General features: G+C 69.6%; 48 protein-coding genes and 1 pseudogene. 30 read left to right on the plus strand and 19 right to left on the minus strand.

Going from position 1 to position 52,647, the window contains the following annotated elements:
- Positions 1-89 precede the first annotated feature (89 nt).
- Both AB0I54_RS34270 and AB0I54_RS34275 read right to left on the minus strand, forming a co-directional pair.
- A complete protein-coding gene (locus AB0I54_RS34270; protein WP_363300146.1) occupies positions 90-2,612 on the minus strand; it encodes a CaiB/BaiF CoA-transferase family protein in 2,523 nt (840 codons plus the stop codon).
- 172 nt (positions 2,613-2,784) lie between these two features.
- A complete protein-coding gene (locus AB0I54_RS34275; protein ID WP_363300147.1) occupies positions 2,785-5,094 on the minus strand; it encodes a LuxR C-terminal-related transcriptional regulator in 2,310 nt (769 codons plus the stop codon).
- Positions 5,095-5,225: 131 nt separating this feature from the next.
- On the opposite strand from AB0I54_RS34275, the gene AB0I54_RS34280 reads away from it, so the two are divergent.
- From AB0I54_RS34280 to AB0I54_RS34300, 5 genes are all read left to right on the plus strand, one after another.
- Positions 5,226-5,585, plus strand: a complete 360-nt coding sequence (locus tag AB0I54_RS34280; protein WP_363300148.1) for a hypothetical protein — start codon at positions 5,226-5,228, stop codon at positions 5,583-5,585.
- A gap of 143 nt (positions 5,586-5,728) precedes the next feature.
- Positions 5,729-6,976, plus strand: a complete 1,248-nt coding sequence (locus AB0I54_RS34285; RefSeq protein ID WP_363300149.1) for a cytochrome P450 — start codon at positions 5,729-5,731, stop codon at positions 6,974-6,976.
- Positions 6,973-8,229 (plus strand): cytochrome P450, encoded by a 1,257-nt coding sequence (locus tag AB0I54_RS34290; protein WP_363300150.1) that lies wholly within the window; start codon positions 6,973-6,975, stop codon positions 8,227-8,229. The genes AB0I54_RS34285 and AB0I54_RS34290 overlap by 4 nt, the downstream gene beginning before the upstream one ends.
- Positions 8,230-8,325: 96 nt before the next feature.
- Entirely contained in the window at positions 8,326-9,936 is a 1,611-nt protein-coding gene (locus AB0I54_RS34295; RefSeq protein WP_363300151.1) for an NAD(P)/FAD-dependent oxidoreductase, read from the plus strand.
- A 27-nt stretch (positions 9,937-9,963) separates the two neighbouring features.
- The gene (locus AB0I54_RS34300; RefSeq protein WP_363300152.1) at positions 9,964-11,058 is read left to right on the plus strand and encodes an NDMA-dependent alcohol dehydrogenase; all 1,095 of its coding nucleotides are present in this window, start codon (positions 9,964-9,966) and stop codon (positions 11,056-11,058) included.
- 58 nt (positions 11,059-11,116) lie between these two features.
- On the opposite strand, the gene AB0I54_RS34305 is transcribed toward AB0I54_RS34300, so the two are convergent.
- From AB0I54_RS34305 to AB0I54_RS34315, 3 genes are read right to left on the minus strand one after another with little or no spacing between them, the layout of a single operon-like run.
- Positions 11,117-12,304 (minus strand): FAD-dependent oxidoreductase, encoded by a 1,188-nt coding sequence (locus tag AB0I54_RS34305; protein WP_363300153.1) that lies wholly within the window; start codon positions 12,302-12,304, stop codon positions 11,117-11,119.
- Positions 12,305-12,308: 4 nt separating this feature from the next.
- On the minus strand, positions 12,309-13,472 hold the full coding sequence (locus AB0I54_RS34310; RefSeq protein WP_363300154.1) for an acyl-CoA dehydrogenase family protein: 1,164 nt from the start codon (positions 13,470-13,472) through the stop codon (positions 12,309-12,311).
- Positions 13,473-13,499: 27 nt separating this feature from the next.
- On the minus strand, positions 13,500-14,687 hold the full coding sequence (locus tag AB0I54_RS34315) for a CaiB/BaiF CoA-transferase family protein (protein WP_363300155.1): 1,188 nt from the start codon (positions 14,685-14,687) through the stop codon (positions 13,500-13,502).
- 70 nt (positions 14,688-14,757) lie between these two features.
- Between AB0I54_RS34315 and AB0I54_RS34320 the strand changes: the two genes are divergently transcribed.
- On the plus strand, positions 14,758-16,227 hold the full coding sequence (locus tag AB0I54_RS34320) for an MFS transporter (protein ID WP_363300156.1): 1,470 nt from the start codon (positions 14,758-14,760) through the stop codon (positions 16,225-16,227).
- On the opposite strand, the gene AB0I54_RS34325 is transcribed toward AB0I54_RS34320, so the two are convergent.
- Entirely contained in the window at positions 16,175-16,690 is a 516-nt protein-coding gene (locus tag AB0I54_RS34325) for a hypothetical protein (protein ID WP_363300157.1), read from the minus strand. The two genes, AB0I54_RS34320 and AB0I54_RS34325, sit on opposite strands and share 53 nt — an antisense overlap.
- Before the next feature lie 70 nt (positions 16,691-16,760).
- Here AB0I54_RS34325 and AB0I54_RS34330 point away from each other — a divergent pair, with 70 nt between their 5' ends.
- Positions 16,761-17,279: an HtaA domain-containing protein gene (locus AB0I54_RS34330; RefSeq protein WP_363300158.1), complete on the plus strand. Its 519-nt coding sequence runs from the start codon at positions 16,761-16,763 to the stop codon at positions 17,277-17,279.
- Here AB0I54_RS34330 and AB0I54_RS34335 read toward each other — a convergent pair.
- The 3 genes from AB0I54_RS34335 to AB0I54_RS34345 all read right to left on the minus strand — a co-directional run bounded on the left by AB0I54_RS34335 (position 17,216) and on the right by AB0I54_RS34345 (position 20,764).
- Positions 17,216-18,058 carry an SDR family NAD(P)-dependent oxidoreductase gene (locus tag AB0I54_RS34335; RefSeq protein ID WP_363300159.1) on the minus strand — a complete coding sequence of 281 codons (843 nt, stop codon included), beginning with the start codon at positions 18,056-18,058 and terminating at the stop codon, positions 17,216-17,218. The two genes, AB0I54_RS34330 and AB0I54_RS34335, sit on opposite strands and share 64 nt — an antisense overlap.
- 229 nt (positions 18,059-18,287) lie before the next feature.
- Positions 18,288-19,298 carry an alpha/beta hydrolase gene (locus tag AB0I54_RS34340; RefSeq protein ID WP_363300160.1) on the minus strand — a complete coding sequence of 337 codons (1,011 nt, stop codon included), beginning with the start codon at positions 19,296-19,298 and terminating at the stop codon, positions 18,288-18,290.
- Positions 19,295-20,764, minus strand: coding sequence for an NAD(P)/FAD-dependent oxidoreductase (locus AB0I54_RS34345; RefSeq protein ID WP_363300161.1), 1,470 nt, complete (start codon positions 20,762-20,764; stop codon positions 19,295-19,297). Before AB0I54_RS34345 ends, AB0I54_RS34340 begins: the two co-directional genes overlap by 4 nt.
- Positions 20,765-20,829: 65 nt before the next feature.
- Between AB0I54_RS34345 and AB0I54_RS34350 the strand changes: the two genes are divergently transcribed.
- Both AB0I54_RS34350 and AB0I54_RS34355 read left to right on the plus strand, forming a co-directional pair.
- On the plus strand, positions 20,830-21,663 hold the full coding sequence (locus AB0I54_RS34350) for a mycofactocin-coupled SDR family oxidoreductase (RefSeq protein ID WP_363300162.1): 834 nt from the start codon (positions 20,830-20,832) through the stop codon (positions 21,661-21,663).
- Between the two features lie 71 nt (positions 21,664-21,734).
- Positions 21,735-23,126 (plus strand): tryptophan 7-halogenase, encoded by a 1,392-nt coding sequence (locus AB0I54_RS34355; RefSeq protein ID WP_363300163.1) that lies wholly within the window; start codon positions 21,735-21,737, stop codon positions 23,124-23,126.
- Positions 23,127-23,297: 171 nt separating this feature from the next.
- Here AB0I54_RS34355 and AB0I54_RS34360 read toward each other — a convergent pair whose 3' ends face one another.
- Positions 23,298-24,470, minus strand: a complete 1,173-nt coding sequence (locus tag AB0I54_RS34360) for a hypothetical protein (protein ID WP_363300164.1) — start codon at positions 24,468-24,470, stop codon at positions 23,298-23,300.
- A 743-nt stretch (positions 24,471-25,213) separates the two neighbouring features.
- Here AB0I54_RS34360 and AB0I54_RS34365 point away from each other — a divergent pair.
- On the plus strand, positions 25,214-25,897 hold the full coding sequence (locus AB0I54_RS34365) for a hypothetical protein (protein WP_363300165.1): 684 nt from the start codon (positions 25,214-25,216) through the stop codon (positions 25,895-25,897).
- Positions 25,898-25,940: 43 nt separating this feature from the next.
- On the opposite strand, the gene AB0I54_RS34370 is transcribed toward AB0I54_RS34365, so the two are convergent.
- Positions 25,941-26,483, minus strand: a complete 543-nt coding sequence (locus AB0I54_RS34370) for an FABP family protein (protein WP_363300166.1) — start codon at positions 26,481-26,483, stop codon at positions 25,941-25,943.
- Between the two features lie 104 nt (positions 26,484-26,587).
- On the minus strand, positions 26,588-27,085 hold the full coding sequence (locus AB0I54_RS34375) for an SgcJ/EcaC family oxidoreductase (RefSeq protein WP_363300167.1): 498 nt from the start codon (positions 27,083-27,085) through the stop codon (positions 26,588-26,590).
- Between the two features lie 99 nt (positions 27,086-27,184).
- Here AB0I54_RS34375 and AB0I54_RS34380 point away from each other — a divergent pair, with 99 nt between their 5' ends.
- On the plus strand, positions 27,185-27,646 hold the full coding sequence (locus tag AB0I54_RS34380) for a MarR family transcriptional regulator (protein WP_363300168.1): 462 nt from the start codon (positions 27,185-27,187) through the stop codon (positions 27,644-27,646).
- A gap of 560 nt (positions 27,647-28,206) precedes the next feature.
- On the opposite strand, the gene AB0I54_RS34385 is transcribed toward AB0I54_RS34380, so the two are convergent.
- The 5 genes from AB0I54_RS34385 to AB0I54_RS34405 all read right to left on the minus strand — a co-directional run bounded on the left by AB0I54_RS34385 (position 28,207) and on the right by AB0I54_RS34405 (position 32,652).
- Positions 28,207-28,497 carry a replication initiation protein, RepL2 gene (locus AB0I54_RS34385; RefSeq protein ID WP_263217399.1) on the minus strand — a complete coding sequence of 97 codons (291 nt, stop codon included), beginning with the start codon at positions 28,495-28,497 and terminating at the stop codon, positions 28,207-28,209.
- Between the two features lie 14 nt (positions 28,498-28,511).
- On the minus strand, positions 28,512-28,964 hold the full coding sequence (locus AB0I54_RS34390; RefSeq protein ID WP_363300169.1) for a MarR family transcriptional regulator: 453 nt from the start codon (positions 28,962-28,964) through the stop codon (positions 28,512-28,514).
- Positions 28,965-29,765: 801 nt separating this feature from the next.
- Positions 29,766-30,857, minus strand: a complete 1,092-nt coding sequence (locus AB0I54_RS34395; protein WP_363300170.1) for a ParB/RepB/Spo0J family partition protein — start codon at positions 30,855-30,857, stop codon at positions 29,766-29,768.
- Entirely contained in the window at positions 30,854-32,116 is a 1,263-nt protein-coding gene (locus AB0I54_RS34400) for an AAA family ATPase (protein ID WP_363300171.1), read from the minus strand. The genes AB0I54_RS34395 and AB0I54_RS34400 overlap by 4 nt, the downstream gene beginning before the upstream one ends.
- A gap of 215 nt (positions 32,117-32,331) precedes the next feature.
- A complete protein-coding gene (locus tag AB0I54_RS34405) occupies positions 32,332-32,652 on the minus strand; it encodes an acyl carrier protein (protein ID WP_363300172.1) in 321 nt (106 codons plus the stop codon).
- Between the two features lie 256 nt (positions 32,653-32,908).
- Here AB0I54_RS34405 and AB0I54_RS34410 point away from each other — a divergent pair, with 256 nt between their 5' ends.
- Both AB0I54_RS34410 and AB0I54_RS34415 read left to right on the plus strand, forming a co-directional pair.
- Entirely contained in the window at positions 32,909-33,457 is a 549-nt protein-coding gene (locus AB0I54_RS34410) for a YciI family protein (RefSeq protein WP_363300173.1), read from the plus strand.
- A gap of 13 nt (positions 33,458-33,470) precedes the next feature.
- Positions 33,471-34,061: a hypothetical protein gene (locus AB0I54_RS34415; RefSeq protein ID WP_363300174.1), complete on the plus strand. Its 591-nt coding sequence runs from the start codon at positions 33,471-33,473 to the stop codon at positions 34,059-34,061.
- A gap of 214 nt (positions 34,062-34,275) precedes the next feature.
- On the opposite strand, the gene AB0I54_RS34420 is transcribed toward AB0I54_RS34415, so the two are convergent.
- Complete coding sequence (locus tag AB0I54_RS34420) at positions 34,276-34,404, minus strand: hypothetical protein (protein ID WP_363300175.1); 129 nt, start codon at positions 34,402-34,404, stop codon at positions 34,276-34,278.
- Between the two features lie 132 nt (positions 34,405-34,536).
- On the opposite strand from AB0I54_RS34420, the gene AB0I54_RS34425 reads away from it, so the two are divergent.
- The 4 genes from AB0I54_RS34425 (at position 34,537) to AB0I54_RS34440 (ending at position 39,030) form a co-directional block, all read left to right on the plus strand.
- Positions 34,537-35,415: a hypothetical protein gene (locus tag AB0I54_RS34425; RefSeq protein ID WP_363300176.1), complete on the plus strand. Its 879-nt coding sequence runs from the start codon at positions 34,537-34,539 to the stop codon at positions 35,413-35,415.
- Between the two features lie 596 nt (positions 35,416-36,011).
- Positions 36,012-37,124, plus strand: coding sequence for a bifunctional DNA primase/polymerase (locus AB0I54_RS34430; protein ID WP_363300177.1), 1,113 nt, complete (start codon positions 36,012-36,014; stop codon positions 37,122-37,124).
- On the plus strand, positions 37,121-38,632 hold the full coding sequence (locus AB0I54_RS34435) for a phage/plasmid primase, P4 family (RefSeq protein ID WP_363300178.1): 1,512 nt from the start codon (positions 37,121-37,123) through the stop codon (positions 38,630-38,632). The genes AB0I54_RS34430 and AB0I54_RS34435 overlap by 4 nt, the downstream gene beginning before the upstream one ends.
- Positions 38,629-39,030, plus strand: a complete 402-nt coding sequence (locus tag AB0I54_RS34440) for a DUF6009 family protein (RefSeq protein WP_363300179.1) — start codon at positions 38,629-38,631, stop codon at positions 39,028-39,030. The genes AB0I54_RS34435 and AB0I54_RS34440 overlap by 4 nt, the downstream gene beginning before the upstream one ends.
- A 264-nt stretch (positions 39,031-39,294) precedes the next feature.
- Here AB0I54_RS34440 and AB0I54_RS34445 read toward each other — a convergent pair whose 3' ends face one another.
- Positions 39,295-40,239: a ScbA/BarX family gamma-butyrolactone biosynthesis protein gene (locus AB0I54_RS34445; protein ID WP_363300180.1), complete on the minus strand. Its 945-nt coding sequence runs from the start codon at positions 40,237-40,239 to the stop codon at positions 39,295-39,297.
- Positions 40,240-40,336: 97 nt separating this feature from the next.
- Between AB0I54_RS34445 and AB0I54_RS34450 the strand changes: the two genes are divergently transcribed.
- The 13 genes and pseudogenes from AB0I54_RS34450 to AB0I54_RS34510 all read left to right on the plus strand — a co-directional run.
- Complete coding sequence (locus AB0I54_RS34450) at positions 40,337-40,480, plus strand: hypothetical protein (RefSeq protein ID WP_363300181.1); 144 nt, start codon at positions 40,337-40,339, stop codon at positions 40,478-40,480.
- Between the two features lie 59 nt (positions 40,481-40,539).
- Complete coding sequence (locus AB0I54_RS34455) at positions 40,540-41,775, plus strand: cytochrome P450 (RefSeq protein ID WP_363300182.1); 1,236 nt, start codon at positions 40,540-40,542, stop codon at positions 41,773-41,775.
- A gap of 36 nt (positions 41,776-41,811) precedes the next feature.
- On the plus strand, positions 41,812-42,561 hold the full coding sequence (locus AB0I54_RS34460) for an HAD family phosphatase (protein WP_363300183.1): 750 nt from the start codon (positions 41,812-41,814) through the stop codon (positions 42,559-42,561).
- On the plus strand, positions 42,558-43,331 hold the full coding sequence (locus tag AB0I54_RS34465) for a glucose 1-dehydrogenase (protein ID WP_363300184.1): 774 nt from the start codon (positions 42,558-42,560) through the stop codon (positions 43,329-43,331). Before AB0I54_RS34460 ends, AB0I54_RS34465 begins: the two co-directional genes overlap by 4 nt.
- Positions 43,332-43,510: 179 nt before the next feature.
- A complete protein-coding gene (locus AB0I54_RS34470; RefSeq protein WP_363300185.1) occupies positions 43,511-44,176 on the plus strand; it encodes a ScbR family autoregulator-binding transcription factor in 666 nt (221 codons plus the stop codon).
- A gap of 452 nt (positions 44,177-44,628) precedes the next feature.
- Positions 44,629-45,261, plus strand: coding sequence for a ScbR family autoregulator-binding transcription factor (locus tag AB0I54_RS34475; protein ID WP_363300186.1), 633 nt, complete (start codon positions 44,629-44,631; stop codon positions 45,259-45,261).
- A 258-nt stretch (positions 45,262-45,519) separates the two neighbouring features.
- On the plus strand, positions 45,520-46,344 hold the full coding sequence (locus AB0I54_RS34480; RefSeq protein ID WP_363300187.1) for an AfsR/SARP family transcriptional regulator: 825 nt from the start codon (positions 45,520-45,522) through the stop codon (positions 46,342-46,344).
- Positions 46,345-46,465: 121 nt separating this feature from the next.
- Positions 46,466-47,416 (plus strand): SRPBCC family protein, encoded by a 951-nt coding sequence (locus AB0I54_RS34485; protein WP_363300188.1) that lies wholly within the window; start codon positions 46,466-46,468, stop codon positions 47,414-47,416.
- Between the two features lie 11 nt (positions 47,417-47,427).
- Positions 47,428-48,786: a hypothetical protein gene (locus tag AB0I54_RS34490; protein ID WP_363300189.1), complete on the plus strand. Its 1,359-nt coding sequence runs from the start codon at positions 47,428-47,430 to the stop codon at positions 48,784-48,786.
- Entirely contained in the window at positions 48,780-49,682 is a 903-nt protein-coding gene (locus AB0I54_RS34495) for a 4'-phosphopantetheinyl transferase superfamily protein (protein WP_363300190.1), read from the plus strand. The genes AB0I54_RS34490 and AB0I54_RS34495 overlap by 7 nt, the downstream gene beginning before the upstream one ends.
- Before the next feature lie 289 nt (positions 49,683-49,971).
- Positions 49,972-52,074, plus strand: a complete 2,103-nt coding sequence (locus AB0I54_RS34500) for a condensation domain-containing protein (protein WP_363300191.1) — start codon at positions 49,972-49,974, stop codon at positions 52,072-52,074.
- A 148-nt stretch (positions 52,075-52,222) separates the two neighbouring features.
- Complete coding sequence (locus AB0I54_RS34505) at positions 52,223-52,420, plus strand: acyl-CoA carboxylase subunit epsilon (protein ID WP_363300192.1); 198 nt, start codon at positions 52,223-52,225, stop codon at positions 52,418-52,420.
- Positions 52,421-52,454: 34 nt separating this feature from the next.
- Positions 52,455-52,647: pseudogene (locus AB0I54_RS34510) on the plus strand (methylmalonyl-CoA carboxyltransferase); the annotation flags it as partial.

Here is a 52,647-nt window from a genome sequence, read left to right on the forward strand (position 1 = left end):
CTTCATCGATGTGAACGCCTTCACATTCACCACCCGAACGACGAAGCCCGGTCCCGCCGTCGGCGGAACCGGGCTCGGTCAGTGGCGGATCAGACGGTGGCGTCGGACTCCCGGGCGGCGTCGTTCCACCGCTGCGACGGAGCCTTGACGTCCACTGCGGGCGCGTCGAGGCCGAACTCGGCCGCCACAAGGGCGGTGTCGCCGCCCGGGATGGGCGCGCTGACCGGGGCCGACTCCGGGGCGGCCCCGAACTTCACGGCCGCGTCGGCCACTTCGATGCCTGCGGCCACGTCCGGGTCGGAGATCCGGATCCGCATTCCCCGGGCCACCGCCTGAGGGTGCGAGAAGGCCTCGTTGACCGACAACACCATGGCCCCCGGCAGTTTGAGCGAGAAGAACAGCGCCTCCCACTCGGCCGCCGACCGCGTCAGGAAGCTCGGTTCGACCGCCGCGTAAAGGGCTTCCTCGTGCTCCCGCCGCAACGGCTCGGTGGCGAACCGGGGGTCGTCGATCCACTCGGGGTGGTCCGCGGCCTGGCAGAACCGGGCCCAGAACTGCTGAGTGATGCAGATCGTGAACCAGCGGTCGTCGGCGGTGCGGAACACCCCGAACGGCAGCGAACCGCTGCCGCCCCGCCGTGGCTCGGGGAGGAACTCCTTGCCCACGGTGACCGCTTGCGGCGCCCGGTACGAGAGCAGGGCCACCTGGGCGTCCAGCAGGCTGACGTCCAGGCGCTGGCCGTACCCCCGCAGCGAGCGCAGCCGCAAGGCGCCCAACGTGCCCAGCGCGGCGAACAGCGCGCCGGTCAGGCCGCCGATCGGGTTGCCCCAGCGGATCGGGACGTCCGGGCTGGTGTGGTCGACGGTGATGCTCATGCCACCACCGAGCGCCTGAATAGCGTTGTCGAAGGCAGGGAAGGCGCTCCACGGCCCGGTGTGGCCGAACCCGGTGATCGAGGTCTGGACGAGCTGGTCGTTCTTGCTCTGCAGCGACTCGAAGTCCAGGCCGAGCCGGTGGAGCACTCCCGGCCGGTAGTTGTCGAGCATGACGTCGGCCCGAGAGGCCAGACCGAGCAGGAACTGGCGTCCCTCGGCGGTCTTCAGGTCGGCGACGACGCTGCGCTTGCCCCGGTTCAAGCCGGCCCGGAACGACGCCTCGCGGACCACGTCCGGGTAGGGCTCCATCACCTGGCCGAACGGCCGCTCGACGCGGATCACGTCGGCCCCCAGGTCGGCCAGGAGCTGGGCGGCGAAGCCCTTGCTGGGCTCGTCGCCGTTCATCTCCAGGACGATCGTGCCCTCCAGGGCCCGCCCGACCTGACGGGAGACGTCCACCTCGGCTTCGGGCGCCCAGCGCTCGACCAGCGGCACAGCACCACGGTCGTCGCCGCAGTGGATCACGCCGGCCGAGGCGAGGCGCCCCAACTCCGCCGCGTCGAGTCCCAGCAGCGAGCCGAGCACCATCGCAGTGTCCGCCCCGGTCTGCCGGGGGGCCCGCCAGGTGGTGGAGTCGCTGAACTTGAGGGCGTCGCCCGCGACGGTGGCGGTGCGGCCGAACTCGTCGGTGACCTCCACCGACATGCCGCGGGCTCGTACCTGCGGGTGCTTGAAGACGTCGGCGACACGGGTGACCTTGCCGCACACGACGCCGGCCTCCATGAGGTGCTCCTGCCACCAGTCCGCGGTGCGGGTGCGAAACACCCCCTGCAGGAGCTCGACGAGTTCCTCACGGTGGGCGTGCCGCGCCGGCCCGGTGCTGAACCGATCGTCGGTCAGCAGGTCCGGCCGCTCCATGATCCGGGCCGCGGCAGGCCACATCCGCTGACTGATGCAGATCGCGACCCAGCCCTCGGAGCACTCGAAGTTGCCGAAGGGCACGGTGCCCTGGCCGCCTTCGAACGGCGACGGCAGCGGCTCCTGGCCGAAGGTCAGGGCCTGCGGCACCCGGTAGGTGTTGAGGGCGAGCATGACGTCGAGCATCGAGACGTCGATGTGCTGGCCCGCCCCCGTCCGGTCGCGGTGGATCACCGCTCCGGTGACACCGATCGCGCTGAAGACACCGGCGAAAAGGTCCCCGATCGGAATGCCCCAGCGCACCGGGGGGCGATCCGGGTTCAGCCGGGTGTAGTTCATCGTGCCGCACATGGCCTGCACGATCGGGTCGTACGCGGGCATCGTGGCCCATGGCCCGTCACCGCCGAAGCCGGTCAGCGAGCAGGTGATGATCGACGGGTTGAACGGCAGCAACGACTCCCGGTCGATCCCGAGCCGCTTGGTGACGCCTGGCCGGAAATTGTCGACGACGACGTCCGCTTCCGCCACCAGCCGGTGGAACAGGTCGCGGCCCTCGTCGGTCTTCAGGTTCAGGCTCACCGAGTGCTTGTTGCGCGACAGACCCCAATTGAAGGCCTCGTCCTCGCTGAGGCGGGTCGGGTCGATCTCCCCTCTCGGCTCACCGTTCGGCAACGACTCGACACGGATCACCTCCGCACCGAGATCGGCCAGCAGGAGCGAGCCGAAGGGACCGGAGACGACGCGACAAAGATCGAGGACCCGCAGTCCGGAAAGAGGCGTGGACGGCTGGGTGTTCGGGACTTCCGATGGCGCACTCATGATGAGAGGACGATAAGACGTTCAGAACTAAAACACAACTGTGAGCTTGGTTGTAGTACCATTAAGGCCTTGCCACGCTGACGAGCGATGTTCAAGGTCACGGAGCACACACGGGCCAGTGGGTCGCCGAGCCGCACCGACTACTTTGACGAGTTACTATAATGTTTGCCACTCAGCGTCCGCGGACTCCGCGGGCGACCAGGGCCACCACCTGGCTGCGCGAGGTGAAGTCCAGCTTGGTGAGGATCCGCTGGACGTGCGTGTCGACCGTCCGCAGCGCGATCACCAGCGCGGCGGCGATCTCCCGGTTGGTCTTCCCGGTGGCCAGCAGCTCCGCGATCTGGCGCTCCCGTGGGGTCAGTGGCAGGTCGTGCAGGACTGAGTCCCCGGCCGGCGCACCGGCCGCCGGGACGGCCTCGACCTCCCCCAGCGCCTCGGCCACAAGCTCACCCAGGGTCATCTCCCTGCCGCGGGCGGAAACGGCGGCGTGCTCCTTGCCCAGCTTGTCCCGGGCCTGCAGCGCGTAGTGCTCGTGCCACTCCCGCATTCCCGGGAAACCGTGGTAAGCGGGCCCGAAGTCCTCGGCCCGGGCCTCGCCCGCCTCCAGCAGAAGGGCGCCATGCCGGGCTTGGCCGCCGTCCATGGCCGCCCAGGCCAGCAGCTCGACCGCCCAGACCACGCCCTGCAGGTTGACCAGATCGCGCTTGCGGCGCAGGGCCTCCCGAGCCAGCTCCTCCGCCTCGCCGGCGCGGCTGGACAGCAGCGCCCCGAGCGCGCGGAAGAGCAGTGCCCAGGAGAACAGCAACTCCTCGCCGCGGGCGGCGCACAGCCGTGTGGCTTCTGCCAGCACCCCTTCCGCTCGGCCCAGATCGCCCCGGTAACAGTAGGCGAGGCCCAGATTGATCAGGGCGTCGGCGAGGAACGGGACGCTGTCCGGGCGGCCCCGCTCCTGGGCGATCCCCGCCTCCAGGTGATCGATCGCCGCATCCACGCGGCCGTCGAACAGCTCGGCCACGCCCATCGCGCAACGGGCGTGCGCGGCACTCTCCTCGTCCCCTATTCGCTCGGCCAGACTCCGGCCCTCGGCCAGAAGCTCCCGTGCGGCCGGAATGTCACCGTCGACGGCGCTCAGGAAGCCGTGCGTCCACAGCGCCTGAGCCCGCTCGGGGGCCGACCCGTCCTCGACGTCCAGCAGCCGGCTCAGCCAGCGACGGCCTTCACCAGGGACGCCGGAGCCGATCCAGAAGGGGAACAACGCGACGGCCAACCGCAGCCCGGTGCGAGCGGTGGCCGGATCGCCCAGCGATGTCTCCAGCGCGGCCCGGACGTTCGCGTGCTCGCTCAGCACCTGCGCGTGCAGCTCCCGTTGGTGCGGACCGAACCAGCCCAGCCGCACACGTTCGGCCAGGTCGGCGCACCGGTTCAGATGGGCCCGGCGGACCGCGTCCGCCTCGCCGGACTCCTCCAGCTTCCGGGTGCCATAGCGCCGGATGGTCTCGAGCATCGTGTACCGCGAGCCGTCGAGGATCACCACGGACTTCTCGACCAGCTCGAACAGGGCGGGGGTGACGGCTTCGGGCGGCAGCCCCGGCCCGGCGCAGACCGACGTCACCGCGTCCAACGTCGCGCCGCCCCGGAACAGGGAGAACCGAGTCCAGAGCACGCGGGCCTCGGAGGTGCAGAGCTCATAGCTGTAGTCGAGGTTCGCGCGCATCGTGGTGTGGCGCTGTGGGGCCGAGCGGGGCGCCGGCAGGTCCGGCACCGGGTGAGTCAGCATCGACTCGACCGACTGCCACCGGCTCCCGGCCGCAGCCAGCTCGATGGCCAGCGGCAGGCCGTCCAGCCGACGGCACAGCTCCACGATCACGCTCTCGTCCACCCGCCCGGCCGCGACCTCCTCGTTGAGCGCCACGGCCCGCTCCAGGAAGAGCGCGACCCCGTCGTAACCGGCGGCGGCGCCGGGCGGGATCCCGGCCCCCACGGCCGGCAGGGCCAGCGGCGGCACCCGGTAGAGCGCCTCTGCGTCGATCCGCAGCGCCTCCCGGCTGGTGGCGAGGACGTGGATGTGCGGGCACCGGCTCAGCAGCCGGGCCACGAACACCGCGACCGGCTCGGCCAGATGCTCGCAGTTGTCCAGCACCAGCAGGACACGGGCGGTGCCGATGCGGGCGGCCAGAACCTCCACGTCCCCGCCCGGGCTCCGGCCCGGGTCGATCCGGGTGAGCACGCTGGGGGCGAGCAGATCCGGCTGGGAGAGATCGGCCAGCGGGACCATCGTGGCGCCGTCCGGGAAGGCCCTCCGCAGGGTCCGGGCCACGTGCAGGGCCAATCGCGTCTTTCCGACGCCGCCCGGGCCGGTCAACGTGACGAGGCGGGAGCGGGTGAGCAGTTGCTTGACCTCGGCCGCTTCGGCCTGGCGCCCGATCAGGCTGGTGACGTCCGCGGGCAACTGCTCCCGCCCGCCCAGCTCGTTGCGCGCCATCGTCCGCTACCTTGCCTCTGCGTGACCGGGGTCACATGCGTAGTCAATTTCGGCAATTCTACGCATGCGCTACGTCGTCCCCCCTCGGAGTGTGGGCGGTCACACCGACACGACGACGTGGAGGACTGCAGATGACCTGTCGCACCCGGCTCGACGGCGGACACGGCCGACGCCACACCCACCGTTCCCCCTCCGGCCGTAGCTACGCCCCTTCGGCCTCCCCGCACCACGCCCTATCCGGCCCGGCCGACCTGGTGATGCGGGTCGCCGCCATCGTGCCGACCCCGGGGGAGGCCCTGTGCGGCGACGACATCGCCTGGGAGGCCTTCAGTGCCTTTCTGGACGAGGCCGCCCGGTTGGTGACCGACGCCCTGGGCCATGCCGGCATCCGGACGTTGCGTGCTCTGCTCAACTCCTCCATGGGCGAAGACGTCGTGACCTGGATGCTCATCGAGCGCGCGCTCACGAGGCTCCAGGACGGCGACCACTGAGCCGCGAGTCCGCGGTGGCCGACGGTCTCATCACCTCGGGGCATCCGGGGCGAGTCGACTCCCCTTCTTGTCGTGTTGCGTGTGGTGCGTCACTATGCTTCCAATGAGGTTCAATCCATATTGGTAACAAGATTGGGAGTCCGATGACCGACCTCGCCCTCGACGACCTGCGGGCCCGTTACCGACGTGACTACGACCCCTACGCCGACAGGTCCATCGACGAGCAGCTCGCCGAGCTGGCCGACCGCCGGACCGACAAGCCGGTCAGCTACTCCGCCCGCGGCAACGGCTGCTGGGTGCTGACCGATTACGACGACGTCTCCGATCTGCTGCGCCGCAACAACCGCGGTGTGATCAGCTTCCCCAACGAGCCCGACGGGCTGAATCTCTCCGGGGCGCGCGAAGCCCAGATCCCGATCGAACTCGACGGTCCTGAGCACCGTCAGGTCCGCCAGGTGCTCGACCCGCAGTTCGCCCCCAAGAAGGTCGCCGAGCTCGAGGACCACCTGCGCGAGCAGTGCAACCGCCTGATCGACGCCTTCATCGAGGACGGCAGGGTGGACTTCGTCAAGATGTTCGCGCTGCCGTTCCCGGGCGCGACCGTCCTGGCCATCATGGGTTGGCCGGCCGAGGACCTCGAAAAGATGAACGGCTGGGCCGACGTCCTGCTGCATGGTGTCCCCGGGGGCACCGAGGAGGAGAACAACGCCGCCCGCGGCCGAACGCAGCAGGAGTTCGCCGCCTACATGGCGGAGAAGATCCCGCAGTGGCGGGCCGCCCCTCGCACGGACGACGTCATGTCGGTCATGCTCGACGCCGAGATCGGCGGTCAGAAGCTCACCGATGACCAGCTCTTCGACTTCTCCGTGCTGATGATGATGGCTGGTCTGGACACGGTGCAGAGCGTCCTGGCCCGCTGCGCGCGCTACTTCGCGCAGCACCCGGACCAGTGGGACCGCATGTTCGAGGACGCGGAGCAGGTGCCGGCCGCGGTGGAGGAGCTGCTGCGCTGGGCCACCCCGCCGGTCCCGACCCGCACGATCACGGACGAGTACCTGGAGATCCGCGGCATCAAGATTCCCAAGGGCGAGCGGGTGCACGCGCCGCTGGGCTCGGCCAACCGCGATCCGAAGTACTACCCCGACCCGGATGAGGTGATCTTCGACCGCCCGGCCAAGCCGCACCTGGCCTTCGGCGTCGGTAGCCACCGATGCGTCGGGCTGCACCTGGCCCGGCTGGAGCTGCGGATCGCGTTCGAGGAGCTGCACCGCCGGATCCCCCGGTTCGAACTCGACCCCGACGCACCCGCCCCGCACGAGCACCTCGGTCTGGCCTGGGGCGTCAACGACGTCCACCTGCGCTTCACTCCTGGGCCGCGAGAGCTGTCGTGACCGCCCCGGCCGGGGAGCCGATCCAGAACACGCGCGAGCGGCTGCGCCGGGACTACGACCCGTACGCCGACGTGCCGATTCAGACCCAGTTGGACGACCTGGCCCGACGGCGGGCCGAGCTGCCGTTGAGCTGGTCCGGCCGGGGCAACGGCTGCTGGGTCCTCACCGAGTACGACGACGTCTCCGAGCTGCTGCGGCTGAACAACCGGGGCGTGGTCAGCTTCCCCAACGAACCGGACGGCACCAACGCGGTGGGCACCCGCCAGGCGATGATCCCGATCGAGATCGACGGCTCGGAGCACCGGCAGTACCGGCGCTACCTGGACCCTCAGTTCGCGCCCAAGAAGGTCGGGTTGCTCGAGGACCACCTGCGAGAGCAGGCCAACCGGTTCATCGACGACTTCATCGAGGACGGTCGCTGCGACTTCGTCCAGCGCTTCGCGCTTCCCTTCCCGGGGGCCACAGTCCTGGCCATCATGGGCTGGCCGTTGGAGGACCTCGAGAAGATGAACCGGTGGACGTCGATCCTGTTGCACGGCGTCAGTGGCGGCTCGATGGAGGAGAACGCGGCCGCCCGGGGCCAGGCGCACGTCGAGTTCAACGCGTACATGCTGGAGAAGATCCCGCAGTGGCGGGCCGCTCCGCGCAAGGACGACGTCACCTCGGTGATGCTCGACGCCGAGATCGACGGCCGCCGGATGGACGACAACGAGCTGTTCGACTTCTTCGTCCTGATGATGACGGCCGGGCTCGACACGGTGCAGAGCGTGCTCTCGCAAACGGCGGTCTACTTCGCTCGGCACCCGGAGCAGTGGGACCGGATGTTCGAGGGCCCGGAAACGCTCGAGCCGGCCGTCGAGGAGCTTCTGCGCTGGGCGACACCGCCCGTGCCCACGCGCACGGTCACCGACGACGCAGTGCGGTTCCAGGGGGTCGACATCCCCCGGGGCGACCGGATCCACGCCCCGTTGGCCGCGGCCAACCGTGACCCGAAGTACTTCTCGGATCCGGACGAGGTCGTGTTCGACCGGCCGCCCAAGCCGCACCTCGCCTTCGGGGTGGGACCGCACCGCTGCGTCGGCCTGCACCTGGCCCGGCTGGAGCTGAAGATCGCCTATGCCGAGCTGCGCCGGCGGATCCCACGGTTCGAGCTCGACCCCCACGCCCCCGCCCCCAAGGAGCACCTCGGGCTGGCCTGGGGCATCGAGGACGTCCATCTGCGGTTCGCCCCCGGACCTCGCGAGCAGTCCTGAGCGACTCCGCCACAGAGTTTCCTCTTATGGTGCTAACATAATTGCGCAACAGCAAGAACACTAAAGCAACATTGGTGCCAGTGCAGGAGAACCTCCGTGTCGAAGTCGCAGTCCGCCGTCACCACGCTGGATGCCCTGGTCGTGGGGGCCGGCATCTCCGGCATCTATCAGCTCTACACGCTGAACCAGCAGGGCGTGGACGTGCGGATGGTCGAAGCGGGTACGGGGGTGGGCGGCGTCTGGTTCTGGAACCGCTACCCCGGTGCTCGCTTCGACTCCGAGAGCTACACCTACGGCTACTTCTTCTCCCCCGAACTGATCGAGGAATGGGACTGGAGCGAGGAGTACGCCGGTCAGCCGGAGACCGAGCGCTACCTCAACCACGTCGTGGACCGGTTCGACCTTCGCCGGCTGATCACCTTCGATCAGCGGGTGGTCTCGGCCGAGTGGGACAGCGAGGCAGAACGGTGGACGGTGACGACGTCCTCCGGTGACGTCTGGAAGCCCCGCCATCTCGTCACCGCGCTCGGGATCCTGTCCGCGCCGGCCTTCCCCAGCGCCCCGGGGCTGGAGGACTTCCGCGGCGAGTGGGCCCACACCGGGCTCTGGCCGGACGAGGGCATCGACTTCGCCGACAAGAAGGTGGCGGTGATCGGCACCGGCTCCAGCGGGGTCCAGATCGTCCCGCTGGTGGCCAAGGACGCCGAGCAGCTGGTGGTGTTCCAGCGGAGCCCCAACTGGTGCACGCCCATCAACAACTTCGCGATCACCCCGGAGCGGATGGCCGACATCCGGAGCCGGATCGGGGAGATCTGGGACGCCACCCAGCTGTCGCCGTCCGGCTCGATGCACCGGCCGATGCCGGAGTCCTCGCTGGAGCTGACGGCCGACCAGCGGCGGGCCCATTTCGACCGTCTCTACGACTCCCCCGGCCTGGTCATGGCGCTGGGCAACTTCCGCGACGTGTCCGTGGACAAGCGGGCCAACGACAACGTCACCGCCTACATCGCCGAGCGGATCCGGGCCCGGGTCCACGACCCCGAGCTGGCGGAGCGACTGATCCCGAAGGACCACGGCTTCGGGCAGAAGCGGCCGCCGCTGGAGAACGGCTACTACGAGGTCTTCAACGAGCCCCACGTCTCGCTGGTCTCCACCGGCGAGGAGCCGATCGTCCGGTTCACCGAGACCGGGATCGAGACCGTCCACGGTCACTACGACGTGGACGTCATCGTCTTCGCCACCGGCTTCGAGGCGGTGGTCGGCTCCTACAACCGCATCGACATCCGCGGTCGCGACGGGCTGGCCCTGCGCGACCACTGGGAGGCGGGCCCGCGCACCTATCTCGGCCTCACCGTGGCCGGCTTCCCCAACCTGTTCCTGGTCGGCGGACCGCAGAGCGTCACCGGTGTGATCCCCCGGGCCACGGATTTCCAGGCCGACTGGGTGACCGCCACGGTGGCCGGGATGCAGGAGCGCGGCGAGACCGTCGTGGAGCCCACCGAGGCCGCCGAGGACGAGTGGATCGACCACGTCAACGCCGGGATCGTCGGCACGATGCAGGAGACCGCCGAGTCCTGGGCGTTCGGGTCCAACGTGCCGGGCCGCAAGCGCGCCTACCTGCTCTATGCCGGAGGCCTCCCCCAGTACCGCGAGCGGGTCAAGTCGGCCACCGACGACGGCTACCGCGGCTTCAAGTTCTCATCCTGATCCGATCAACGACGAATGGAGAGGCATTTGAGCACCAGAGCAGCGATCCTGTGGGGCATCGGGGAGAAGTGGAGCGTCGAGGACGTCGAGCTCGCGAAGCCCGGTTTCGGGCAGGTGCAGGTCAAGATCCACGCGACCGGCCTGTGCCACTCCGACGACCACGCGGTCACCGGCGACATGCCGACCCCGCTCCCCCTGGTCGGCGGGCACGAAGGTGCCGGCGTCGTCGAGGCGGTCGGGCCCGGCGTCACCCGCGTGGCGCCCGGCGACCACGTCGTCCTGATCTTCCAGCCGCCCTGCGGCTACTGCCGCAACTGCGCCCGCGGGCGGTCCAACCTCTGCCTCAACGGCGCGCTGCAGGACTACGGCGCCACCAAGCCGTTCAAGGCCCGCGGCCAGGAGATCGCCGCCACCGGCGACCTGGGCACCTTCGCCGACGTCACGGTCATCTCCGAGCGCTGTGTCGTGAAGATGGGCAAGGACATCCCGTTCAACGTGGCCTCCCTGCTCGGCTGTGCCGTCACCACCGGTTGGGGCGCGGCCGTCCACCTGGCTGAGGTCGAGCCCGGCGACAACGTCGTGGTGATCGGCAGCGGCGGAGTCGGCATCAACTCCGTGCAGGGCGCCAAGAACGCCGGCGCCAACCTCATCGTCGCGGTCGACACCGTCGAGCTGAAGCGTCAGAAGGCCCTGGAGTTCGGCGCCACCCACGCGGTCGCCACCGTCGAGGAGGCCAAGGAACTGCTGGCCGAAAACACCGACGGCCGCATGGCTGACGCGGCGATCCTCTCGGTGGGCGTCGGCGACGCCAGCAAGCTGGGGCAGATCGTCGACCTCACCGGCCCGGCGGGCACCACGGTGGTCACGTCGGTCTCGCCGTTCGCCTCCACCACCGTCGACCTCAACCTCGCGCTGTTCACGCTGAGCCAGAAGACCCTGCGCGGCAACGTCTACGGTGGCGTCCAGGTGCACCGGGACATCCCGCGCCTGCTCGACCTCTACCGACAGGGCCACCTGAAGCTCGACGAGCTGATCACCAGGACCTACACCCTGGACCAGATCAACGAGGGCTACGCCGACATGCACGCGGGCAAGAACATCCGCGGCGTCATCGAGTTCTGAACCACGGCACGGAGAAGGGCCCGGCGGTGACCGCCGGGCCCTTCTCGGTGAGTTCGGTTCAGTGGGTGGGAGCGGCGGCCAGGTCGTCGGTGAGTCGCTTCAAGTAGAAGCCCATCCGCTTCGGCAGGCCCAGGAGGAGGACGCCGACCAGCCGGCCGTCCCTCCGGTAGCCGATCGCGGCCTCACCGGAGAGATCTCCTTCCAGCACCTCGACATCGGTGGCCAGGGCGGGTTGGCCCAGGGCACGGATGCTCACGGAGGCCTGATCGGACCAGAACGTGGGCACGGTGCCGAACGGCTTCTCCGCAGGACGGCCGGTGAGGTCGCCGACCAGTGAGGCCGCGGCGTACAAGCTGGTGTCGACTGCGACCTGCCAGTGCTCGATGCGCCGAGGCGTCGCGTCGTAGAGCGCGTTGGGGAAACGCGCGACGTCACCGACGGCGACCGTGCCCCTGCGGCCGCCGAGCCGGAGGAACTCGTCGCAGACGACGCCGTCGGCCAGGTCGAGTCCGTTACCGGCGAGCCATTCGGTGGCCGGCTGCGACCCGATCGCTTCGACGACGACGTCGGCCTCGAGCCGGGTGCCGTCCGACAGCACGACGCCACCCTCGTCGACCGAGATGATGCCGGTGCCGAGATGGAAGTTCACACCGGCGGCGATGTGCCGACGCCGCAGCTCTGCGCCGACGAGCGGCCCGAGCGGAGCAACCATGGGCAGCTCGTCGATCGCCACCACCGAGACGGCGCAGCCGCGGGAGAGCGCGGTACCCGCCACCTCGCAGCCGATGAACCCAGCACCGATCACGACCACCCGGGCGCCCGGACGCAGTCGTCCGGTGAGCGCCTGGGCATCGTCCAGCGTGCGCAGTACGGCCCTGGGGCCGCCGAGGGATTCCGGCAGGCGCCGCGCGCGGACACCGGTGGCGGCCACCAGCCCTTGGTAACGGAGCACGGTCCCGTCGTCGAGGGTGACGGAGCGCCCGTCGAGGTCGGAGGCGACGGCCCGACGTCCCAGCCGCCACTGCAAAGGATGTCCGGAGTCGCGCCGGCGTAGTTCGACGCCGGCGTGGTCACCGCCCTCCAGCAGCAGCTTCTTCGACAGCGGCGGACGCGTGTACGGCATGTGGACCTCGTCGCCCACGATGGTCACGAGACCCTCCCACCCGTGACGGCGCAGCCCTTCAGCCGTGCGCAGGCCGGCCAGGCCGGCCCCGACCACGACGATTCCAGCGTCGTCGGCGACCATCGCCTCAGCCCTTTCGCGCCCGTGAGACCAGCTGGCCCACGATCACGTTGCGCTGGATCTCATTGGTGCCCTCGCCGACGATCATCAGGGGCGCGTCACGGAAGTAGCGCTCGACGTCGTACTCGGTCGAGTAGCCGTATCCGCCGTGCACGCGCACGGCGTCGAGGGCGATCTTCATCGCCGTCTCGGACGCGAACAGCTTGGCCATCCCCGCCTCCATGTCGACCCGGCGGCCGGCGTCGAACTCACGCGCCGCATAGAGCGTCAACTGACGCGCGGCCTCCAGGCTGGTGGCCATGTCGGCCAGCAGGTTCCCGACCGACTGGTGCTTCCAGATCGGCTTGCCGAAGGACTCGCGCGTCTGCGCATAGGACAAGGCGTCCTCGTAAGCCGCCCGACCGACACCGAGCGCCCGCGCCGCAACCTGCAACCGACCCGTCTCCAGGCCCTTCATCATCTGTGCGAACCCGACGCCGGGCACGCCTCCCAGGATGTTGCCCAGCGGAGCCCGATAGTCGTCGAAGACCACCTCGCAGCTCTCGACGCCCTTGTAGCCGAGCTTGGGAAGGTCCCGCGAGACGGCCATCCCCTCCCCGGGCTCGACGAGCAGCACCGAGATGCCCTTCGAGGCCGGCTGCGCGGTCGGGTCGGTCTTGCACAGCAACGCGGTCAGCCCGGCCCGGCGGGCGTTGCTGATCCAGGTCTTGGCGCCGTTGACGCGGTACTCGCCGTCGACCTCCTTGGCGCTCGTCCGCAGCGCCTGCAGGTCGGATCCGCCTTGCGGTTCGGTGAGCGCCATCGTCGCCCGGACCTCCCCCGTGGCCAGGCGCGGGAGCCAGGTGTCCTTCTGCTCCTGTGTACCGAACTGGTTGAGGAGCTTGCAGACCACCGTGTGGCCGCCCATCGCGCCGGCCAGACTCATCCAGCCACGGGCCAGCTCCTCGGTGACCAGGACGTAGCACTGCATGCTGACCGCGACGCCGCCGTACTCCTCAGGCACCGCGAGCCCGTAGATGCCGAGCTCCTTCATCTGCTCGATCAGCGCCTCGGGGTAGACGTTGTCGTGCTCCAGCTGCTGCACCACCGGCTTGACCTGCTTGTCGACGAAGTCGGCGACGGTGCTGACGACGGCGCGCTCATGCTCGTCGAGTGCTTCCAGGTGACCCATGAGTCCTTCTCCTCCTGACGGCTCGGTTCAGACAACGCCGGCGCCGTGCAGGCGGGCGATCGCATCGGGGCCATGGCCGAGCTCGGCGAGCAGAGCGTCGGTGTGCTGGCCCAGGTCGGGTACGTTTCCCATCACCGGCTCGGTCCCGGCCAGCCCGATCGGGGGCAGCAGCGCCTGGAACTCCCCACCGGGAGCCTGAACCGTGCGCCACCGGTCCCGCTCCCGCAGCACAGGATGCTCCAGGAAGTCGGCGACCTGGTTGATCGGCGCGTTGGCGATACGCAACTGGTCCAGGCGCTCGGCCACCTCCTCGCTGGTGCGCCGGGCGAAGGCATCGGCGATGTACCCGTCGAGCTCGACACGGTGCGCGACACGGTCGGCACCGGTGCGGAACCTGGGGTCATCGGCCAGTGCGGGATCGTCGAGGAACTTCGCGCAGAGCGCCCGCCACTCGACGTCGTTCTGGATCGAGAACAGGACCTCACGCCCGTCCATGGCCCTGTAGGCGCCGTACGGCGCGATGGTGGCGTGGTGAGTGCCGATTCGAGGCGGCTGGGCCCCGGTGAACTCCGTGTAGTAGGCCGGCTGGCTCATCCACTCGGCCAGCGAGTCGAACAGCGAGACCTCGACCGGCTGGACCGCGCCGGTCGTGGCTCGGGCCAGCAGCGCCGTGAGCACGCCCGAGAAGGCGTACATCCCGGCCGCGATGTCAGCCACGGAGATGCCGACCCGTGCTCCCGAGTCCGGGACACCCGTGATCGAGACCAGGCCGGTCTGACACTGCATGAGCAGGTCGTAGGCCTTTCGGTCGGCCCACGACCCGGTGCTTCCGTATCCGTTGACGGCGCAGCCGATCAGGCTCGGATTGAGCGCGGCCAGTGCGTCGACGCCGAAGCCGAGCCGGTCCACCGCGCCCGGGCCCAGATTGTGTACGAAGACATCGGCCCGGGCGAGCAGGTCTCGCAACACCTCTTTGCCCTCGGGCGCCTTGACGTCGAGGGTGAGGGACTCCTTGCCGCGGTTGAGCCAGACGAAGTAGCTGGACAGCCCGTGGACGGCTCGGTCGTACCCGCGGGCGAAGTCGCCGCCTCCGGGTCGTTCGATCTTGATCACCCGGGCGCCGAGATCGGCCAGTTGTCGTGTCGCGAAGGGAGCCGCCACGGCTTGTTCCAGGCTGATTACTGTGACGCCATCGAGCGGTCGAGTGTCGAGCATGACTGCAACACTACATCACTATTGTGGTCTTACTGTGGTGCAGTAGCTCACTCAAACCATTGGAGGAGTCTTGCTCAGGACCACTGACCCACGGTCCCGCTCCCGTGCGGTCTTCCCTGTGCTCGCGCTCGTCGTGATCGCGGTGAACCTGCCGCAGTCCGTCGTCGTTCCCGTGCTGTCGGGACTCCAGGCCGACTACGGCACCGACCAGGTCACGGCGACCTGGCTGATCACCGGCTTCCTGCTCTCCTCAGGCGTGGCGACTCCCCTGCTCGGACGGCTCGGCGACAGCTACGGGCAACGCCGGATCCTCGCTGTGGTGCTCCTGGTGCTTGCGCTCGGCTGCCTCGGCTCCGCCCTGGCGACCACCATCGGGTGGCAGATCGCCATGCGGGTCGTGCAGGGGATCAGCGGCGGCGCCGTCCCGGTTGCCTTCTCGGCGCTGCGTGCGGCAGTGCCCCCGGAGCGACTCGGCTACGGAGCGGCGATCCTCGCGACGGTGGGTTCCATCGCCTTCTCGGTCGGGATCGTGCTGGCCGGCCCGATCCTGGTCGAGATGGGGCGGACGGCGCTGTTCCTCCTCCCGATGGGCTTGGCGGTGGTCGCCCTGGTCGGCGTGCTGCTGGTGCTGCCGCCGTCCGGTTCCCGAACTCCGGGCGACGGTCGGTTCGGCGTCCTGCCGGTGGTCCTCTTCGCCGGCGCCCTGGTCTGCACGTTGCTGGCGATCAGCCGGAGCAGCTTCCTGGGATGGACGTCCCCGATGGTCCTGGCCCTTGCCGGCGCAGGTCTCATCCTCGGCCTGGCATGGTCTGATCAGGAGCGGCGGGCGCGGGTGCCATTCGTGGACCTGCGCATGATGCGTCTTCGAGGAGTCTGGACCGCGAACCTGGTGGCCTTCCTCGCCGGGGTCGGGCTGTTCGGGTGCGCAGCCGGGCTCCCGCGGCTGATCCAGGCACCGCCGGACAGCGGCGTCGGGATCGGTGCGAGTCTCTCGGAAGTCGGCCTGCTGATGTCGCCCATCGCGCTCGCGGCCTTCCTCACCAGCCTGTGCACCGGTCGGCTCTACCGGCTGTTCTCCTCCCGCAGCCTGCTCGTCGCGGGAGGCCTGATCAGCAGCGCGTCCTTCGTCGGAATGGCCGCCTGGAACGGCGAGTGGTGGCTGATCTCCGGCTGGTGCGTCGTTCAGGGCATCGGCAACGGGTTGATCCTTTCCACCGTCGCGGCCGTGGTCGTGGCCTCGGTGCCTGCTGGTCAGACCGGAGTGGCGAACGGCGTGAACACGAACATCAGGACGCTCGGTGGCTCACTCGGAGCGGCCGCCACGGCAGCCATCCTGACGGCGTACGCGGGATCGGCCGGTCTCGACGGGGTGGGTTACGTCGCCGCCTTCGTCGTGCTGGCGGCAGCCATGGCGCTCTCCGCCGGGGCGGCCTTGCTGATCCCCCACGACGGCGCTCGGACTCCGGGTCCGGAACCGGACCCGGTGGTCAGCGACGCGGGTCTGGCCGGGCCGACGACGACGCACCCTGAGCCGGGGTGATCCCTGCCTGGGCTCGCAACTCCTCCAGCCTGGCCCGCGCCAGCACGAGACGACGCGCATAGTCGTCACGCTCGGCCGCGATCCGCTGCTGCTCGGCCGTCAGTTCCTGGATGACGGCGGGCGTCCCGCTCCCCGCCAGCTCACGAAGCAGGTGCCGGGCCAGCACGTCGTAGTCGACCTGCAACCGGCCGGCCGGGGTCTCCAGGACTCCCGAGGAAGGCTCGCCCAAGCCGTCGGGGAGGTCGACCGCGGTGATCCGGTAGGTCCGTTTGCCTCGGATCTCCCGGACCAGTTCGCCGTCACGCTCCATGGCCGCGAGGAGCTGGATGAAGGCTACCGGGGAGCCCTCGTAGCCGACCGCTTCCTTGAGCACCTTGGTGGCCAGGCCGTGCCCGTCCGCGAGCGGACCGTGCTGCACGAGGTACTGCTTGATGCGGGCTCTGGCCGTACGATCGCGCGCCATCCCAATAAGCCTTCCCGGGCCGTCAGTGGTCGTGCCAACATGATAGCCGAGCACGATTAGAGGAGCATCCATGGAAGCCGGCAAGGAAGAGCGTGGCGAGGAAGAGCGTCAGGGGCTTGTGCACGGCCTGCGGTGGGGAGTGAAGAGGTCCTTCGTGGACTACGTCCGCCGGATGCCCGACGGCAAGGGGTCGGTCGGTGACGGCGCGGTCCCCGTCGGGGCCGGGGACCTCTTCTACGAGCACGACTCCGGGAGGAGCGGCGCCGGGGTGTGGGCATTCCGTGGCGACGTCCGATTCAGTGGGCACTTCGGAATGCTTTTCGTCCGCGTCGCCAACCCCTGGCTGGAGATCGACGGGAGCAGCGTGGTCCTGAGCATCGAGGATCCGCAGGCCCGGGAGGACGCGCCGCGCGTCCCGCTGGTGACGGGCACTCTTCAGCGTCTCGGCGCCCAGGACGGCACCGAGGTCTGGGGCAGCGACGACGTTGCCCTGACGGCCGAAGGCGTCGCGCTGTTCAACGACGTCTACGCCGAAGGTGAACCGTTCGAACCTCTGGTGGTCCAGCTCCCCTTGAGCCGGGCGAGCTGATCGTCGAGCATCCGTGCCACCACGGGGTCGGTGAACACCACATCGCGACCGGCCCGGACTCCGTCGAGAGCGAGCGCGGCGACGGTGTCCGGGCTCAGAGGGGCACTCAACCCGTAGTCGGCGAAGGGATCGTCGGGGGGATCCTCTCGGGTGCGCGCGAACCGGGACGACCGGACCTCTTCGGAGTTCCCGATGTTCGTGCTCACCGCCGACGGCGCCAGCACGGTCACACCCACCTGGGTCCCGGCCAGCTCCAGGCGAAGCGTGTCGCTCAGCCCGACGACTCCGTACTTGGCCGTCGAGTAGAGCGCGCTGACCCGGTTCGGCACGTACCCGTTCATCGAGGCGGTGTTGAGCACATGGGCCGCCCGGCCCGAGGCGACCATGCCGGGAAGGAACTCCTCGATGCCGTGGATCGTCCCCCAGAGGCAGACGCCGAGCACCCACTGCCAGTCCTCGTGCGTCGCTGTCAGCGTGTGGCGCGGTGTGAAGACGCCGGCGTTGTTGCAAAGGAGCTGGACTCCCTCCGGTGCCCATTGCGCCACCGCGCGTCCGAGGTCGGCGACCTCACTGCGGCAACTGACGTCGCAGGTGACGGCGAGCGACCGGTGACCCATGTCCGTCAACTCGCGAACCAGCGCTTCGATGTCGTCGCCCCGGACGTCCACCGCGACAACTCCGGCGCCCTGGCTCGCGAGCTGCCGGACCAAGGCCTGTCCGATGCCGTGGGCGGCCCCCGTGACTACGGCGGTAATACCGTCGAAGCTGCTCAGAGTCATTTGGATGTCCAATCAGTCCGGGTGGAATGGGGCGGCCCAGCGAGCCGCTCAGGAGTCGAGTTCGAGCAGGACGCCGTTGTCCACGACCTGCGGCCGTCCACAGCGACGGTGCATCCACGCATGGGAATGTCCAGGTGGTTGTAGGTGTGACGGTTCATGAAGGGGTGCGGCCCGGTGGAGAACAGGAAGTTGCCCGCCAGCCCGCGGGCGTCCATGCCCGAGCACGTCCTCAACCAGGCCCGTCACAAGCAGAATCGGACAGCCACCGGTACTTGACCGGCCCCGCTCTTTCAGGGAGGTGCACCCGAAGGGCCCGGGCCAGAACCGCGGTCTCCTCGGCCAGGTAGCGCCGGGACACCGAGGCCCCGGGGGCGGAGCTGAACGCGGCGTGAAAAGCACCCGGGAAGCGGTGTACCTCCACCGGTACACCGGCCTCGGACAACGCGGCCGCGTAGGCCAGGCCCTCGTCGGCGAGAGGGTCGAGTTCCATCACCGCCACATAGGCCGGAGGCAGACCACGCAGCTCGTCCGGACCGGCCCTTCCGGGCGCCGCGAGCACGGGGACGTCATCCGCCCCGGGCGTCAACGCCCCCAGGTAGTGCCGCCAGCTCACCTGCCCGACGGCGCGGGTCCAGATCGGGGTGTCCTCGAATCGACGCATGCTCAAAGTGGCAAGCCGGTCGTCGGTAATGGGGACCGAGAGGAACTGGAAGCACAGGTCGCTGCGAGCCTTGAGGGCCAGGGCGGCCGCCAGGGCGCCTCCCGCGCTCACCCCGTGAACCGCCACTCGGTCACGATCCACTCCGAGGGTGTCCGCCGCCTCGAGGAGCCACCGCAGAGCCGTCGCACAATCCTCCAGCGGAGCCGGGTATGGATGCTCCGGCGCCCGCCGGTAGTCGACCGACGCCACCACCACGCCCAAGTCGGCGGCCAGTTCGGTCATGCGCGCGTGGCTCGTGTCCGGGGAGCCGCTGACGAAGCCACCACCGTGGAGATGGAGCAATGCCGGCCGTACCCCTGCCCCGTTGGGCCGGTAGAGACGGATTCGGGCACTGGCACCTTCCGAAACGACCTCTCGGTCCTCGACCGTGAGTCCTGTGGTGTCCACCTGAGCCGCCCGAGCCGCACTTGTCGCGTCCGAGTCCGCCCGGAACTTCTCGTAGTTCACGAAGTCCACTGCCGGGAGCCGTTCGAGCACGTCCGCGAACTCGGGGTCGAGCAGGTCACGCCACCCGGTCATCGAGCCTCCTTACGCCGGAGTGCATACGTCCCGAGCGGCCGCCCGAGCTTGAGGATCAGCCACTGCAGCGTGATGCTCCCGTCGAACTGGGTGACGTTCCGGCCGGACGAATGCTTGAAGTAGTTGTTCGACGTCGCCCACACCGTGCGGCGCAACCGCCGTTGCATCCACACGTTGTAGGCGGCACACACCCACGCGCGGGTGTCGACCGCGCTCAGGCCGCGGCGAGTCATGCGCCGCAGGTCGGCCACCACCCATGCGGACTGCATCTCGGCCTTCCAGAACACGCTGACGGCTCCGGAGCCATTGGTGTTGGGCCCGAACAGCAGGTAGAAGTTCGGGTAGCCGGGCACGGTGACGCCGGCGTGTGCGAAGGCGCCTTCGCGCCAGGTCTCGCGCAGCCGGCGGCCTCCCCGACCGAACACGTCGTAGGTGGCCAGGTAGTCGGCCGCCGTGAAGCCCGTGGCCGTGACGACCACGTCGACCTCGTGGTGCGCGCCGGTGGCGTCGACGATGCCGGTCGGGGTGAGCGAGGCGACCGGGTGCGGAACCAGGTGGACGTCGTCCCGGAGCAGGGCCGGGTAGTAGTCGCTGGAGAGCACCACCCGCTTGCCCTCGAACGGATAGTCCGGAGTGACAGCCGCCCGCAGATCCGGCCGGTCGGCGAAAGTTGTCTCGATGTAGCCGCGTGCGAGCTGCTCCATGGCGTGATTGCGCTTGCTTCCGGCGTGGTAGCTGGGGCGGCCGGTGAGATTGTGCCACTCCTTCTTGACGACCTCACGCGTGCGCACCAGCCGGCGGTACCAAGGGCGAGCCCAACGCCGAAGCTCGGAGTCGTCGTAACGCCGGTCCCCCTTGGGCAGGACCCAGCCTGGCTCACGCATGAAGACGTGGACCGACTCGGCGACCGGGGCGATGGCCGGCACGATCTGCACCGACGAGGATCCGACGCCCACCACCGCCACACGGCGTCCGCTCAGGTCGACGTCGTGCTGCCACTGCTGGGTGTGCATCACCGGGCCACGAAACTCCGCCAGGCCCGGCCAGGTCGGGTCGTTGGGGTGGCTGAGCAGGCCCACCGCGCTCACCAGCACATCGGCGCGATAGGTCGCGTCTGCAGCAGTGGTGACCGACCACTCGTGACCACGGTCGTCCCATCGCGCCTCGGTGACGCGGGCGCCGAACACGAGGTGCGGCTCCAGCCCCTGTTCCTTGGCCACCTGTTCCAAGTACTCGAGGACCTCGTCCTGAGTGGCGTGGGTCCGCCGCCAGGGATGGGTCCGGAAGCCGAACTGGAAGATCGTCGAGGCGATGTCCACGGCGGCGCCCGGATAGGTGTTCACCCGCCACGTGCCGCCCAGGCCGTCCTCGGCGTCGAGGATCCGGAAGTCGTCGATCCCGGCCCGCTTCAGCCGCACGCCCATGGCGAGCCCGCTGATGCCGGCTCCGATGACGAGGACACGCACGGCGATTCCCTTCGCTAACGAACTGACATAGCTTAAGGACAACTAGAGAAAGGTAGCAACTGGACATGGGACGTGTCAGCGGCAAGGTCGCCTTCATCACTGGTGCGGCGCGAGGGCAGGGACGGGCGCACGCGGTTCGACTGGCCGAGGAGGGGGCCGACATCATCGCGGTCGACCTGTGCGAGGACGTGCCGGAGATGGCCTACCCGGGCGGCACCGAGGAGGAGCTGGCCAAGACCGGCCGGCTGGTCGAGAAGGCCGGCCGTCGGGTCGTGACCCGCAAGGCCGACGTCCGCAGCCTGGACCAGCTGCAGTCGGCGGTGGACGCAGGTGTGGCCGAGCTCGGACGGCTGGACGTCGTCGTGGCGAACGCGGGGGTGCTCACCGCCGTCGGACCGTTCGACCGGATGAGCGAGGCCGCGTTCATGGACACGATCGACATCAACCTGACCGGTGTCTGGCGCACCGTCCGGGTGGCGATGCCGCACCTCAGGGCTTCCGGGGGCGCCGGATCGATCATCCTGGCCAGTTCCAGCGCCGGACTTCGAGCCTCCCGCCAGACGTCGCACTACGTGGCGAGCAAGACCGGCCTCGTGGGGCTGATGAAGGCGCTGGCGCTCGAGCTGGGGCCGGAGATGATCCGCGTCAACAGCGTCCACCCGACGCAGGTCGACACCCCGATGATCCACAACGAGTTCATGTACCGGCGAGCCCGGCCCGACCTGGAGAACCCTGGCCGTGACGACTTCGCCGCCGCCTCGGTGTCGCGGATGGCGATGCCCGTGCCGTGGATCGATCCGGTGGAGATCTCGCACGCGGTGGTGTTCCTCGCCTCGGACGAGTCCCGGTATGTCACCGGCCTGGCGATGACCGTGGACGCCGGGATCAGCATCGCTTGACGCCCTGGTCGCCTGTAATGCTCGCTTGTTATGCTCGTAGTGTTGTATTTACCTAATAGCGGGAGCGTCCGATGACCACTAGCAAGGGACCCCTTGCGCGCGTCCTGGTGATCGGCGGCAGCATCGCCGGCACCCTGGCCGCCGCCGCGGTGGCACCACACTTCGCCGAGGTGCTGCTTCTCGACCGGGACGAGCTGCCTGATGAACCTGTGTTCCGTAAGGGCGTGCCGCAGGGCGCCCACTTCCACGCCCTGCTGGCGGCCGGGCGGCAGGCGATGGACGAACTGCTGCCGGGCTTTTCCGAGCACGCCTTCGCGATGGGCGCGGCCCGGCTGGACTCCGCCGCGGACGTGATGCGGCTGGACCGCGTCGGCTGGTCCCCGCGCTTCCAGTCCACCCTCGAGTTCCTCATGGCCAGCCGGCCGTTGATCGAAAAGGCGCTGCGGGACAAGGCAGGCGCGCTGCCTGGAGTTCGTTACGAGTCCGGCGTCGAGGTCACCGGCCTGGTGGCGAAGGGCGGACGAGTCACCGGGGTCCGCACCAAGGACGGCCGTGAGATCCACGCCGATCTGGTCATCGACGCCAGTGGTCGCTTCTCACAGGCGGTGGAATGGCTGGCAGAGCTGGGTTACCCGGCTCCGACCGAGGAGATCGTCAACGCCCACTGGGGCTACTCGTCGACCTTCCTGCGTGTGCCCGAGAACTGGTCACCCGGCTTCCAGGCCCTGGCCATCACACCCTTCGGGGAGGGCGCACTGAGCGCGGCCTCGGCCTCCCGCGCGATGGCGATGTGGGTGGTGGAGGGCGAACGCCGCTGGATCCTCACGGTGCAGGGATCGGCCGGCGACCACCCGCCGCGCAAGGAGGCGGCACTCCGCGAGTTCATCTCCTCGATCGGGGTCCCCGAACTCGACAAGGCCCTGGCCGACGTGGAGTTTCCCGAACCCATCTCGATGTGGCGCGACACCCGCAGTCGCCTTCGGGACTTCGCCGGACAGCCGAACCGCCCCGAGAGGTTCCTGGCCGTGGGGGACGCCTGGATGGGCTTCAACCCGGTCTACGGCCAGGGCATGACCGCGGCCGCGCTCGAAGCCCGGGATCTTCGCGACGAGTTGAGCGCCCACCTGGACGCGACCGCCGGCGACCTGACCGGGCTGCCCGAGCGCTTTTACGCGAAGGCCGACGCCCTGATCAAGTACTGCTGGAACAGCTCGAACACGCTCGACCACCGGATCCCGGGCGTCGAGTACACCGTGGACGGCGAAGCGCGCCAGGTCGACCCGAGTTCGTCGGACTTCTCCGACCGCCTCGCCGCGTACATGGCGCAGGACCCGGAGCGCTACATCCGATACCGGGAGACCACCCAGCTTCTGCGCAGTCCCGAGTGGCTGAGCAGTGACGAGGTCGTCTCCGCCGTCAAGGCGAACTGGGACGAGCTCGGTCAGGCCATCGTCCCTCGCTGACCCTCTGATCGGAGGCTCCCGCCGCCGACGACCTGACCGCCTGCCCTCGCCGAACAATCATCCGGCGAGGGCAGGCGGCTGTCCGTACGCTCCTGGACGGCACTGAGGGCCGGTAGAAGCGCCGTACCCGGGCTCGGGGCCTGCGCCCGTCATCCCGGGCCGGTGCTGCGGCTACAGACGCCCTGCCGGCCAGGAGAATCCCGACGCCTGGAACTCGGCGTGCAGGTCGAGGATGCGGGCGCCTTCGCTGCCGTACGTGCGCAGGGCCGCCTCCCGCCCGGAGATCTGCGCAGCGACCAGCACGAGTGCTGGGTCGGCGGACACCGCGTCCTGCAGCAGGCTCCTGTCCCATGCGTCCATGGGCACGTCCTCCAGCTGCGGGTACTCCACGTAGGTCTCTTGAGTGGAGGAATCCTGGCGAATCCTCCGGGTGGCCTGCTGGAACGCCTCGTTGGGCGCAACGGCATGCTGGAGGGCTTCGTCGTAGTCCAGGCCATGTGTGGTGGCCCGCCCGGCCTCTGCCCGGTCCTGGCGGCGAAGGGCCGCGGCGATGACCCGGTGCGGGTACCTGGGCCGCCACCGTGGCACTCCGAGTTTCTGTCCGAGGTCACGCAGCCAGAGCAGGATCTGTGTCTCGGACCAGTCCTTGGCGACCATGTCGAGCATTACCCAGGACAGCTGAGCGTGTGTGGCGCCCTGTATCCAGTTCACCAACGGCCGTACGGAGACCGCGAGTTTACGGGCGCGGTCGATCCGATCGGCAGTGATCCGGAATCCGAGGATCGTCAGCTGGCGCTTCTTGCGGCGGATTGTGGATTCGGCTGTCCGAGCCTGCTCGGTAGAACTGTCTTTACCACCCACTACCTGACACCGACCCACCTTCTTAACCACCGTCGGGGAAGGGGTCTCAAGCTCGCCTGAGCTGCGGTTGTCCACAGGTGAGTCATCCACGGCCGCCACACGCCCGGCAGGCGCGGGACCGCGACCCCGCTGGACGACCACGATCCGGGCCGTGTACCCGGACCCGACGATGAGATGGCCGAGCGCGCGGTCGTAGACGGCCGGGATCACCGCTCCGTACACGGTCGCAGTAGCGGCATAGCCGCCGAGCCCGGATACCCGGCGCACATTGGTTCGGCTACCACGCCCCACCCACACCAGCGAGCCCATCTCGCGGAGGTACGCCACATGCCGGCTGACCGTCGCGCGTGACAGCCCCAGCCGGTCCACCATGCCCTGGAGGCAGTACCTGACCTCACCGGTGTCGTAGTCCATCCGCGCCGTCAGGTCCCTCGCGATCGTCAGCGTCGTCGCCGAAGCACGCGGATGCAGCCCGGCGGCCACCAGCCACTCGACCGACCGCAGCCAACGCCGTGGTCCAGACCGCCTCGACCGAGTCCGCGCGAGGACCTGCTCTCCCGTCGGCACCAGGGACGGCACCGGGCCGACCGGCGAACTCGGGTAGCGTTGCTGCGTGGATTGCGACCGGATATACGCCACAAATGGGACTGTCCGGGCATGGGTGTGCTGACAAAGGGCAGCGTCATGCTGCAACATGGGTTCAGCTCTCCTACTGATCCTGGGGAGGGCATGAAAAAGGCGCCTCTGGCGCTTGGTTCTGGCGAACCAGTTCGAACGTTCGACCGGCGGCAACCGGGCGGACATCCCTTCAGGGGGTCGGCAAACCTCCTGGTGGCAGATGGGGCACGGCGCTCGGGTGAGTGGCATCACCTGGCGGCCCCGGGCGGCTGAGCCGCCCCCAGACCTACGTCATCTCGACCCCCTCAGCAGAGGGCTGGTCGAGGCGTGCGGAAACGCAAAGAAACCCTGCTGACGTCCAACGCGCGTGATCGCGAAGTCTGCGGGGATCTTGTGCGGCCATGAAGGCCCACGGGTACAGTGGTGCCATGAATACCGAGAGCCTCCTATCAGGTTCTCTACGCCCCCGGCGCTTCCTACGGCGCTGGGGGTTGTTTCTTTATGTAGATCTTGAACGATGCCACCATACTCTTCCGATCAACCCACGTGCAGAGGGCAAAGCAAGCGAGTCCCAGAAATGCACGTGAAAGGGAGAGGGGCATCTATCTGTGCTGGTAAAAGGCCTGACCGCCGGTCAGGGAAGGATAGAGCTCATGCCTGACTCCGCTGCCCCCGACATCCCCCCGGTCACGTACGCGACCGCGGCGCAACAGCGGGCCTACATCGCAGCCATGGACAAGATTCGCGACGCGCGGAAGCCCAGCGACTCCGTCCGCGTCTACATTTCCGCGCCTCCGCTCATTGCCCAGCGTCCGCAGTGGACTCAACGGCTCGCAAAGATCCGCCACCGGCTACCTGGAGTCGAACTCCTGCAGTTCGGTGATCTGTTCACCCCTGAGAACTACGAGAAGCAGTGGAAAGAGGTGTCGCCGACCTTCGACGCCCTCGTCGTCGTCGGCATCGCCAAGAGGGGCCCCAACAGCCATGTGTACCGGCTCGGTGAAGTCGCTCGACTCGAAGTCATCGACATCGTGAAGACCGGCCGGCCCGTCCTGTTTCACGCCCGCGGCCTCGGGCTCGTTCCCTTCGTCGACTGCAAGATCCACCGAGTCGGCAAGGAGAGGCTCCGCATGAAGGTCACCGTTCCGGCCGGCTGGGACCCCAAGGACTACGAGCCCACGCTCCAGGCCGCCCTCAGGGCGCTGAGACCGCACGGGGCAGGAGACAGGCCGGACGCACAGGTTGAGGGGCCGAGTCATCTGAGCCGTCCGTTCGCGGCACCTTCCCGGTGAAGACTTCGAGCAGTCGTGTGTCACGGTGCCGGCAAGGTACGACCTACCGCGTGCGTCGCAGGGTTGCCGAGAGATGGTGCTGCAGCGGCTGGCCCACCGCCGCGAGGTCGTGGACGAACGTCAGTGTGTCGCTGTCGGTCAGGGTGTAGCGGCGGCGGGTGGCGTCGACCTCCTTGGCAGTGGGGGTGAGGGCCACCTCGTGGGTGGAGAGATCCACCGTGTCCCGTGCCGCCTGGCCGACCGCGATCTCGGCGATGCCGGTGGGCTGGGTGATCAGTGCCTCCACCCGGCCGTCGGGCTGAAGCCGCCACCATCCGCTCTCCCGGGCCGCCGGGCGCAACGGTGCGCCGTCGGCGTCGAGCAGCCAGGCCCGGGCCTCGTAGTGGAGGAAGGGGCGGCCGTCGTGGCTGAAGGTGACGTCCTGGGCGTATGTGAAGTTCCCGGCGATCGTCGGGTATCCCCCCTGGCCCCGACCGTGCCAAGTGCCCAGAAAACCGAGTACGGGCGTGAGCAGTGCGTGCGGTGCCGGCGCGTCCTCCGGCCGGTGAGCGTCGGGGTACGGGTGCTCAGGTGCGGGGTCGTACACGTTCGCGCTCCTTGGGTTGTTCCGGTGCCAGTGCCGGTGCCGGTGCCGGGTGAAAGCCTAGGCGGCTGTCTCCTCGGCGACGGGCAGGGCGCTCCCCCAGGTGTTCAGCGCGCGGCGGGGCGGGTGGCGGGCTGGAAGCGGAAGGAGACCGCCTCCATCAGCGGCTTGCGCTGCGTCTTCTGCACGGCGGCGATGCGCCACGCTCCGTCGGCCTCGCGGACGACCGTGTACGTGGCGAGCTTGCCGAGCCTGCCCAGGTCCTCGTCCGCCTTCGGGCCGCCCTTGCGCACGTCACCGCGCGTGACAACCACGGCGGTGTCGGTGCCATAGAAACGCAGGTCGACTACTTCGAGGATCAGCCGGGTGCCCTTGAGGAAGCTGTCGAACAGGGCCTGATGGGCGCGGCCGATCTCCGTACCGCCGTGGTAAGCGGTGCCGACGTACGTGACATCGGTGGCGTCCGCCGTGAACTGCTTGCCGTACGCGGCGCCGTCGCCGTTCACCCAGGCCGCGCAGCTGCGCTCCAGCACGGCGTGGATGGCCGCTGCGTCCGAGGTGCGGGCCGGGTCGAGGGGGGTGGCGGGGTTCAGGTGTGCGGTCATGGTGTGTGCCTCCGGTTCAGTGGTGATAACTTCGACAGAGAAGAAACTGCGCCGAAGATTTCTCTTCTCTGAAGAAGAGATTATGGAGTGAGGAAGCCCGTGTCAACGCCTGCCATGCGCCCCGACGCCAGCGAGATCTACCGCCGCTACCTCAGCGCCGTGATGCTGCACGGCCACGCCAGCGCGAGGGCCTGCGGGCTCGGCGCCACCGACCTGTACGCGCTGAACATCCTTCAGCTGACCGGGCCCATGACCCCCGGTGAACTGGGCACCCGCACCGGCCTCACCACCGGACCGACCACCCGCCTCATCGACCGCCTGGAGCAAGCCGGCTACGTACGCCGCACCCCCTCCCCCGACGACCGACGCAAGGTCATCGTCGAACCGGTCGGCAAACCCGCCGACCTCGACCGCGTCATGGCCCCCGCCCGCCAGAAGATCGGCGAGATCCTCGGCGGCTACTCCCCCGAGCAACTCGACGCCCTCTTCGACTACTTCACCCGCGCCGCCACCGCCTACCAGACCGCCGCCGAACGGCTACGCACCGAGGGCGATGTCTGACGTCGCTATTACGGCGTAATAGGCCCTCGCTCGCTCCGGCTTCCCCAACTCATCGAGCTGATAGCCCCAGGTGGGTCGATTTCAAGATCCAAAACGCCTGTGCGTCGCTCTGACGAGCTACGAGGTGATCCAAGGTCGCGTCATACCAGCAGCTCAGAGTTCGGGCCTGCGCGGGCCGGTTCTGGGCTTCGACCTTCGGGGCGAACCTCCTTGAAAGTCAGTTATGTCTGAGATGCGCGGGGGTTTGGAACGGGCCAATGTTCTCGCAGCCCGCTTTGTGTTCGGGATTGGGCATGTTGTACGATTGATCTTGAGCGCGGCACCCAAGTGCGGGTGGAGCGTGATGCGTTGGTGGTCCAAGGAAAGACGTCCCGCTTCCTGCGGGGAGATGCAGGTGCAAGGCCTGCCCGGCGCTCGGATCAGAACCCCGTTCCTGATTGTTCAGGGACGGGGTTCTTTGCATGGGCGCAGGCATTGACGGTGATGCACTGACGGCGTCCTGGTGGACTTAGCTGATGAACTTCAGGTCAATCAGCTAAGTCCACCAGGACGGGGGCGGGTCAGGTTGCCCGGCGCAGCGGTACGACGACCTCTTCGCCGGTGGCCTTGGGGCTCAGGCGGTAGTAGCGGATGTGGCCCAGACGCTCGGACTCCTCCAGCCAGCCGGACTCGACGATCTGGCGGCGGGTGCGGGAGAAGACGGTGGGCGACATGCCGAGGACGTCGGCCAGCTCGGCGGCCGTCTTGCTGACCGTGCCTGCGCGGTCCGTGGGGTGCGCGGCGTACAGCATCAGGATCAGGCGCTGGTTGGCGGGCAGGCCGGCGGTGTGTTCCAGCAGGCGGAGGGTCATGTCCTTGGTGTTGCTCACTTTGCCTCCCACCGTGCAGGGGTTGACTCGTCGAATCCGGGGATGTCCGGCGGGTTGCAGGTCTTGATGGCTTCGCGCTGTTCGATCCCAGTCCCGTGAAAAGCAATGTACGGGCTGATCCGGTAGAACTTGTAGTTTCCGATGCGGCCGCGGACGATCAGGATGCGGTGCTTGACCAACTTCCGGTTGATCTTCCCCACGGCATCCGTGGACATGCCGACCCGCTGGCCGATGTCCGCGCCGGTGGCCTTGAGGGGCTCCATGCCTTCCGGTGACACTCCGATCCACCACAGGACGAGGAACTTCTGGCTGGGCGTGAAGGCCCTGCTTTCGGTGATCGCCTCCACCCGTGCCTTGTCGACCTGGGTGTGCCTGCCGGAGAAAGCGTACGGCGCATAGGGGACGATCTCCCCGGTGTCAGCGTCCAGCAGTCTGCGCGCTGTTCCCAACAGGGCCTCCGAGGCTGGTTGCTGAAGCGTTCACGAGGGCGGCTTTCAGGCCGACCAGATGAACTTAACGTACATGAGCAAGAAGTCGATTAGCCCCGCCCGGAGGGACGTGTCGCTGGACTTCTCGGCCGGATCTCGAGCGCCGCCCGAGCGGCGTAGGGCGGGATTTCTGGGCCGCCTTCATGAACCTGAAGTCAATCTGCCACGATCCTAGGAACGTGGTACCCAGTCCCTAGGATCGTTGGCCCACGATCCCTCGGACCGTGTGTGCTGTTCCAGGAACTGCCTGCCAGATCCTAGGAACTGGGTCGGAGGTAACGTTCTCGCAGGTCAGCGCGGGTTTGGGCAGCTGATGCTCTCTTACTTGGAGCTGAGGCCGTCTTCAGTTGCGAAGGACCGCGGTCTGCGGTGCGTCATGTTCCGCACGGGCACGGGCAGTTCGGGAGGAGTGCACTGAGCGGCAGGCTCGTGGGAGCCTGCCGGCGCCTCCCGGAGCAGCTATACCCGCTCTGCCTGGTCCCGTTGCCTACGCCACCCCTTCTGGACCTCAGCCGACGAAAGTCAGCCACCATGGCGGGGGCGTCGAACGGGCAGGCGCGCGTGTGCTTCCAGCAACCACTCCCCCGGCTCAGCCACGTTTGGTGTCGTGTCGGCGTGGAGGGTGGGACGGGCCGCGGGTGACCGCGAGGAGAGCTGCGGATGGGCCGCCGACTCCCCCGTGTTCCCCGTGAGCTATTACGACGTAATAGGCAGAGCGAGGGGCCCCGGCCTTCGTTCGGCAGGGGCCCCTCGCTGTGCTGTTCAGTTGTCGGCGGTTGCGCGCTGTTGCTGGTGTTCGTTGAGGATGCCGAGCATCTTGTCGAACTCCGTGTCCGTCATCTTGCGGATGAGGTGCATGGCGAGGAAGGCGCCGTCGTCGTAGGGGAGTTTTGGGGGGTTCGAGGAGTCGGAGCGGGGCTCCGGCACCACCGTGTCCGTGGTGACGCGGGCGGGCGCTGCGGGTGGGGTCTCCGGTTCAGGGTCGGGATGAACACTGGGCTCCGGTTCCGGCTCCGCCTCCGGTTCCGGCTCCGCGTCGGGTGACGGGGCCCCTATTACGTCGTAATGGACGGGGGGTTCGGGCTGGGGATCCGGAGGGGTGGCTGCCGGGCGTTTGCCTGGCTTCTGCGCGGAGCGTTCGGCTTCCTTGCGGGCTCGTTCCGCCTTCAGTTCCTCCAGGGCCGTCTCCTGCTGGTCGGCCGGCTTGTTGCCTACCGCGCGCAGGAGGTCGATGGGGTCCTGGCCGATACGGGACTGGAGGTCGGGGGTGAGGCTCAGGAGGGCCAGGCGCTGAGAGACCCAGCCCTGGGAGCGGTGGAGGCGCTTGGCGAGGGCGGTCTGGCTGCCGTGGATGGCCAGGAGGCGGTTGAGGGCCTTGGCCTCGTCGAGCTCGTCGAGGTCCTGGCGGTGGATGTTGGCGACCAGGGCCGATTCGAGGAGTTCCTCGGAGGTACTCCCCTGGTCATCGCTGACCATGATCTTGACGGTGGCCAGGCCTGCCTCGCGGGCGGCGGCCAGGCGGCTGCTGCCGTCGATTACGACGTAATAGGTGTCGGGTTCGAGGTCGGCCTCGCGCTCGGGGTTCGCCTTGATGTAGGTGTCTCGGTTCATGACCGTGATCGCCTGCTTCTGGCCGTGCGTGTTGAGACTGCCCGCAAGCTCGGTCAGGTCGCCGAGGCTGGAACGGGGGTTGTCGGGGTTCGGGCTGATGCGGTGGGTGGGGAGTTCGGTGGGCGGGGCGACTCCGTCCGTGGGGACTCCGGTGGCCGCGGCCACGGCTGCGCGGCGGGCGCTGACCGGTCGTGCCGAGGCTCCGAACCGGCCGGCACCCAGCTGCTCGGCCTTCTTCGTCATGAGATCTCCCGGGCCAGGGCGCGCATGCTGACGGCCTGCTGGGACTTGGGGGCGTAGGACAACAACGGCTGCTTCATGCGGACTGCTTCTTTTTGTTCCTTCAGGTCGCCGACGAGGCCCACCACCCTTGGATCCTTTATGTCCACCCAGCCCTGGAGGGAGGAGGTGGCGATATAGCCGCGGCGGCCGTCGTAGAGGTTGACGACGATGCCGAGGTAGTCGATTTCGAGGGAGAGGTCGGCGCGCAGGTCCTCGATCTGGGTGGTGAGGAGTTCGTACGCGTCGGCGGAGCTGTCCTCGGCCTGGACGACGACGAGGGCTCCGGACTGGCCGGGCTTCTCGTTGTCACGGCGGCGTCCGTAGTAGGCGGCGGCGTCCATGCTGAGGCCGAGGCTGGGCGGGCAGTCGATGAGGACGACGTCGTAGTCGGCTTCCAGGGGGGCCAGCGCTCGTTCGAGTGCAGCTTCTCGGGCTCTTACGGCGGAGAGGCGCACGTCGAGGAGGAAGGCGTCGTTGCAGCCGGGGAGTAGGTGCAGGCGGCCGTCGAAGTTGTCGTCGTCGATGGAGACGATGAGGTCGCGGAGGTCTCCCTTGGGGTCGCCCGCCATGTGGTTGGTGAGGCTGTCGCCGTTCATCGGCACGGGGGTGGCGCCGAGCTGGTTGGTGAGGTGGCACTGGGGGTCGAAGTCGACCAGGAGGACGCGCATACCGAGGCCGGGGAGGCTCTCGACGTCCAGCGGGTCGTCGGTCATGGTCTCGGGCTCATCGGTCTCCACGGCGCGGAGGGCGGCGACCAACTGCTTGGCCACCCGGACCGGGTGGAGCTTGTTGGGGTCCTCGGCCATCGCTTCGCCGGTGCCCGCGGTGATGGCGGTCTTGCCGACACCGCCCTTCTGGTTGCAGACGACGATGCGGCGGGTGACGGCCGGGCGTACGACGTCGGGGGCGGGGTTGGTGTCGAGCCAGAGCCTGACGGACTGGGCGAGGCCCTGGATGAGGGAGACCCCGCGGTCGGCGGCCGTCCGCTTGAACTCGTCCCACTGGCCCTGGGGGAGGAAGGTGGAGAAGGAGTCGGCACCCGAGGTGTCGACGGGTTCCAGGGCGGAGGCGAGGGCGCACCAGGCGGTGATGCCCTCCTCGACGGCGCTCTGGATCTCGAGGCCGTGCTGGGCGGCCCTGACTTTGAGGTCCTGCCGGAGCCGACCCGGCAGCTTGGAGACGACCTTCTCGCGGTCACTGGAGGTGGCTGGAGAACTCATGGGGGATACCTTACTAACGTGCTTGATCGAAATCGCGTCCGACACGTTAGTTAGGGAAAGTTGGCCGGTACCAGTGGGGGAGGAGGGTGCGTGGGGCGTCGTACCGAGACGTATTACGGCGTAATAGCCAGGGCGGGATCAACGGGACGCCCAGGCTATTACGCCGTAATGGGGTGGGGCAGTGGTGGGGTGGGGAAGTGGAGGAGTGAGGGGCGTCAGGCTATGGCCCAGGGGCTCGGGCCCTGGGGGGCGCGGCGGGAGGCGGGGCGCGAGGTGTCCCAGGCGGGCTGGAGCGCGGCGGAGACGATGCCCCACAGCTGACCGGCGGTCAGGGTGCGGACGGGCACGACGACCTGGCCGGCGAGGCTGATGCCGAACGAGGACTCCAGTGCGCTGACGATGCCGATGAGGGCCAGGGAGTCCAGGCCGTAGGTCTCCAGAGGCTCATCGGCCACGGGCGCCTTGTCCTTGCCCAGCCCGGGCAGGCCGCGCTGAAGGACGGTCTCGAACGTCGAGTTCCACGGTGCTGAGGCCATCGGCGGGCTTCCTTCCGGCTGCCGGGCGGTGTGACGCGTTTCCGCGAGCAGCCTGACCGGGGGGACTTGAGTCCGCGTGGACGGGCGCTCAGGCATGCAGGCCCTCAGGTGCTCAGGCGTTGAGCGGGGGTGGAGGTGGGGGAGGGGAGGGGCAACACCGGGGCCGGGCTATTACGTCGTAATAGCCCTGTGGCTGTCGAGGGCCGGCGCGGAAAGCCGCTCGACCCGGTCGCCTCATTGAAGAGAGGCTGTGGGCATGGAGTTCCTCTGCTACCACCGCGACAGGCCCGGCTCCCTGCCGTTGCGCGACGAACTGTTGGAAGAGCACTGGTCCTACATGGACCGGTACTCGAAGGAGATGATCGCCCGGGGCCCGACCTTCGCGGCCGACGACACCGTCACCGGAAGCGTGCACATCCTCGATCTGCCCGATGCCGCCGCTGCCCGCGCGTTCGCCTTCGACGAGCCGAACTATCAGGCCGGTGTCTACCGGGACGTGCTGCTGCGGCGGTGGCGCAACATGCTGGGGCGCACCATGTGGGACTTCCCCGGCGGCCGGAGCGGCGGCAATCGGTACCTGGTCCTCGGACTTGGTACGGGGCAGGCCGCCGACCTCGCGGTGCCGCCCGGTCAGCACGAGCTGATCGCCTATGGGCCGCTGCTGTCCGACGACGGCGCCACCTGGCTGGGCACGGCGGCGCTGGTCCGGGCGCCGGATCCGGAGACAGCACGCGCCCTTCTGACCGCGGAGCGGTACGCCGATATCGAGGTGCACGACTGGGAGTTCGGCGGGCGGCCGTCATGACCGGGGGCAACCTGTGATCGCTCAGCCGTTGCCACCCAACGGACTGAACACGGGGCCCATCTCGACCGGGCCGGCCTGGGCCCTGCTCGGGGTCGGCGCGGTGGTCGTCCTCACGGCCTGCGTGGCGGCCGCCCTGACGCGGCGGGAGCCCCCTGCCAAGCGCCTGACCAACTGGCTGTTCGGGCTCGGACTGACCATGTGCGCGGTAGGTGGACTCGTGCTGCTGGGCGAAGCCTTCGAGGGGCGGGAGGCAAGCGACGGGCTACATGCGGCCGGTCGCCGGATCAGCGGCGAGGCGCTGGACTCGGCCCGCAACTGCGACCCCACCTCCACGCAACCGACCTTCGTCTACCCGAGCCAACCCGGTTCCGGCGGCGCGGCCACATACGTTCCGTCGCCGTGCAGCACCTCGCCGCGCGACGTCACGCTGGACTCGTCAGTGACGACCTCCGACGGCGTGTACGAGACGCAGGCGGTGAACTCCTTCGACACGAACGGGCACGTGACCATCACCGACTCGGACAGCGGCAAGCAGGTCTGCGCCACCGTCCCGGACACGGTGGACGGCACCGGCTCCGTTGTCGACGGCCCATGTAGGGGGTAGGGCCGGGGGCTATTACGGCGTAATAGCCCCCGTGTCCGCCGCTCGGATGACGCGGCACGGCTCCTTGTGCGGGTGTCCCTTTCGGCTGCCCGGACGGCGCTACTCTCGCACGCAACGAAGGAGGGCGCATGTCGGGCAAGGCTGGACGAATGGTCATTGTCTGCATGCTCGCCCTGTCGGGTGTCCTTGTGGTCGTCGGCTGCCGCCACTCCGATCACAAGCCGGACGCCAGTCCCTCCGCCGGCACCCCGGAGGTGTCGCCGTCGACGACATCGCCGTCCTTGTCCGGCACCGCCCAAGTCCCCTCGCCGAGGTCCGCGTCCTCGTCCGCCGGCGGCACCACTGTCCCGTCTCCGCCGCCGCCCCCTACATGCACCGACTGCGACCATGACGACGGTCCCAGCCTCGCCCCGTCCGCCACTTCGCCGTCTCCCGCGACTCCCGACGCTCCCGAAGTGTCTCCCCCTGAGGGCACGTGAGTGAGCCCACGGAGGACCTGCTTCCTCCCCGGCACGGGCAGACGGGCGTCGGAAGCCGACCGGCGAGCCCGACGGCACTCCTCAAGACCGTCATCGCGCAGGCATCCGTCATCGCAGCGCTGATGTTCTATCTGGGGGCGATGTACAGCAGCCAGTACTACGGCTACTTCCATCTCTCCATCTACTCCCTCGACTTCGGCTTCGCCCCGCTGGTGCTGCAGAGCCTGAAGCTGCTGCGGTCTCCGGTTCTCGTGGCTGTTGTCCTCGTCCTGATCGCGGCGACCGCTCCCTGGTACGTCATGCGTCGTCCACTGTCCGCGCAGCCCGCTCAACGGGCTCTCGTGGCCCTGGCTCCGGTGTTACGGCTCTACCCGGTGGTCCTGGCGGCCGGGCTGGTGCTGCTGGTCTTCTGGTCACGGATCCAGCCGTACGAATGGGCCGCCCCGCTCACGCTCGCGGTCGGATTCCTGCTGGGCCTGGTCGCACACGCCGAGGGCAGCCGGCCAGGGGGAGCGGGCCGTCGGGGCCTGCTCTTCTTCGCCGCCGCCGTCTGCCTGTTCTGGGTGCTCACCCAGACCGCGCTGCAACTCGGGGAGAAGGACGCCAGGGCCCGCGCCAGTCATGTGCAGAGCTGGCCCAGCGTGATGCTCCTCAGCACCCGGCCGCTCAGCCTGCCTCCGCCGGGGGTCCAGGAGGAGAAGTTCGCGCGCAAGGACCTGCGGATGCCGTACCGCTATACGGGACTGCGGCTTCTGATCGAGCGCAGCGGCCGCTACTACGTCGTTCCTGTCGACTGGAAGGCCAGGACCGATCCGGTCTACGTCATCCACGAGAGCGACGACCTCTGGGTCGGGCTCGGGCCGGGCGTCCAGTGACCGGCGTCTTGGCGGTGGCAGCTACTGAAGCGACCGAAGCGACTGTGGGACCGGGTTGGGTGCGGGGCCCGGGCGGTGGGGGAGGGGTGGCGGATCCAGGTTTGCTGCAGGGTCGCTTGAGTCGCTGCGTGCGTTCAGTCGCTGCCCGGAGAGGGCTCTCGGGTCGTGGGAGTGGGGACAGCGACTGAAGAGGAGCGACTGAGGGTCGCTTGAGTCGCCTTCGGTCGCTGGGGGAAAACGCCTGGTCAGGGTGAGGGTTGGGGGTGAAACAGCGACTGAAGCGACCGAAGGTCGGGGTATATGAAGACATTCGCGCGTGTGCGTGTGCGCGTGTGTACGTCATATATAGGGACCTTGAGTCGCTTCAGTCGCTGTTTTGGCCTGTGGGTACCCTTTGACCTGCGGCTTCGTTGAGCTACCGAGACAGCGACCGAACTGGCTTGAGTCGCTGGAGGATTTGCGTTCAGTCGCTGGAGCGACCGGGCGACACACGCAGGGATTTTTGTTTTCTCTGTGTCCCCTTCTGTCCGCCTGGTTCGCTAATCTGTCCCAGTCGTTGAGTCGCTTCAGTCGCTGATGGGGGATGGGGGATGTGGATGCCTGCTGAGCTGCGGGTTCCGCGTAGCGACTCAAGGCAGCCGTCTCCCGAGCCGCACGGTGGCGCCAGATCCCTGGTGACGGCGCGGTGGTGTGTCGGCCGGGGCTGGCCCGTCCATCCGCTGGCGCCGGGGCGCAAGACTCCCGCGGGCAACTGCGAGGCCTGCCGCGAGCCCGGGCACACCCACCGGGACTGCGGCTGCCCGGCCGCCGGTCGCTGGTGCCACGGGTTCCACGCCGCCACCCTCGACTACGCCAGGGTCGAGCAGTGGTGGGGGGCCAACCCGCGTTTCGGCGTGGGAATCGCCTGCGGGCCCGCGAGTCTGGTCGTCGTGGACATCGACGCGCACGCCCAGGAACTGCCCGGGCGGGACCGGCTGCTGCCGGGCATCGAGATCTCCGCCGGTGTCGATCTGACCGGGCTCGCCAACGGCTTCCACACGATCGGCGTACTGGCCGCCCTGCGCGGTGAACACAGCCCCGCGGACGACGAGAACACCCTGCGCGTGCGCACGCCCTCCGGGGGCCTGCACGTCTGGTACCGGGCCCAGGGCGGGCAGCGCTGGCAGTGCTCCACCGGGTCGGGCGGGGGCCGTTCGCTGGCCTGGCAGGTCGACGTACGGGCGCACGGCGGGTACATCGTCGCCCCGGGGACGGTGACCGCGGCGGGGGTGTACGAGCCTGTCGGGCCGGTGCGTGAGCCCGCGCCGCTGCCGGGCTGGCTGGCCCGCGAGCTGGAGCGCACCGGGCATCTGCCGCCCGCGCACGTGCCCGTGCCGCGCCCGGTGCCGCCGCGGGCCCGGCAGGCCGTGCTGGCCGCCGGGGGAGGGCACGCGGCCGCGGGCCGGGCCCTGAGCGCCGTACTGGCCGAAGTGGCTGCCTGTGCAGCCGTGTCCGAAGGGGCGGGCTTCTCCGAGAAGCTCAACCGGGCCGCCTACACCGCCGGGGGGCTGGTCGCCGCCGGGCACTTGACCGAGGAGGAGGCCGAACGGGTGCTGGACCAGGCCGCAGAGCATGCCCGGCCGGGGCAGCAGCGGCGCTACCGCGCCATCATCCGTTCCGGTCTGAGCGCGGGCCGGCAGCGCCCGTTGTCCCCGGGAGGCCGCGCGTGACCGCCGACGACAACGCGCTATTCGACGCCCAGGCGGTTGCCACGCAGATCCTCGCCCAGCCCGGCACCCAGGTGCCCCGGCAGGCCGTGGAGCACCGGCACGGCACGGGCGGGGACGGGGAGGCCACCGCCGACGGGCTGCTGCCGGACACCCTCAGCGACCGCGGCAACGCCAAACTGTTCGTCAAGCTGTACTCCAACGACTACCGGCACGTGCCCGGGCTCGGCTGGTACCGCTGGGACAGCACCCGTTGGCAGATCGACGAGGACGACACGGTGATGTGGGCCGCGGGGGACCTGGCCGAGTCCCTGGCGACCGACGACCCGCGCGGTGCCTACAGTGCCTCGGCGCTGCAGCAGCACCGCCGCCGGGCCCTGAGCACCAGCGGCATGAACGCGATGCTCACCCAGGCCAAGTCCGCGCCGGGCATGGTGCTCAACGCCGCCCGGTTGGACGCCGACCCCTACGCGCTGTGCACCCCGGCCGGCATCGTCGACCTGCGCACCGGTCTGATCCGTACGCCCGACCCGGACAAGGACTTCCACTCCCGCTCCACCACCGCGGGCCCGCAGGCGATGCCCACCCCGCGCTGGGACCGGTTCCTCACCGACACCTTCGGCGACGGGCCCGAGGGCGCGGAAATGATCGACTTCCTGCATCTGCTGCTGGGCTACTCCATCACCGGGGACGTCGGCGGCCAGGTGATGCCGTTCCTGTTCGGCTCCGGCAAGAACGGCAAGTCGGTGCTCCTGGACGTGCTGATGAAGCTCGTCGGCGACTATGCGGACGCCGCGCCGCCCGGGTTCCTGATGGCCCGGCCGTACGAGGGGCATCCGACCGATCTGGCCGAGCTGCACGGGCGGCGGGTCATCGTGTGCAGCGAGGTCAAGCCGGGGGACCGGTTCGACGAGGCGCGGGTGAAGCTGCTGACCGGTGGCGACCGGATCAAGGCGCGCCGGATGCGGCAGGACTTCTTCAGCTTCCAGCCCACCCACAAGCTCTGGCTGCTCGGCAACCACCGGCCCGAGGTGGGCACCGGCGGCTTCGCGTTCTGGCGCCGGATGCGGCTGATCCCCTTCGAGCGGGTCGTGTCCGACGACCGCAAGATCGACAACCTGGCGGACGTGCTGGTCACCGAGGAGGGACCGGGCATCCTCAACTGGCTGATCGTGGGCGCCCGTCGCTATCTGAGTGGCGAGAAGGACCTCGCCGGCCCGGAGCGGGTGCGCATCGCCACCACGGCGTACGCGGAGACCGAGGACCACACCGGGCGGTTCCTGTCGGAGGAGTGCTGTCTCGGGGCGGATCTGAGAGCGGAGCAGGCCCAGCTCTACGCGGCCTACAAGACATGGTGTCAAAATGAGGGGGCTCCGGCGATATCGTCCCGGGCCTTCGCGGCGCGGGTCCGAGAGGTGGTGGGGCTGGCGTCTCCGAAGGAGATGATCCTGTCCAACCAGCGAAAGTACTACCCGGGCATCGGACTGGTCGCCGACGAGGAGACAGCATGAGCGCCCTCATAGGAGAGGACGAGATCATCCACGAGGTCGACTTCGTCTGGCTCGAGGAGATCACGGAACTGGACTACGTACGCCAGAGTCTGGACCGGTTGCCCACCCGCAAGGGCAGGCCCGCCTACCACCGCGACGGACGTATGGTCGGCTATGCCCTGCTCGGTCCCAGTGCCAAGCCGTCGCGGTCCTCCGGCACCTTCCGCCGCCGGGTGTTCTGGTTGCTGCCGCACGACCGGGACGCCGTGCCCGACGGGCTGTATGCGACCGGCGCGCCGGCCGAGGCCGTGGACCCGCGCACGCTGGCCCCGGGCAAGAAGGGGCGCAAGACGGAGCGTTCGGAGGGCGGACCGACCTCCCCGGAGGTACGGGAGCGCGGGCTGACGCTGCCGTTGTAGGGCGGGCTATTACGCCGTAATAGGTGTCGTGGTCTCCTGGTCGGTCGCGGTCGAGTACGGCCGGTGAATGCCTGTTCCGGTACAACTCGCCCTGGAGACAGCCGCGTTAACAACAGACCTTCCGGTATTAATCCTCTATGGGATGGGGCCGCTGCACGCTAATGTGCACGTGCAGCGGGCTTTCCGTCCGCTGCACGTCCCTCAACGCAGGCCGCACGTCTCGTAGGCGGGGGAGTGGGTGTGACGATGCCGTGGCTGTCACCCTCATCCGACCGGTCCGGTGATCGTCGAGGTGAACACCGTCTCGTCGTCCTGACGGCCGGTGACCTCCACGGTCATCATTCCGCCGCTCTCGGGGGACACCCGCGTGATGTCGATCCAGCAGGGCCGGTCGAGTTCGACGTAGCGACGGAACGAGCTGGACGCGCTCGCCGGGGTCATCGTCCGGGGCGCCACCAGGGCGGAGGCCGCCTGCCGTGCGCCCTCCAGCAGGACCATGCCGGGCAGATGGTCGTCGGCGTGGTCGAAGAGGATCGGGTGGTCGAGGCGCGGCGTGAGCAGCCAGCTGGTGGGCGAGTCGGTGGGCGACAGCACCACATCGGCCGTGGAGCCGCGGCCCACGGTCGCCGGTGGGAGCGGGGCGCGGTCCGCCCGGATGTCGAAGGCGGGGCCCGACCACGGCTTGCGAGCCGCGCGCAGCCGCTTGTAGACGCCCTGCTGGATCACGCCGAAGCTGCCCGAGCCGTGTGCCACCACGTTGCCCTGGCGCCGGATGGACAGCTCCAGCTGCAGCCAACTGGCCATGCCCCTGCGCCAGGTGACCTCGGTGCATTTGGCTTCGAGGTCGAAGTCCGTCGGGCTGAGCGCGATCCGCAGGTTCTGCAGGGCCGTCGTGTAGTTGAGGTCCCCCAGGACGAAGCGGTGGTGGAGCGGTACGCCGAGCTCCGCGTGGGCGAGGAACATGCCGGCCTGCCGAAACGTCTCTGCGGTGAGCAGGGGATCGTGGCTGCCCCCGCCGGGGCTGGTGAAGAGCGTGTGCGCCCGGGGCCACTGGCCGGTGAGGGAGAACCTCAGGTCGTCCTGGGCCGTGCAGCCCGTCAGGAAGACCTCCGCGAAGCTCGCGCGGTGCACGTACTCCCTGGGGACCGTCGTGGTGAGTCGAGGCAGTGCGGGCAGTTCGACTGTGCTCTGACTGGTAGGCAGACCCATCGGAGACCCCCCGTCTTGAAGCTTCGTTCGACGACAGCTAATAAGATACGGACGGACCGGTTTTCTTCTATCGCCAACCAGGTAAAGGATTGTTCAAGTGTCCGAAGAACGCTTGAACCAATGGTTCCGTTTCTGGCGGTTTGATCCTGTGTCAACCTTGGCCGATCAAGGCGATGTTCGGCACATTGAAGAACAAATCGACACATCCGACCGTCATGTGATTGATTTGAGCAGCCAGTAACAAACCTTATCAGCGGTTTTCTTTGCCCATACGCTCGATTGCTGTACTGGAGGCGCTAGGTGCAGAATCCGTCCGTTCCCTTGGTGCTCGATCCCTCCGGCCAGGACCTTCACGGCGAGGCAGCCCGGCTGAGGCGGCTCGGCGCGGTCGTCCAAGTCGCCCTGCCAGGCGGTGTGTTGGCCTGGTCGGTGAACCGGGGCGACCTGATCAAGCAGGTGCTGGCCGACCCGCGGGTGTCCAAGGACGCCTACCGGCACTGGCCCGCGTGGATCGACGACGAGGTCGACGACTCGTGGCCGCTGGCCATGTGGGTGTCGGTGCGCAGCATGCTCACCGCCTACGGCGAGGAGCACACCAGGCTGCGCAAGCTGGTCGCCGGCGCCTTCACCGCCCGGCGCACGGCGGACCTCAGACCGCGCATCGTCGAGATCACCGCCGAGCTGCTGAACCGGCTGGAGGGGCTGCCGTCCGCCCAACCCGTCGACATCCGCAAGGAGTTCGCCTACGAGCTGCCCATCCGGGTGATCTCGGAGATGCTCGGTCTGGACGACCAGGAGCGCGACGACCTCCACCGGGTCACGGACGTGCTGTTCACCACCACCACGACTCCGGAGACGGCCCAGAAGAACCAGGCCGAGCTGTACGGGCTGATGAACGACCTCGTCGGGCGCAAACGCGTCCACCCGGGCACCGACCTCACCAGCGCCCTGATCGCCATGCGCGACGAGGACGGGGAGGGGCTGACGGAGAAGGAACTCGTGGACACCCTCCTGCTGATCATCGGGGCGGGGCACGAGACGACCGTCAACCTCCTCGATCACGCCATCTGCGCCCTGCTCACCCATCCCGAGCAGCTCCGGCTGGTGCGGGAAGGGACCGTCACCTGGGACGCGGTGGTCCATGAGACGCTGCGGTCCCAGGCGCCGGTGGCCAACATCCTGCTCCGGTTCGCCGTCGAGGACCTCGACCTCGACGGCACCGTGATCCGCGCGGGGGAGCCGATCCTGCTCTCGCTCGTCGCCGCCGGCCGCGACCCCGGCGCGCACGGTCCCGACGCGGACACCTTCGACGCCACCCGCCCCACGCGTCACGAGCACTTCTCCTTCGGCCACGGCGTCCACCACTGCCTGGGCCGCCCGCTGGCCATGAGCGAGGCGACGATCGCGCTGCCCGCCCTCTTCGAGCGGTTCCCGCACCTCGAACTGGCCGTCGAGCCCCGCGAGCTGGGGCTGTTCGAGTCCTTCATATCCAGCGGCCACACGGAACTTCCCGTGCTGCTGGCACCCCGTTCCTGAGCGCTGCCCGTCCCGCGACCACAGGGAGGTCTCCCCGTGTCCCACCCCGCACTGAGCACGCTCCGCCTGGCCGCCGTCAACATCGACGGCGTCCTGCTCAACGACACCTTCAGCCCGGTCATGCACCGGCTCGTCGCCGCCCAGGGAGTCGAGTACACGCCCGAACTCGAGCGGGCCCTGCTCTCCCGGCCGCAACTCGAGGCCGCCCAGGTGTTCGTGGAGGTCACCGGCACCGGCGCCACTCCGCAGGAGGTGCTGCGCGCCTACTTCGCGGAACGCGAGCGCTACCTTCGTGAGCAGCCGGTGCGGCTGCTCGACGGAGCGGCCGCCCTCCTGGAGCGGCTGCGTGCGCTCGGCCTGGACCTCGTGTGCTACGGCGGACTGGACGAGAGTCACTTCGAGCGTCATCTCGGGCCGTGGGCCACGTACTTCAGCGAGCCCCGCTACATCTGCACCAACGCCTTCAGGCCCGGCCTCCGGGAGATCACCCGGGACTTCTTCTCCCTCGCCCCCCACCAGGCGCTCTTCATCGACGACGCGGCCTCCGTCGCCGAGCGGGCCAGGGAACTGGACATGCCCTTCATCGGCCACCCCAGCCCCTTCGCGCACGGATTCCAGCGGGAGCTCATGCGGCGGGCCGGTGTCCGGTACCTGGTACGGGAGTTGTCCGAGATCGACGAGGCGATGCTGCGCGCCCTCGACGCCGAGGCCGCCGAGCGCACGGTGTGGCGGCACGGCGACCCGATTCCGGCGCACCTCGCCGCCGAAGCCCGGACGCGGTCATGACCGGGGCGGGCACCGCATCGCTGGCCGGCAAGGTGGTCCTCATCACCGGCGCCAGCAGTGGCATCGGAGCCGCGGCGGGGCGGGTGTTCGCGCGGCAGGGAGCCGTCGTCGTCCTGACGGCCCGGCGCGAGGACCGGCTGAGGGACCTCGTGGCACAGCTGCGCGACACGGGGGCCGAGGCGAGCTATCACGCCATGGACGTGCGCCGCGGCGAGGAGGTCCGGCGGGCCGTGCAGCACACGGTCGAGCGCTACGGCCGCCTGGACGCCGCGTTCAACAACGCCGGCGTGGGGGTGGAGAAGGTGCCGTTGCACCTCCTGGAGGACGAGGCGTACGAACTGGTCATGGAGACGAACGTGCGCGGCGTGTGGAACTGCATGCGTCATGAGATCGCGGCCATGGTGCAGGGCGGGGGAGGAGCGATCGTGAACACCAGCAGCGTGGGCGGGCTGGTCGCCTCCTCCACGGCCGCCCCCTACATCGCCTCCAAGCACGCGGTGATCGGGCTCACCAAGGCCGCGGCAGTGGAGTACGCGGCCCACCGGATACGGGTCAACTCCATCGCCCCCGGCCTGACCCGCTCGGAGATGGTCGACGAGTGGTTCGCCGTATCGCCCGCGGCGGCCGAGAAGGCCTATCGGTCCGCGCCACAGGGGCGGGCCGCGGAGCCGGAAGAGGTGGCGGAGACCGCCGCGTGGCTGTGCAGTGACAGGGCGAGCTTCGTCACTGGTGCGACACTCCCGGTGGACGGAGGCCGCACCGCCTGGTGAACACCGGGAGGCGAGTGACGGGCGGTGGCTGTCCGGCACCAGGGGCCCCGCCCGTCACACCCGTCACCCGAAAACTCCCGGCCATCATCGGATTCCTTCCTGTCCACTCCCGGGTAAGCGCGGTCGAAGTGGGGTAACGTACGTCGTGTTCGGTTTTGTTTTCAACGGAGGAGGGTCCCGTGGCACAGCAAGAGCGTGCGGTACGGACCCGTCGTGCTGTTATCGAGGCCGCGGCCACCGTCTTCGCCGAACGCGGCTACACGGCGGCGACCATCGCGGAGATCCTCGAACGGGCCGGAGTGACGAAGGGCGCCCTGTACTTCCACTTCGACTCCAAGGAGGCTCTGGCGCGCGGTGTGATCGGAGCCCAGATCGACAACGACTACTGGGTGCCGCGTGAGCTGAAGCTCCAGGAGTGGGTGGACATCGGCATGACGCTGGCCCATCAGATCCCCCTGGACGTCATCCTGCTGGCGGGGATACGCCTGTCCGGTGACATGCAGGGGCGCGATCTGTTCGGCAGTGCGTGGCCGGCCTGGATCCAGCTGTCCACCAAGCTGCTGACCGAGGCCAAGGAGCGGGGCGAGGTGCTGCCCCACGTCGTCCCCCAGGAGACGGCCGAATGTTTCCTCGGGTCCTGGCTGGGGACGCAGATGTTCTCCGAGGCGAACTCCAACTGGGCGGACCTCAGCGACCGGGTCTCGGTCCTGTACAACCACATGCTGCCGGCCATTGCCACACCCGCGGCACTCATCCGGCTGGACACCGCGCCCGACAGAGGCGCCCGGGTCGTCAAGGAAGCCGAGCGCTGCCGACAGGCCGAGCTCGCGGCTTCCGAGGTCTGACGGAGCGCGGGTCTCCGCGTCCGCGGACCGCGACACCCCCCGCGTCCGCGGGGTTTCCGTTACCTCAACAAACCTGACATCTGGTTTGCTGCCTCGCGTGTGAGGGTCCCCGGTGGCGATGTGGAATCCGTTCGACGGCGTGACCGGGCCGGACGGACGACGCCATCGGGCTTGCCCGGACGGGATAGCAAACCCCGCACGCTCTTTTGTGAGTCGACTGTGAGGCGAGTCCTGGTCCGCCCGCATGCGCCATCATCGACGACTCCACACAACACGAGCAGGGTATCTGACGGTGTGTGACCATCAAGCCCACACAAGGGTTGTACAGCTCCCACCCTGGCAAACCTACCAATCATGCGGTTTGCTAATGTCCTGAAACGGAACGCCGCACGCCCCTGAGGGAAGCGGACTGATGCACTCCGTGTTCCGCTCCAGTCCCCAGGAGGAGACCGATGGTCAAACAGGTGCGCGCGGCCCGTACGCGCCAGGCCCTCATCCTCGCGGCGGCCGAGGTCTTCGCCGACGAGGGGTACGCGCAGGCCACCCTGCCCGTGATCAGCAAGCGCGCGGGAGTGAGCACCGGTGCCCTGCACTTCCACTTCCCCAGCAAGGACGTACTGGCCAGGGAGGTGGAGGGAGCCGCGGCGGACTCCGTCGAGAAGATGGCCGAACGCTGTCTGTCCTCGGCCGACACCCTGTTGCAGTCACTCGTGAACGCCACCTGCCGGCTGCTCGCCGCCGTGGCCACCGACTCCGTCGTCAGGGCGGGCTTCAAGCTCGGCACCGATCCGTCGCGCAACAGCGGGGCGGGGGTGCCGCAGTGGTGGTGCGCCTGGGTCCACGATCTCGTCGTCCAGGCGCAGGACGCGGGGGAGCTGGCGGCCGACGTCGCGCCCGAGGACGCGGCGGCGGCCGTCGTCGCGGCGACCGTGGGCTTCGAGACGCTCGGTGAGGTGGACGGCGAGTGGCTGTCCAGGGAACGGGTGGCCCGGTTCTGGTCGTTCATCCTGCCGCGGATGGCGGCCTCGCCCCAGACGATCTCGGTCAGGCCGGTCAAGCCCATGGGTGAGGTCGACAGCGAGTGAACGCGGCATTAATAAAAACCGCGCGTATGGTTCGGTAATGGACTAGTCAAGCCCAGGTGTTAATAGCTCTTTTGTTCGGCATTTGCACCCTATTTGTCCGGGTGGGCTGGGAAGATCCTGGCTGTCTTGAGCGGGTCTCGCGTACGGATAGAGGACAAGCAGGGAGGCCGGTACGGTATTGACATACCGCCCGTGCTGTTTTTTACTCGGGTTGCTAGGGAACCGCTCTAAGGCAGCCAGCAGCGACGGGGAGACGGCGTGGACATCGACATACTCGGCACACTCGCCGTGCGGGAGAAGGGCGTCTCCATCACCCCGACGGCACCCAAGCCGCGCCAGGTGTTAGCCCTGCTCGCGCTCGACGCCGACCAGGTCGTGCACGTGGACACACTGAGCGAGGAGCTCTGGGGCGCCAAGCCGCCCCGCAGCGCCCGCCCCACACTGCAGACCTACATCCTGCAGCTGCGCGAGCTGATCACCGTAGCCCTGGAGAGCGGGGACGCGGAGGAGGGCCGTTCGGCCAAGGACGTCCTGCTGACCGTGCCCGGCGGCTATCTGCTCAAGAGCGACGGAGGCACCAGCGACGTCCGCGAGTTCGAGCGGCTGGCCGGCATGGGATACCGGGCCATGGACGCCGAGGACTACCCCGGCGCCGCCCAGCGGCTGCGCGAGGCGCTCGAACTGTGGACCGGCCCCGCGCTCGCCGACGTGCACGCCGGAACCCATCTGGAGACGCAGGTCAAACGGCTGGAGGAGAGCCGGCTGTGCGCGCTGGACCAGCGCATCGATGCCGATCTGCGGCTCGGCCGGCACCGTGAGCTGCTCGCCGAACTGACCGTGCTCGTCAGCCGGTACCCCACCCACGAGAGCCTGTGCGGCCAGTACATGCTGGCCCTGTACCGCTCCGGCCGCCGCGGCGAGGCGCTGGACGCCTACCAGCGGCTGCGCGCCACCCTGGTCCGCACCCTGGGTCTCGAACCGTCGCCCGCCCTGGGCAAGCTGCAGCGCTCCATCCTCATGGCCGGGCCGGAGGGCGTCGTACCGCCCGCCTCCGGGTCCGGACGGCTCACGGCCATCGGCTGACCCGGCGTCAACAGGGCCCGGCCGGCCGCGTGCGACCTGAGCGCCACCTCCGTCTTTGTTCGAGCACCGCTCTAGGCGCACGACGCAGTTTTTGAGGACACACGGAGGAGGGGGGATCGGTATGCCGTCCGAACGAGGGCACTCGGCCCAGCACACCATCTCCGTCGCCGCCCCCGCCGGTGTCGTCTACGGCATGCTCGCCGACGCAGTGCGCTGGCCGGTGTTCCTCTCCTCCCACGTCCACGTCGAGCGGATGGACTTCGACGGGGTCACCGAGCAGTTGCGCATGTGGGACGTGACGGCCGACCACGTCCGTTCCTCACGCACCCGACGAGTGCTCAAACCGCAGTCGCGGTCCATCGAGTTCGAGCAGCAGGACACCTTCTGGCCGGACGCGCCCACCACCGGCGCCTGGACCGTGCAGGCCCAGGACGACGAGAGCTCCCTGGTCACCCTGCGGCACGACCTGCCGCCGGCCGGCCCCTACCGGTCCACCGCCCACGACCCCGAGGCCGAACTCAGGACCCAGCTGGACGGGGTCCGGGAGATGGCCGAGCACTGGGAGAAACTCGACGAACTGCTGCTGTCCTTCGAGGACAGCGTGCTGGTGGACGGACCCTTCGAGCTCGTCTACGACTTCCTCTACCGGATCGAGAACTGGGCCGAGACCGTCCCGCACGTCGAGCGGACCAGCGTCACCGAGGACCAGCCGGGCGTGCAGCTCGCCGCCATGGACACCTGTGCCGAGGAGACCGGCGAGACCGTCACGGTCGAGGCCGTACGCCTGTGCTTCCCGCACGCCGGGCGGATCGTCTTCAAGGAGACGGTCACGCCCGAACTGATCGCGGCGCACGCCGGTGAGTGGTACCTGCTGCCCGAAGAGTCCGGGGTGCGGGTCGGCTGCACCCACCACGTTCTGCTCAGGGAAGAGGCCGTGGCCCCGGTCCTGGGCGAGGAAGCCACCCTTGCGGACGCCCGCCGGTATGTGCGCGAGTGGCTGGGCCGCGCGAGCACCGAAGCGCTGGGCCTGGCCAAGTGGCACGCGGAGAGCGCCGTCCGCCGTCTGCGATGAGGAGGCCCGCGATGGCCCTCACCCGACCGGCTCCGACCGGGGAGAACACCGACACCGCCACCGCGGAGCCACGTCCGGCCCGCGAGCGGCGCAGGGCGGCCTACGCCGAACTGCCGCCACCGGTGGAGGTGGCGCTGCGCGCCGTACGGCTGGAGGCACAGCTCGGCGACCCCGCCGATCCGGCCAACCGCTACGGCCTTCCCGCGCTGAGCGCCGTGGAGGGCACCGAGGGCCCGCCGTCCCCCGCCGATCTGCGCCCCGAGTTCTGGCCCCGCGCCGCCGGCGGCCACTACACCAGTGCCGACCAGCTGGTACGAGTGCTGCGCCCGCTCTTCCGCCGGGACCTGGCCCTCGGTCACGCCTGGGGCACCCGTCCGCTGCGCGCCGCGGCCGACGGCACCCGCCCGGCGCCCGGCCGGCCGGCCGAACTGGCCGCCCTGCTCGGGCCGGTGGCGCTGATCGCGGCCACGGGCACCGTGCTGCGCACCGCGGTCCGCGTCGTCGACGAGCTCGGCCACCACGAACCGGCCGCCCGGCAGTGGCACGGCACGCTCGCCGGTGACTTCGCCGACCTGCTGGCCTGCGAGAGCCTGACGACCGTGGCGCTGCGCTCCCTGGTCCTGCCCGCCGAGGCCACCGCCCTGCTCACCGCCGTGGTCGGATACGTCGTCCCGCAGCTGGTGGCCGACGTCCACAGCGACCTCGAACTCGTCCTGAACGAGACCGGGTTCGCGCCCGGCAGCCTTGAGCAGCGCTCGCTCGCCAAGCTGAGGGCCGACCTCGCCGCCGGCGGGCAGTGGCCCGACCCGGCCGCCTGCCGGGCGCGGCTCGTCGCAGCCCTGCCCGACCTCGCCGAGAACGGGGAGCCCGCGCCGGACGCCGGCGCCCTGTTCAGGATCGGCGACGCGGCAGCCGTCCCGGCCGACCTGCTGCCCGAGGGCACCGGCTGCCACCATGTGCTGGCCGACACGCTGGCCACCGCGGCGGCGGCCCGGCCGGCCGAAGGCGAGGACGGCGCGCTCGCCCGCGCCGCCCGGCGGCTGCGCACCGAGCGGCGCACCCTGCGCCTGCCCTGTCTGCAGGCCGCCGACGCCTCCCCGGAGGACCCCGCCGCGCGGGCGCTGGCGGACCGTCAGGCCCAGGTGCTGCTGGCCGCCGCCGTGCTCGGCGTCCGCCGGGCGGCCGACCACACCACCTTCCTCAGCAGCCCGGACTGGGCCCTGCTCGCGCTCGTCCGCCTCACCGAACGGCTCGGCGTCCCGCGGCCGCCCGTGCCGGCCGATCCGCGCGAGGACGTCTGGGCGGAGCTGGCCGAGCGCGGCCGACGCGACGTCGACTGCGACGTCTACGCCACGAAGTCGCTGTGGTGAACGGGCCCGAGGACCGCGAGGGACAGGGGCACCGGGCCGTGGGCGGCCCGGTGGACCTCGTGGTGCCCCTGCCGTCGCCGCTGCACCTGGCCGGTCCCGAGGGGCCCTGGGAGCCGGTGTCCGACGCGGTGGAGTCCACCGGGGTCGCCGTGGTGCACACGACCTGGGGCGAGTGGCTCACCGTCACCCTGCTCGACCCGAAGCTGCGCGCGTTGCTCGGCCACGACTGGCCGCGCTACCGGCAGACCCGGGCCAGCGCCGGGCGGTTGCGCTTCGCCGTCTCCCGCCTGGTCATGAAGTACACCGCCGGGGCGGTGCTCCAAGTGCCTCCCGAGGCCCTCGACCTCGCCTACAAACCCGGCGGGCGGCCCCATCTGCGCGGGCTCGGCGAGGAGCTCGAACTGAGCCTCGCGCACACCGACGAGCTGATCGTGGTCGGTGTCAGCGGCGCCGGCCCCATCGGGGTGGACGCCGAACCCGTCGGCCGGCAGGCGCCCTTGGAGCTGCTGGGCGAGTATGTGTGCACGCCCGAGGAGGCGGCCGCGCTCGCCGTGCTGCCCGAGGCCGAGCGCACCCTCAGGCTGCTGCAGCTGTGGACCCTCAAGGAGGCGTACACCAAGGCCCTCGGACAGGGGATGCGGCGCCGCTTCGCCGCGTTCGGGTTCCGCCGCGACGGCGAGGGGCGCATCACCCTCGCGGAGGACTCGGAGGGCACACGCGCATGGGCGTTCGCCGCCCATCTCGTCCAGGGGCGCTACCTGGTGAGCGTCGCCCACCGTCCGGCGCATGCCGTCCGGCAGGTGCCGTCGTACGACGCCGCCGTGTTCGCCGAGGCCGGTCCGCCGGACGCGGGCGCGACGGGCTTTCCGGGGCGGTGGAGACCCGGCGACCGATGAGGAACCACGTGGGCACCGAGCCCGGGCGCGCATCGCGGGCGGCCGGGGCGGGGGTGCGCGGACGACCTCCCGCGGGGCCGACGACGAGGTCGGTGCCGTACGGGGAGCGGGTGCCGCAGGGGCCGTGCGGGGCGCGCGGGCCGGCGGGGCCGTATGCGCCGAGTGCGCCGCAGCAGTCGGCGTATCTCGCGCAGAAACGATCCGAACTGGAGCGGGAACGAGCAGAAAAGGGGGGCAGGGAGCCGGTCCTCTTCGCCGCGGCGGCGGGTTTCGGTACCCGGGACAGCGGATGAGCAGCCATCACCTTTCCGAGGACACCGTCCTCGCCGTGGTCCACGAGCCGGGCGGCACCGCGCCGCGGTCCCCCGTCGTGCTGGAGCTGTGCGGGCCGCTGGGCACCGCGGAGGCCGAGAACGTGGCGGCCCGGCTGGCCGAGCGGCACCGCGCGTACTCCGTCACTGTCGACGACGACGGCGACCGGCACAGCCTCAGCTTCCTCCCGGCCGCGCCCGGCGACGGCGGACACGAGCCGCTCACCGCCGAGCTGCTGGCCGACGTGCTGGCCCTGCTGCCGGGCGTGGAGGGCATCGTCCCGGCCACGGGGCACCAGCGCGAGCTGATCCTCGCGGCCGCGGCCGGGTCGCCGGACCGCCATGTCGAGCAGCTCTTCTGGAACTGGTCCGGGCCGCTGGACACGTCCCGCTTCGCCACGGCCTGGCAGTCGCTCGTCGAGCGCGAGGCCGTGCTGCGGGCGTCGTTCGACTGGACCGCCGCACCGCGTCTGGTCCTGCACGACCGGGCCCGGATCGAGGTCGTCCACCATGCGCACTCCACCGTCACCTGGGGCGACCTGGTCAAGCGGGACCGGGCGCGCGGCTTCGACCTGCACCGGCCGGGCCTGCTGCGGGTGACCCTGCTGGAGGGGACGCCGGGGCCGGCGGTGCAGGACTGGTTCGCGCAGAACTGGTCGCCGCAGGACCGGCTGCCGCCCGAGCGGGCGCCGGTGCGGGTGCTGCTGACCTACCACCGCGCCCTGCTGGACGAGCGCGGAGTCCACCTCCTGCTGCGCGAGTTCTTCCGGGCCTACGTCAGCGGCGGCACCCTGCCCGGTGGTGAGCGGCGGCCCGACGTCCGCGACCACGCCCGCTGGCTGGCCCGCCAGGACACCACCACCGCACGCGCGTTCTGGTCCGCGGCCGCACCGGCTCCCGGTGTCGCCGTCCGGTCCGGCCGCCCCGGCGGTCCCACCGGACACACCGGCCCCGGCCGGCTGCAACGCCGCCTCAGGCCCCCGCAGACCGCGCGGCTGCGGTCCTGGGCGGCGATGCGGGGCGTCGGCGAGAGCAGCGCGCTGCATGTGGTGTGGGCCCTGCTGCTGTACCGGGCGTCGGGCGCCGAGGGGCCGGTGCCGGTCAGCTTCGGCGTGCATCTGTCCGGACGGGACGTGCCGATGCAGGGCGCGGCGGGCATCCCCGGGCTGCTCGGCAATGCGCTGCCGATGACCGTCACCGTCGACCCGGCGGCCCCCCTGGTGGAGCTGCTCCACGAGGTGCGCGACACCGCGTTCGACCTGATCGCGCACGCCTGGGTGCCCGCCGACCGGGTCCGCGCCTGGAGCGGCCGGGGCGAGGACACCGATCTGACCGACACGGTCGTCGTCTTCGACAGCCGGCCCGAACTGCCGGAGGCGCTGCTCGCCGAACTTCGGGAGCAGGGCGTCCAGGTGGACGTCCCGCAGAGCGTCAGCGGTGACACGAGCCTGCCGTTCACCCTCGTCGCCCAGCACAGCCCCGAGGGCGGGCTGCTGCTGACCGGTCTGTACGACCGCGCGAGCCTGGCGGACGGGGACGCCTCCGCGACGCTGTCGCAGTGCGTGCAGCTGCTGCGCTCCCTGCCCGACCACCGGGACCTCCAGTGCACCGTCGCCCAGGTGCTGGAGCCGCTGCGCAGCTCCGACGTGCCCCGGGTGGCCCCGCGCTCGCCCGCGCCGCGCGGCCTCGCCCTGGCCGTGCTGCGCCCCGGGGAACCGCTGTCGGACGTCATCTGCCTGATCGGGGTGCCGGGTGTGCCGACCGGCGCCTACGAGGTCCTCGCCCGTGACCACCAAGGACCCGAACGGATCGTGGCCCTGCGCATGGAGGGACCGGCGGAGGTGTCGGTGTCCGTGCTGCGCGAGATGCTCGCCCCGGACCGCCGGCTCGTCCTCGGCGGCTGCGGTCCTGGCGGCAGCGCCGCTTATGAGATCGCCCGGCGCGGGGCGGCCGAGCACGGCCTGGCCGCGGCCGTGGTGATGACGGGGGTCGGCGGCGCCACCGCGAGCGCCCAGGCCCTGGCCCGCGGGCTGTGGTCCGTGCGCGCCAGGGACGTACGACGGGTGACGGGTGACGGGTGACGGGTGACGGGGGCTGGGGACGGGTGACGGGCACCGAATCCATGCCGGAAATAGGGCGTAGGAAAGCTTTTGTGACGGTTCTCAAGTCGGGGAGGAGCCGTTCTCTAGCGGCTCGTTCGACGGTGTCCGAAAAGCTGGAGGAGGGGGCATGAGCGATTCGGACCGAGCACAACCGGCGCTGCGCATCGAGCGCGGGCACGCGAGCGACGAGGAGCTGGCCGCGCTCACTGTCGTACTGCTCGCGCTGTGCGCGGAGGCGCAGGAGAGCGAGGCGGGGCGTCCGGTCAACGGCTCCCGGTGGTGGAGGAGGCCGCACTCCTACCGGGCCCCGCGCAGCTGGCAGTGACGGATCTTGGTGCTCCAGGAAGGAACCTGACCACATGTCAACGACGATTGCCTCCGCTCCGGTCGACACCGGGCCGGCCGACATCCGCGGCCGGGTGGCAGAGCTGCACGGCATCCGTGCGCAGGCGCTTGCGGGCCCCAGCGAGAAGGCGACCGAGGCGCAGCACGCCAAGGGCAAGCTGACGGCGCGGGAGCGGATCGAGCTGCTCCTGGACCCGGGTTCCTTCC

It is taken from the genome of Streptomyces sp. NPDC050625, assembly GCF_040654755.1.
GTDB lineage: Bacteria > Actinomycetota > Actinomycetes > Streptomycetales > Streptomycetaceae > Streptomyces.

Coding starts and splice junctions, on each gene's coding strand:
- AB0I54_RS34325 (WP_363300157.1), bottom strand. CDS start 16,690: ATGGCGCGCGATCGTACGGCCAGAGCCCGCATCAAGCAGTACCTCGTG.
- AB0I54_RS34340 (WP_363300160.1), bottom strand. CDS start 19,298: ATGACCGGGTGGCGTGACCTGCTCGACCCCGAGTTCGCGGACGTGCTC.
- AB0I54_RS34485 (WP_363300188.1), top strand. CDS start 46,466: ATGCCGTCCGAACGAGGGCACTCGGCCCAGCACACCATCTCCGTCGCC.
- AB0I54_RS34350 (WP_363300162.1), top strand. CDS start 20,830: ATGGGACGTGTCAGCGGCAAGGTCGCCTTCATCACTGGTGCGGCGCGA.
- AB0I54_RS34270 (WP_363300146.1), bottom strand. CDS start 2,612: ATGAGTGCGCCATCGGAAGTCCCGAACACCCAGCCGTCCACGCCTCTT.
- AB0I54_RS34465 (WP_363300184.1), top strand. CDS start 42,558: ATGACCGGGGCGGGCACCGCATCGCTGGCCGGCAAGGTGGTCCTCATC.
- AB0I54_RS34275 (WP_363300147.1), bottom strand. CDS start 5,094: ATGGCGCGCAACGAGCTGGGCGGGCGGGAGCAGTTGCCCGCGGACGTC.
- AB0I54_RS34395 (WP_363300170.1), bottom strand. CDS start 30,857: ATGACGAAGAAGGCCGAGCAGCTGGGTGCCGGCCGGTTCGGAGCCTCG.
- AB0I54_RS34385 (WP_263217399.1), bottom strand. CDS start 28,497: ATGACCCTCCGCCTGCTGGAACACACCGCCGGCCTGCCCGCCAACCAG.
- AB0I54_RS34445 (WP_363300180.1), bottom strand. CDS start 40,239: ATGGGTCTGCCTACCAGTCAGAGCACAGTCGAACTGCCCGCACTGCCT.
- AB0I54_RS34405 (WP_363300172.1), bottom strand. CDS start 32,652: ATGGCCTCAGCACCGTGGAACTCGACGTTCGAGACCGTCCTTCAGCGC.
- AB0I54_RS34330 (WP_363300158.1), top strand. CDS start 16,761: ATGGAAGCCGGCAAGGAAGAGCGTGGCGAGGAAGAGCGTCAGGGGCTT.
- AB0I54_RS34315 (WP_363300155.1), bottom strand. CDS start 14,687: ATGCTCGACACTCGACCGCTCGATGGCGTCACAGTAATCAGCCTGGAA.
- AB0I54_RS34375 (WP_363300167.1), bottom strand. CDS start 27,085: ATGACCGCACACCTGAACCCCGCCACCCCCCTCGACCCGGCCCGCACC.
- AB0I54_RS34475 (WP_363300186.1), top strand. CDS start 44,629: ATGGTCAAACAGGTGCGCGCGGCCCGTACGCGCCAGGCCCTCATCCTC.
- AB0I54_RS34490 (WP_363300189.1), top strand. CDS start 47,428: ATGGCCCTCACCCGACCGGCTCCGACCGGGGAGAACACCGACACCGCC.
- AB0I54_RS34355 (WP_363300163.1), top strand. CDS start 21,735: ATGACCACTAGCAAGGGACCCCTTGCGCGCGTCCTGGTGATCGGCGGC.
- AB0I54_RS34500 (WP_363300191.1), top strand. CDS start 49,972: ATGAGCAGCCATCACCTTTCCGAGGACACCGTCCTCGCCGTGGTCCAC.
- AB0I54_RS34310 (WP_363300154.1), bottom strand. CDS start 13,472: ATGGGTCACCTGGAAGCACTCGACGAGCATGAGCGCGCCGTCGTCAGC.
- AB0I54_RS34335 (WP_363300159.1), bottom strand. CDS start 18,058: ATGACTCTGAGCAGCTTCGACGGTATTACCGCCGTAGTCACGGGGGCC.
- AB0I54_RS34505 (WP_363300192.1), top strand. CDS start 52,223: ATGAGCGATTCGGACCGAGCACAACCGGCGCTGCGCATCGAGCGCGGG.
- AB0I54_RS34280 (WP_363300148.1), top strand. CDS start 5,226: ATGACCTGTCGCACCCGGCTCGACGGCGGACACGGCCGACGCCACACC.
- AB0I54_RS34440 (WP_363300179.1), top strand. CDS start 38,629: ATGAGCGCCCTCATAGGAGAGGACGAGATCATCCACGAGGTCGACTTC.
- AB0I54_RS34400 (WP_363300171.1), bottom strand. CDS start 32,116: ATGAGTTCTCCAGCCACCTCCAGTGACCGCGAGAAGGTCGTCTCCAAG.
- AB0I54_RS34285 (WP_363300149.1), top strand. CDS start 5,729: ATGACCGACCTCGCCCTCGACGACCTGCGGGCCCGTTACCGACGTGAC.
- AB0I54_RS34410 (WP_363300173.1), top strand. CDS start 32,909: ATGGAGTTCCTCTGCTACCACCGCGACAGGCCCGGCTCCCTGCCGTTG.
- AB0I54_RS34430 (WP_363300177.1), top strand. CDS start 36,012: ATGCCTGCTGAGCTGCGGGTTCCGCGTAGCGACTCAAGGCAGCCGTCT.
- AB0I54_RS34305 (WP_363300153.1), bottom strand. CDS start 12,304: ATGGTCGCCGACGACGCTGGAATCGTCGTGGTCGGGGCCGGCCTGGCC.